Annotated in this window: 53 protein-coding genes and 4 tRNA genes (1 of these 57 only partly in view); 30 read left to right on the top strand and 27 right to left on the bottom strand. The window is 65.1% G+C overall.

All coding sequences use genetic code 11. The features are described from left to right. Positions 1-369, top strand: partial view of an ABC transporter ATP-binding protein gene (locus ACS8YF_RS12910; RefSeq protein WP_440850610.1) — the 3' portion only. The gene continues 363 nt to the left of window position 1, outside the view; the window shows 369 of its 732 coding nt (coding positions 364-732); its start codon lies beyond the left edge, outside the window; its stop codon occupies positions 367-369. A 195-nt stretch (positions 370-564) separates the two neighbouring features. On the opposite strand, the gene ACS8YF_RS12905 is transcribed toward ACS8YF_RS12910, so the two are convergent. The 5 genes from ACS8YF_RS12905 to metG all read right to left on the bottom strand — a co-directional run bounded on the left by ACS8YF_RS12905 (position 565) and on the right by metG (position 5,572). Next, positions 565-1,224, bottom strand: coding sequence for a fumarylacetoacetate hydrolase family protein (locus ACS8YF_RS12905; RefSeq protein ID WP_440850609.1), 660 nt, complete (start codon positions 1,222-1,224; stop codon positions 565-567). Then, entirely contained in the window at positions 1,221-1,868 is a 648-nt protein-coding gene (gene nth / locus ACS8YF_RS12900; protein WP_440850608.1) for an endonuclease III, read from the bottom strand. The genes ACS8YF_RS12905 and nth overlap by 4 nt, the downstream gene beginning before the upstream one ends. Positions 1,869-2,093: 225 nt before the next feature. Further along, positions 2,094-2,753, bottom strand: coding sequence for an RnfABCDGE type electron transport complex subunit B (locus tag ACS8YF_RS12895; RefSeq protein ID WP_440850607.1), 660 nt, complete (start codon positions 2,751-2,753; stop codon positions 2,094-2,096). Beyond that, entirely contained in the window at positions 2,750-3,388 is a 639-nt protein-coding gene (locus tag ACS8YF_RS12890; protein WP_440850606.1) for an NYN domain-containing protein, read from the bottom strand. Before ACS8YF_RS12890 ends, ACS8YF_RS12895 begins: the two co-directional genes overlap by 4 nt. Before the next feature lie 120 nt (positions 3,389-3,508). Beyond that, complete coding sequence (metG, locus tag ACS8YF_RS12885) at positions 3,509-5,572, bottom strand: methionine--tRNA ligase (protein WP_440850621.1); 2,064 nt, start codon at positions 5,570-5,572, stop codon at positions 3,509-3,511. 121 nt (positions 5,573-5,693) lie between these two features. On the opposite strand from metG, the gene apbC reads away from it, so the two are divergent. Beyond that, a complete protein-coding gene (apbC, locus tag ACS8YF_RS12880; protein ID WP_440850605.1) occupies positions 5,694-6,785 on the top strand; it encodes an iron-sulfur cluster carrier protein ApbC in 1,092 nt (363 codons plus the stop codon). A 276-nt stretch (positions 6,786-7,061) separates the two neighbouring features. Here apbC and ACS8YF_RS12875 read toward each other — a convergent pair whose 3' ends face one another. The 5 genes from ACS8YF_RS12875 to ACS8YF_RS12855 all read right to left on the bottom strand — a co-directional run bounded on the left by ACS8YF_RS12875 (position 7,062) and on the right by ACS8YF_RS12855 (position 13,024). Beyond that, a complete protein-coding gene (locus tag ACS8YF_RS12875) occupies positions 7,062-8,063 on the bottom strand; it encodes a lysylphosphatidylglycerol synthase domain-containing protein (RefSeq protein WP_440850604.1) in 1,002 nt (333 codons plus the stop codon). 157 nt (positions 8,064-8,220) lie between these two features. Further along, the gene (hpnK, locus tag ACS8YF_RS12870; RefSeq protein WP_440850603.1) at positions 8,221-9,120 is read right to left on the bottom strand and encodes a hopanoid biosynthesis-associated protein HpnK; all 900 of its coding nucleotides are present in this window, start codon (positions 9,118-9,120) and stop codon (positions 8,221-8,223) included. Between the two features lie 46 nt (positions 9,121-9,166). Further along, positions 9,167-10,582: a hopanoid biosynthesis associated radical SAM protein HpnJ gene (hpnJ, locus tag ACS8YF_RS12865; RefSeq protein ID WP_440850602.1), complete on the bottom strand. Its 1,416-nt coding sequence runs from the start codon at positions 10,580-10,582 to the stop codon at positions 9,167-9,169. Beyond that, positions 10,582-11,745, bottom strand: a complete 1,164-nt coding sequence (gene hpnI / locus ACS8YF_RS12860) for a bacteriohopanetetrol glucosamine biosynthesis glycosyltransferase HpnI (protein WP_440850601.1) — start codon at positions 11,743-11,745, stop codon at positions 10,582-10,584. Before hpnI ends, hpnJ begins: the two co-directional genes overlap by 1 nt. Before the next feature lie 259 nt (positions 11,746-12,004). Further along, complete coding sequence (locus ACS8YF_RS12855; RefSeq protein WP_440850600.1) at positions 12,005-13,024, bottom strand: zinc-dependent alcohol dehydrogenase family protein; 1,020 nt, start codon at positions 13,022-13,024, stop codon at positions 12,005-12,007. A 191-nt stretch (positions 13,025-13,215) separates the two neighbouring features. Here ACS8YF_RS12855 and ACS8YF_RS12850 point away from each other — a divergent pair, with 191 nt between their 5' ends. Then, the gene (locus ACS8YF_RS12850; RefSeq protein ID WP_440850599.1) at positions 13,216-15,522 is read left to right on the top strand and encodes a hypothetical protein; all 2,307 of its coding nucleotides are present in this window, start codon (positions 13,216-13,218) and stop codon (positions 15,520-15,522) included. Between the two features lie 212 nt (positions 15,523-15,734). After that, positions 15,735-16,301 (top strand): dCTP deaminase, encoded by a 567-nt coding sequence (gene dcd / locus ACS8YF_RS12845; RefSeq protein ID WP_109992255.1) that lies wholly within the window; start codon positions 15,735-15,737, stop codon positions 16,299-16,301. A gap of 491 nt (positions 16,302-16,792) precedes the next feature. Here the strand turns inward: dcd and ACS8YF_RS12840 are convergent, their stop codons facing one another. Genes ACS8YF_RS12840 through purM form a run of 3 tightly spaced genes read right to left on the bottom strand, consistent with a single transcriptional unit; the run spans position 16,793 to position 19,274 of the window. Next, a complete protein-coding gene (locus ACS8YF_RS12840; protein WP_440850598.1) occupies positions 16,793-17,548 on the bottom strand; it encodes a DUF3108 domain-containing protein in 756 nt (251 codons plus the stop codon). Next, complete coding sequence (purN, locus tag ACS8YF_RS12835; protein ID WP_440850597.1) at positions 17,545-18,231, bottom strand: phosphoribosylglycinamide formyltransferase; 687 nt, start codon at positions 18,229-18,231, stop codon at positions 17,545-17,547. Before purN ends, ACS8YF_RS12840 begins: the two co-directional genes overlap by 4 nt. Further along, positions 18,231-19,274: a phosphoribosylformylglycinamidine cyclo-ligase gene (purM, locus tag ACS8YF_RS12830; RefSeq protein ID WP_440850596.1), complete on the bottom strand. Its 1,044-nt coding sequence runs from the start codon at positions 19,272-19,274 to the stop codon at positions 18,231-18,233. Before purM ends, purN begins: the two co-directional genes overlap by 1 nt. Before the next feature lie 128 nt (positions 19,275-19,402). On the opposite strand from purM, the gene ACS8YF_RS12825 reads away from it, so the two are divergent. Beyond that, complete coding sequence (locus tag ACS8YF_RS12825) at positions 19,403-20,449, top strand: AI-2E family transporter (RefSeq protein WP_440850595.1); 1,047 nt, start codon at positions 19,403-19,405, stop codon at positions 20,447-20,449. 114 nt (positions 20,450-20,563) lie between these two features. Beyond that, entirely contained in the window at positions 20,564-21,256 is a 693-nt protein-coding gene (hda, locus tag ACS8YF_RS12820; RefSeq protein WP_440850594.1) for a DnaA regulatory inactivator Hda, read from the top strand. Positions 21,257-21,260: 4 nt separating this feature from the next. Here hda and wrbA read toward each other — a convergent pair whose 3' ends face one another. The 6 genes from wrbA to ACS8YF_RS12790 form a co-directional block, all read right to left on the bottom strand. After that, on the bottom strand, positions 21,261-21,899 hold the full coding sequence (wrbA, locus tag ACS8YF_RS12815) for an NAD(P)H:quinone oxidoreductase (RefSeq protein WP_440850593.1): 639 nt from the start codon (positions 21,897-21,899) through the stop codon (positions 21,261-21,263). 34 nt (positions 21,900-21,933) lie between these two features. After that, a complete protein-coding gene (locus ACS8YF_RS12810) occupies positions 21,934-22,506 on the bottom strand; it encodes a lytic transglycosylase domain-containing protein (RefSeq protein WP_440850592.1) in 573 nt (190 codons plus the stop codon). 341 nt (positions 22,507-22,847) lie between these two features. Beyond that, complete coding sequence (locus tag ACS8YF_RS12805; RefSeq protein WP_440850591.1) at positions 22,848-24,554, bottom strand: proline--tRNA ligase; 1,707 nt, start codon at positions 24,552-24,554, stop codon at positions 22,848-22,850. Between the two features lie 108 nt (positions 24,555-24,662). Further along, complete coding sequence (locus ACS8YF_RS12800) at positions 24,663-25,151, bottom strand: Mov34/MPN/PAD-1 family protein (RefSeq protein ID WP_440850590.1); 489 nt, start codon at positions 25,149-25,151, stop codon at positions 24,663-24,665. After that, a complete protein-coding gene (locus ACS8YF_RS12795) occupies positions 25,152-26,189 on the bottom strand; it encodes a cation transporter (protein WP_440850589.1) in 1,038 nt (345 codons plus the stop codon). It lies immediately after the preceding gene. Next, positions 26,186-26,683: a L,D-transpeptidase family protein gene (locus ACS8YF_RS12790; RefSeq protein WP_440850588.1), complete on the bottom strand. Its 498-nt coding sequence runs from the start codon at positions 26,681-26,683 to the stop codon at positions 26,186-26,188. Before ACS8YF_RS12790 ends, ACS8YF_RS12795 begins: the two co-directional genes overlap by 4 nt. Here ACS8YF_RS12790 and ACS8YF_RS12785 point away from each other — a divergent pair. Both ACS8YF_RS12785 and ACS8YF_RS12780 read left to right on the top strand, forming a co-directional pair. After that, positions 26,682-26,822, top strand: coding sequence for a hypothetical protein (locus tag ACS8YF_RS12785; RefSeq protein WP_440850587.1), 141 nt, complete (start codon positions 26,682-26,684; stop codon positions 26,820-26,822). The genes ACS8YF_RS12790 and ACS8YF_RS12785 overlap by 2 nt on opposite strands. 168 nt (positions 26,823-26,990) lie before the next feature. Continuing rightward, entirely contained in the window at positions 26,991-28,001 is a 1,011-nt protein-coding gene (locus ACS8YF_RS12780) for an isocitrate dehydrogenase (RefSeq protein WP_440850586.1), read from the top strand. An 83-nt stretch (positions 28,002-28,084) separates the two neighbouring features. Here ACS8YF_RS12780 and ACS8YF_RS12775 read toward each other — a convergent pair whose 3' ends face one another. From ACS8YF_RS12775 to hemA, 6 genes are all read right to left on the bottom strand, one after another. Next, positions 28,085-28,789 (bottom strand): Npun_F0296 family exosortase-dependent surface protein, encoded by a 705-nt coding sequence (locus ACS8YF_RS12775; RefSeq protein WP_440850585.1) that lies wholly within the window; start codon positions 28,787-28,789, stop codon positions 28,085-28,087. A 146-nt stretch (positions 28,790-28,935) separates the two neighbouring features. After that, entirely contained in the window at positions 28,936-29,139 is a 204-nt protein-coding gene (locus ACS8YF_RS12770) for a hypothetical protein (protein WP_440850584.1), read from the bottom strand. Between the two features lie 237 nt (positions 29,140-29,376). After that, positions 29,377-30,231 (bottom strand): Npun_F0296 family exosortase-dependent surface protein, encoded by an 855-nt coding sequence (locus tag ACS8YF_RS12765; RefSeq protein ID WP_440850583.1) that lies wholly within the window; start codon positions 30,229-30,231, stop codon positions 29,377-29,379. Then, the gene (gene prmC, locus ACS8YF_RS12760) at positions 30,228-31,073 is read right to left on the bottom strand and encodes a peptide chain release factor N(5)-glutamine methyltransferase (protein ID WP_440850582.1); all 846 of its coding nucleotides are present in this window, start codon (positions 31,071-31,073) and stop codon (positions 30,228-30,230) included. Before prmC ends, ACS8YF_RS12765 begins: the two co-directional genes overlap by 4 nt. Before the next feature lie 16 nt (positions 31,074-31,089). After that, entirely contained in the window at positions 31,090-32,175 is a 1,086-nt protein-coding gene (gene prfA / locus ACS8YF_RS12755; protein ID WP_440850581.1) for a peptide chain release factor 1, read from the bottom strand. A 10-nt stretch (positions 32,176-32,185) separates the two neighbouring features. Next, a complete protein-coding gene (gene hemA, locus ACS8YF_RS12750; protein WP_440850580.1) occupies positions 32,186-33,490 on the bottom strand; it encodes a glutamyl-tRNA reductase in 1,305 nt (434 codons plus the stop codon). Between the two features lie 78 nt (positions 33,491-33,568). On the opposite strand from hemA, the gene ACS8YF_RS12745 reads away from it, so the two are divergent. The 11 genes from ACS8YF_RS12745 to ACS8YF_RS12695 all read left to right on the top strand — a co-directional run bounded on the left by ACS8YF_RS12745 (position 33,569) and on the right by ACS8YF_RS12695 (position 44,134). Continuing rightward, the gene (locus ACS8YF_RS12745; protein ID WP_440850579.1) at positions 33,569-35,278 is read left to right on the top strand and encodes a tetratricopeptide repeat protein; all 1,710 of its coding nucleotides are present in this window, start codon (positions 33,569-33,571) and stop codon (positions 35,276-35,278) included. Then, on the top strand, positions 35,275-35,907 hold the full coding sequence (gene lolB / locus ACS8YF_RS12740) for a lipoprotein insertase outer membrane protein LolB (protein WP_440850578.1): 633 nt from the start codon (positions 35,275-35,277) through the stop codon (positions 35,905-35,907). Before ACS8YF_RS12745 ends, lolB begins: the two co-directional genes overlap by 4 nt. A gap of 80 nt (positions 35,908-35,987) precedes the next feature. Further along, positions 35,988-37,091 (top strand): MFS transporter, encoded by a 1,104-nt coding sequence (locus ACS8YF_RS12735; RefSeq protein ID WP_440850577.1) that lies wholly within the window; start codon positions 35,988-35,990, stop codon positions 37,089-37,091. A gap of 941 nt (positions 37,092-38,032) precedes the next feature. After that, positions 38,033-38,107, top strand: a tRNA-Gln gene (locus tag ACS8YF_RS12730). A 45-nt stretch (positions 38,108-38,152) separates the two neighbouring features. After that, entirely contained in the window at positions 38,153-39,112 is a 960-nt protein-coding gene (locus tag ACS8YF_RS12725) for a ribose-phosphate diphosphokinase (RefSeq protein WP_440850576.1), read from the top strand. Positions 39,113-39,303: 191 nt separating this feature from the next. Continuing rightward, positions 39,304-40,017, top strand: coding sequence for a 50S ribosomal protein L25/general stress protein Ctc (locus ACS8YF_RS12720; protein WP_440850575.1), 714 nt, complete (start codon positions 39,304-39,306; stop codon positions 40,015-40,017). A 38-nt stretch (positions 40,018-40,055) separates the two neighbouring features. After that, complete coding sequence (pth, locus tag ACS8YF_RS12715; protein ID WP_440850574.1) at positions 40,056-40,637, top strand: aminoacyl-tRNA hydrolase; 582 nt, start codon at positions 40,056-40,058, stop codon at positions 40,635-40,637. Between the two features lie 45 nt (positions 40,638-40,682). Continuing rightward, the gene (ychF, locus tag ACS8YF_RS12710; protein ID WP_440850573.1) at positions 40,683-41,774 is read left to right on the top strand and encodes a redox-regulated ATPase YchF; all 1,092 of its coding nucleotides are present in this window, start codon (positions 40,683-40,685) and stop codon (positions 41,772-41,774) included. Positions 41,775-41,847: 73 nt separating this feature from the next. Further along, positions 41,848-41,923, top strand: a tRNA-Met gene (locus tag ACS8YF_RS12705). A gap of 225 nt (positions 41,924-42,148) precedes the next feature. Next, complete coding sequence (locus tag ACS8YF_RS12700) at positions 42,149-43,552, top strand: ABC1 kinase family protein (protein WP_440850572.1); 1,404 nt, start codon at positions 42,149-42,151, stop codon at positions 43,550-43,552. A 90-nt stretch (positions 43,553-43,642) separates the two neighbouring features. Next, the gene (locus ACS8YF_RS12695; RefSeq protein ID WP_440850571.1) at positions 43,643-44,134 is read left to right on the top strand and encodes a DUF2505 domain-containing protein; all 492 of its coding nucleotides are present in this window, start codon (positions 43,643-43,645) and stop codon (positions 44,132-44,134) included. A gap of 253 nt (positions 44,135-44,387) precedes the next feature. Here the strand turns inward: ACS8YF_RS12695 and mutS are convergent, their stop codons facing one another. Continuing rightward, positions 44,388-47,003 carry a DNA mismatch repair protein MutS gene (gene mutS / locus ACS8YF_RS12690; RefSeq protein ID WP_440850570.1) on the bottom strand — a complete coding sequence of 872 codons (2,616 nt, stop codon included), beginning with the start codon at positions 47,001-47,003 and terminating at the stop codon, positions 44,388-44,390. Positions 47,004-47,096: 93 nt separating this feature from the next. Here mutS and ACS8YF_RS12685 point away from each other — a divergent pair, with 93 nt between their 5' ends. The 9 genes from ACS8YF_RS12685 (at position 47,097) to ACS8YF_RS12645 (ending at position 55,209) form a co-directional block, all read left to right on the top strand. Next, positions 47,097-47,609, top strand: coding sequence for a CinA family protein (locus ACS8YF_RS12685; protein ID WP_440850569.1), 513 nt, complete (start codon positions 47,097-47,099; stop codon positions 47,607-47,609). A gap of 13 nt (positions 47,610-47,622) precedes the next feature. Further along, complete coding sequence (gene thpR / locus ACS8YF_RS12680) at positions 47,623-48,165, top strand: RNA 2',3'-cyclic phosphodiesterase (RefSeq protein WP_440850568.1); 543 nt, start codon at positions 47,623-47,625, stop codon at positions 48,163-48,165. Positions 48,166-48,243: 78 nt separating this feature from the next. Further along, positions 48,244-49,365, top strand: coding sequence for a recombinase RecA (gene recA / locus ACS8YF_RS12675; RefSeq protein WP_440850567.1), 1,122 nt, complete (start codon positions 48,244-48,246; stop codon positions 49,363-49,365). Between the two features lie 67 nt (positions 49,366-49,432). Continuing rightward, positions 49,433-49,918 (top strand): regulatory protein RecX, encoded by a 486-nt coding sequence (locus ACS8YF_RS12670; RefSeq protein ID WP_440850566.1) that lies wholly within the window; start codon positions 49,433-49,435, stop codon positions 49,916-49,918. A gap of 495 nt (positions 49,919-50,413) precedes the next feature. Then, a complete protein-coding gene (locus tag ACS8YF_RS12665) occupies positions 50,414-50,713 on the top strand; it encodes an MTH1187 family thiamine-binding protein (protein WP_440850565.1) in 300 nt (99 codons plus the stop codon). 120 nt (positions 50,714-50,833) lie between these two features. Continuing rightward, the gene (gene alaS / locus ACS8YF_RS12660) at positions 50,834-53,458 is read left to right on the top strand and encodes an alanine--tRNA ligase (protein WP_440850620.1); all 2,625 of its coding nucleotides are present in this window, start codon (positions 50,834-50,836) and stop codon (positions 53,456-53,458) included. A gap of 60 nt (positions 53,459-53,518) precedes the next feature. Beyond that, positions 53,519-54,790, top strand: coding sequence for an aspartate kinase (locus ACS8YF_RS12655; RefSeq protein WP_440850564.1), 1,272 nt, complete (start codon positions 53,519-53,521; stop codon positions 54,788-54,790). Positions 54,791-55,026: 236 nt separating this feature from the next. After that, positions 55,027-55,119 (top strand) — tRNA-Ser (locus ACS8YF_RS12650). A gap of 13 nt (positions 55,120-55,132) precedes the next feature. Next, positions 55,133-55,209 (top strand) — tRNA-Arg (locus tag ACS8YF_RS12645). 235 nt (positions 55,210-55,444) lie between these two features. Here ACS8YF_RS12645 and ACS8YF_RS12640 read toward each other — a convergent pair. Continuing rightward, a complete protein-coding gene (locus ACS8YF_RS12640) occupies positions 55,445-55,651 on the bottom strand; it encodes a helix-turn-helix domain-containing protein (RefSeq protein WP_440850563.1) in 207 nt (68 codons plus the stop codon). A gap of 150 nt (positions 55,652-55,801) precedes the next feature. Here ACS8YF_RS12640 and ACS8YF_RS12635 point away from each other — a divergent pair, with 150 nt between their 5' ends. Both ACS8YF_RS12635 and ACS8YF_RS12630 read left to right on the top strand, forming a co-directional pair. Further along, positions 55,802-56,056: a hypothetical protein gene (locus ACS8YF_RS12635; RefSeq protein WP_440850562.1), complete on the top strand. Its 255-nt coding sequence runs from the start codon at positions 55,802-55,804 to the stop codon at positions 56,054-56,056. Beyond that, positions 56,049-56,586: Arm DNA-binding domain-containing protein (locus ACS8YF_RS12630; RefSeq protein ID WP_440850561.1), on the top strand; the 538-nt coding region annotated here is incomplete at its 3' end. The genes ACS8YF_RS12635 and ACS8YF_RS12630, both read left to right, overlap by 8 nt.

The following is a 56,586-nucleotide window of genomic DNA, read 5'->3' as shown; positions in this document are numbered from 1 at the left end:
CTGGCCGAGCGCCGTACCAGCAAGGGCGGACAGTTGTCCGGCGGCGAACAGGAAATGCTTGCGATCGCCCGCGCGCTGCTGCTCAATCCGCGTTTCCTGATTCTGGATGAGCCCTCGCAGGGCCTCGCCCCCGTGATCGTGGAGGAGGTCATGAAGACGGTGGTGGCCATGCGTGACGAGGGCATCGCCGTGTTGCTGGTCGAGCAGAACGCGTGGTTGGCGCTACGCGACGCCGATCGCGCCTATGTGCTGGGCGATGGTGCGATCGTACACGAGGGCTCGGCCGCGGAACTCGCGGCCGATGAGGACCGCGTCAAGGCGCTGGCGGGCGCCAGCCTCGATACGTCGGCCTCGGCTGCGATCGGCTGATTCATCCGGGCCGCGTGATCGCCCCCGGCGCCGGCATGCACCGGCGCCGGGGGCGGCACGGCATGGACAGGCTTTGGCCATGGAGCACGCCCGTGGCCCGGCCGGCGGGCCATGGGCCTTATTGGGGCGCGGTAGCGCGTTTCCTGTCGCCGGGGTAAGCGCGAACGTACGGGCGATGAGGCCGCGGCGGGCGCGTCAGGCCAGCGTCCATGCCGCGCTGGCCAGTCCCGGCCCCGACAGTTTGAGATGCTGACCGGGTTCGATCGCCCCGACGCCCTCCGGCGTGCCGGTGAAGATGAGATCGCCCGGCATTAACGCCCAGGTCCGGCTGACCAGCGCAATCAGGTCGGCAATGCCCACCAGCATGTGCGCGGTATGCCCGGACTGGCGCACTTCGCCGTCCACCGCCAGCTCGAAATGCAGATCGCCGAGATCCATGTTTTCGCCAAGCGATACCATCGGGCCCAGCGGGGCGCTGGCGTCGAAGGCCTTGGCGCGCTCCCACGGCTCCCCACTGTGCTTGAGTTCCGTCTGCTCGGCGCGCAGCGTCAGATCGAGCCCGAGGCCGACGCCGTGGATATGCTCGCGCGCAGCCTCGGCGCGGATATCGCGGCCGCCCAGGCCGATCTCGACCACCAGTTCGGCTTCGTGGTGGATCTCGCCGAGCCCGACCGGCAGCCGGACCGCCTCGTCGGGCGCGACCAGCGCGGAGGCCGGCTTCATGAAGATCACGCATTCCGCACCGGGCAGCGTGTTGTTCAGTTCCTCGATGTGCTTGGCGTAGTTGCGCCCGATACAGAAGATGCGCGGCGTGCCGCGGTGCGAGAAGGCTTCGGCCTGGTGTGACGAACTCATTCGCTGGCTCCTTGCAGGTTCTTGTGCTTGTATTCGCACAGGTCGACGATAACGCAGGCGTCGCAGGCAGGCTTGCGGGCCTTGCAGACATACCGCCCGTGCAGGATCAGCCAGTGGTGCGCATCCTGCAGATAGGCCCGGGGCACCCACCGCAGCAGCCGCTCCTCGACCTCGCGTACCGTCTTGCCCGGCGCGATGCCGGTCCGGTTGGATACGCGAAAGATGTGCGTGTCCACGGCCATCGCCGGCTGGCCGAAGGCCGTATTGAGCACGACATTGGCGGTCTTGCGGCCGACGCCGGGCAGGGCGGTCAGTTCGGCTCGGGTCGCCGGCACTTTGCCGTCGTGCTCATCGAGCAGGGCGCGGCAGGTCTTGATCACGTTGGCGGCCTTGCTGTTGTAAAGGCCGATGGTATTGATGTAACGCTTCAGGCCGTCCTCGCCCAGATCGAGGATCGCCTGCGGTGTATTGGCGACCGGGAACAATTTTCGCGTGGCCTTGTTCACGCCGACGTCGGTCGCCTGGGCCGACAGCATCACCGCGATCAGCAACTCGAATGTGGAGCTGTATTCCAGCTCGGTTTTTGGCGCCGGGTTGGCGGCCTTGAGCCGTTCGAATATCTCGGTGCGTTTCTGTTTGTTCATTCAATGGGCTTCGATCGACTATCGAGGGCGTTCTTTCGTTCATCCGCAGATTACACGGATGACACAGAGTGCAAGACACATGACTCCGGTTTCAGAGCCTCCCTCGCCGACAGGCGCTTGCCTTGACCCAGTGCAAACCCGCTTCGGTCCGAGTTTGCCGCCCAATGATCTGTGTCATCTGCGTAATCTGTGGATGACAGGCTCGGCAACCGATCTCGTGGTTTGTCATCCGCTACGTTTTTCGCGTTTGGCCTTGGCGCGGGCGATGGCATCGGCGATGGTCGATTTCTTGGCCTCGGCCGTGGCGGCGGCATCCTCGCGGGCGTCGTGGGTTGCTTCGTGACGGTTCGCCCGGCGCTTGCGCGTGGTGCGGCGGTTGAGCCGTTTCTGGCGTGCTTCGAACAGACGCCGGGCGCGGGCTGCGCGCTCGGCGTCGATCGGGCGCTGCGGCGGCCACAGCGGCTGGCCGGTTTTGGGCGTGGATTCCGGCATGTCGATGCAGTCGACCGGGCAGGCCGGTACGCACAGTTCGCAGCCGGTACAGTCGGCCTCGATCACGGTATGCATCTGTTTGGCCGCACCGATGATGGCATCCGTGGGGCAGACCTGGATGCAGCGCGTACAGCCGATGCATTCGTCCTCGCGGATGAAGGCCACCTTGGCCACGCTGGCATCGCCGCATTCCGGATCGAGCGGCTTGGGGTCGATGCCGGTCAGCTCGGCCAGATTGTCGATGGTGGCCGCCCCGCCCGGCGGGCAGCGATTGATATCCGTCTCGCCCGCCGCGATCGCCTCCGCATATGGCCGACAGCCGTCGTAGCCACAGCGCCGGCACTGGGTCTGAGGCAACAGGGCATCAATGGCGTCGACTGAAGCGTCGGTCATGGAGTCGCGATGGGTACGTCCAAGACTGCGTCGGTATCGGCTTTCAACTCTCGACGCACGTTGTGGTCCATATGATCGAGATAAATTCGAATTCCTTCGCGACGGGCAAATCGAAATGCCGGCACAAGATCGCTATCACCGGTAGATACAACGATCGTGTCCACGAAGCGTCTGAGAGAAAGGCGTGCGATATCTAGACCAATACGCAGATCCACGCCTTTCTGTGAAGTATTGGGTACGAGATCGTTAGCTTGTAGCGTGCGTGGTTCGCCTCGGGTCAGCGAGCGCATTGCCGAGCTCCCGATTTTCCAATCGTGCGTAACCGTTTCGCCCATCCGAAGCGCAAAGTTCGGCAGCATCTCGAGACGATCGAGCAAGCTTCGATGCTGGCGCGATACCTCCGTGCGGGACAGATCGAGGCTTTCACGACTAATCGGGTTCAGCAAGCGATCCTGTGCTGGCGGCGCATGATAGAAGTAAATTCGCAGAAGCGTTCGATCTGCAAGCAGTGGATGATTACACAGCCGATAGCAAGCCGCTTCAATATCAGAAGCGGCAGGAAAGCGTCGAAGCGTCTTGTGAAGCTTTTTGATGACGAAGCCGCCATCAAGTAGAACCGCGTATTGATCAGACATAAAAATGGACCGCTAACCGCTCGTGGCACCGAAGTGCGCTTGAATCAGAGACGAACGGCGCGGTCACTTCTTCTATCAGTTTATAGAATGCGCGTTTGAGCGTGCTGATTCAACCCTGGTCTACTTGATCTTGTCCCCCGGCTTGGCGCCCTCGTCCGGCGAGAGCACGTGCGGCGAGTCGCCGGCGGCAAGTACCATGCCCTCGGAGACGCCGAAGCGCATCTTGCGCGGCGCCAGGTTGGCGACCAGCGCCACCAGCCGGCCTTCCAGCGCGCTCGGGTCGTAGGCGGACTTGATGCCGGCAAATACCTGGCGTTTGCCGAGTTCGCCCACGTCGAGCTGCAGGCACAGCAGCTTGTCCGCGCCCTCGACATGATCGGCCGACTCGACCCGGGCGACGCGCAGGTCGACCCTGGCGAAATCGTCGATGCCGATCATGCCGTCGTCTTCAACAGGCTTCGGGGCATCCTTGGTCTGTTTCTTTTCTTCCTTCGCTTGTTCCGGTTCGGCCTGGGCCGGCGCCGCGGCGGCTTCCAGATCTTCCTTGCTCGCCTCGATCATCTTGTCGATCGCCGGCTGCTCGACGCGGCGCAGTAGCGGCTTGAACTTGGCGATCTCGTGATCGAGCAGCGGCGTATTCAGGTCGGCCCAGGCCAGCGGTTCGATCTGCAGGAAGGCCTCGGCGCGCTCGGCGGTGGCCGGCAGCACGGGCTTCAAGTAGATCGTGAGCTGGCGGAACAGATTCAGCGCAGTGGTGCAGATCTGCTGGAGTTCGGCGGCGCGGCCGTCTTCCTTGGCGACCTGCCAGGGCGCGCGCTCGGCGACATAGGCATTGGCTTCGTCGGCCAGCGCCATGATCTGGCGAATGCCCTGGGCATAGCGACGCGATTCGAAGTGATCGGCGATTTCCTCGCCGGCCGCGGCGAAGTGCTCGACCAGTGCCGGCCGGTCGAGTTCGGCGGCGAGTTTGCCGTCGAAGCGCTTGCCGATGAAATTCGCACAGCGGCTGGCGATATTGACGTACTTGCCGACCAGATCGGAATTGATCCGGGCCAGGAAATCCTCGAAGTTCAGGTCCAGATCCTCGACCCGGTGTGTCAGCTTGGCGGCGAAGTAGTAGCGCAGGAATTCCGGATTGATATGGTCCAGCCAGGTGCGCGCCTTGATGAAGGTGCCACGGGACTTGGACATCTTCTCGCCGTTGACGGTGACGAAGCCGTGCGCATGAATCGCGTCGGGGGTGCGATAGCCGGCGCCTTCCAGCATCGCCGGCCAGAACAGGGCATGGAAATAGACGATGTCCTTGCCGATGAAGTGATACAGCTCGGCCTTCGAGTCACGGCCCCAGAAACGATCGAAGGTCAGCGCCGGGTCGGCCCGTTTAGTCACCAGATTCTGGAACGCGGCCATGTAACCGATCGGCGCATCCAGCCAGACATAGAAATACTTGTCTTCGGTGCCCGGAATCCTGAAGCCGAAATAGGGCGCATCGCGCGAGATGTCCCAGTCGCGCAGGCCGGTGGCAAACCATTCGTCGAGTTTACGGCTCATGGATTCCTGCAGGCGGTCGCCGCGCATCCAGTCGCGCAGGAAGCCCTCGAAATCGGCCAGCTTGAAGAAATAATGTTCCGAGTCGCGTTCGATCGGTGTGGCGCCCGACAACACTGACACCGGATTGCCCAGCTCGGTCGGCTGGTAGGTCGCGCCGCAGACTTCGCAGGCATCGCCATACTGATCGGGGCTGCCGCAGTTCGGGCAATCGCCGCGGATGAAGCGATCCGGCAGAAACATCTTGGCTTCGGGGTCGAATGCCTGCGAGATCGTGCGCCGGGCGATATGGCCCTCGGCGGCGAGTTTGTCGTAGATCGCGGCCGACAGTTCGCGGTTCTCGTCCGAATGCGTGGTGTGGTAGTTGTCGTAGACCACCATGAAATCGGCGAAATCGCGCTGGCGCTCGGCCGAGACGCCGGCGATCAATGCCTCGGGCGAAATCCCCTGATCGCGCGCCTTGAGCATGATCGGCGTGCCGTGCGCATCATCGCCGCAGACCGCGATGCAGTTGTGCCCGCGCAGTTTCTGGAAGCGCACCCAGATATCGGTCTGGATGTGTTCCAGCATATGCCCCAGATGCGTCGCGCCGTTGGCATAGGGCAGGGCGGAGGTGACCAGAATATCGCGCGCCATGATGTGCTCGAAATCGTCAGTTTTCAAAGCGCGCCAGTATGCCACACCGCGCCCGTGGGCCGGCCCCGAGTTGCTATCATTCGCGCCAGCCCATTTACACGCACAACCACACGGTGCGCCCATGAGCGATTCCCTTCGCCAAAGCATCGAGGCCGAACTGGCCCGATATCACGAATCCTATCTCGATACCGACCTGATGACCGCGCGCGCCGTGCGCTCGCTGGCGGTCGAGGCCGGTCGGGTAACCCTTGAACTGGACCTCGGCTTCCCCTGTGGCCGCTACGGTCAGGAGCTTGCCGAGCGCGTGCGCGAGAAGCTCGAAGCGCTGGCCGATGTGCAACAGGCCGATGTGACCGTTGGCTTCTCGATCAGCCCCAAGGCCGTGCAGTCGCAGCTCAAGCGCATCGACGGTGTGGCCAACATCATCGCCGTGGCCTCGGCCAAGGGCGGCGTCGGCAAGTCCACGGTGGCCGCCAACTTCGCGCTGGCGCTGGCCGCCGACGGCGCCAACGTCGGCCTGCTGGATGCGGATATCTACGGCCCCAGCCAGCCGCGCCTGATGGGCATCGACACCCGCGCCAAGGCTGCTGGCGAGAACGTGATCGAGCCGGTCGCCGCCCACGGGCTCAAGACCATGTCGATCGGCTATCTCATCGACAAGGAAAGCCCGGCCATCCTGCGCGGGCCGATGGTGACCTCGGCGCTGCAACAGATGCTGTTTCAGAGCGCCTGGGGTGATCTGGATTATCTGATCATCGACCTGCCGCCGGGCACCGGCGACATCCAGCTCACGCTCGCGCAGAAGATCCCGGTCTCCGGTGCGGTGGTGGTCACCACGCCGCAGGATCTGTCGCTGATCGACGCGCGCAAGGGCGTGGAGATGTTCAAGAAGGTGAGCGTGCCCGTGCTCGGCATCGTCGAGAACATGAGCACGCATATCTGCTCCAAGTGCGGCCACGAGGAGCACATCTTCGGCGAGCACGGCGGCCAGACCCTCGCCGATGAATACGACGTCGATCTGCTGGGCGAATTGCCACTGGATATCTCGATTCGCGAATACGCGGATTCGGGCAAGCCGACCGTGGTCGCGGCCCCGGACTCCCAGATCGCCGCGGCTTATTTCGATATCGCCCGCAACGCGACCGCGCGGCTGTCGCGGCAGAAAAAGGATTACGCCAGCAAGTTCCCGAACATCAAGGTCGAGAGCACATAGTCGGCGCGAGCCCGGCGTAAAAGCGCCGGGCCGCCCGACGACCGTGGATGCGCGCAGGCCCGGCGTGCCCTGGCGCGTGCATGGCGCATCACGCCCCGGGGCACGATGTCTGGCGATGGTGTTTATTCGCCGACGCAAGCCGAAGCACAAGGATGATCGGGTCGGTCTATCGGCGCCGGGCGCAAAGCGATAGGGGCGCTCAGCGCTGACCGACGCTCTTTTCTGAATCGGCGCAATCCGTGAAATCTGTGGGTAAACCGACCTGTCGTCAGGACACTAGAGCCTGTTGCCGTTATGGCCGGAACGCAGCTGGCGTGCCTCATAGATCTGCCAGGACAGCAGAATCGGTATGCCGATCACGATTTCACGTCCGCGTTTGATCAACGACAGGGCCAGCGCGGCGTCGTTCGACAGCCCGAGCATTTGCCCGAACACCATCAGTCCGGCTTCCTGCACACCGAGTCCGCCGGGAACCAGGAAAGCCAGGTGGCGAATGGTCAGGGTGACGGATTCCAGAATCACGGCGGTTTCCACGCCCACCGGATGCCCGAGCAGGTGCAATGCAAGCCAGACTTCGAAGCTGCCGCTCAGCATGCCCACGAGCTGCCACACGGTCGCCTTGGCGAGACGCCACCGGTGTGTGATGACGTTCTCGATTTCCTGGTCCAGCGTGGCGCCGCCGCTGAGCATCTGGGTCAGCCGGCTGCGACCGCCAAGCGTGCGCTCGGCGAAACGTTCGAGCCGCTGGAAGATGCCGGCGTTGTCGAGTAGGAGTAGTGCGATGATCGGCGCCGGGCAGGTGAGCGCGATGCCGATGAGCACCTGCGTGGTGGTTTCGTTCGACTGGGTCAGGATGATCAGAAGCGCGACGCCGATGGCCGTGAACAGATACTGACTGAGCAGCGATGTGAGGACTTCCACGACCACGCTCGCAGTGGCGGTGGCGCCGTCCACGCCGCGCAGGATGAGCAGTCGGATACCGGCGAGTTCGCCGCCGACGCTGGCCACCGGCAGTAACCGGCTGACCCCTTCGCGGACCAGTGCGATCCAGGTGAGTACGCCCCAGCGGGCGCGCCGGTACGGATCGGGGCGCACGATGAGCAGGCGCCAGCCCAGCGCGTCCAGTGCGATCGGGCAGAGGTGGTAGGGCAAAAGCCAGAGCAGGTTCCAGCCGCCGATCGCCAGGGCGTTGAGTACCGCGCGATAGCCGGTATGGGCGATGAGACCGATGACAAGCAAACCGCCGACCAGGGCGACGACATAAGCGAGTCTTTTCACATGGGCCTCGCGTCGGTCACAGGTATGGACGGGTCAGCATTCAAAACCATCGGCGCATCTCATCAGGGCCGGGCGGTAAACCAATCCGGCGCGTGCAAAGCCGAGAGCGTAGCGGTCCAGATCACGGCGTCAACGGTGGATCGAGTGGCAAGGCCCCTCAGGTCGGGTTGTTCACCGGGCCGTTCAGCCGATCGCTGTCGGCGATTTCGGCAAACCGGGCCGGTCGCAGACCGGCCCGTTGCATGGCCTGCACCACGCGGGGGCTGATCAGGGCGGCATACTCGCCGCGGTGGTCGTAGTCGACCATGGCCGGCGTGAGCCGGTCACGACTGGCCGGATGACAGTAGATTTCGGCTGGCGCGCCGCCATGCGCGGCGGCTATTGCCGCCAGAACCCGCGCTTCGGTCATGTGGCCGGTCGCCCGCAGGCCCAGCAGGCGGGCGTTGGATGCCACCCCGGACGCGGTCATGCGCCGCCGCATGTGCCGCAACCAGGGTGCCATCAGTGTGGTCTCGACCGCCGTACGCCAGCCGCCGTTGCCCGGCTCGCCGGCATCGTGGCGTGGCTCGTAGGGCCAGCGCATGGCCCGCAGGCCATACTCGCCGCCGATACGCAGCGCCAGCGAGAGGATGGTGGGGTGCACGTGGAAATGCTTGTGTGCATTGACATGATCGAGGACCAGCCCGGTGGCCGCGAATGCGTCGTACTGCGCCCGGATTTCCGCGGCGAGCTGCCGCCGCACACGCGGCCGAAAGAAAAAGCGCGCGCCGGCGCTGGCCATGCCGTCGTGGAAACGGCCATTGGCATCGACCAGATCGGGAATGACCGACCGGGGCAGCACGGCGCGGCCGTCGGTCAGCACCAGGTGCAGCCCGATGCCGAGCGCGGGCCGCGCATGCGCCAGCGTCACCGCCTCCGGCGCGGCTTCTGCGCCCACCATGAGACTGGCCGCGCTCAGGATGCCCGCATCGTGGGCGTGCGCGACAGCCTCGTTCACCGCCGGATGCAGGCCAAAGTCATCGGCCGTGACGATCACGCGCCCCGATGGCGCGCTCATCGCGGCCGAGTTTCGGCCGGCATGGCGTGGTCGCCCCGCGTCGGTCTCAACGATGACTCAGGAACTGCGCGAATTCGCGGCCCTCGCGCAACCGCCGTCCGATCATGCTGGGATGGCGCACCATTTCGGCGGTGAGCTCGGCGATCTTGCCCGGCCGGAAGTAGAAGCGCTTGTAGAAGGTTTCCACCGACTCGAAGATCTCCTCCTTGCCCAGGTGCGGATAGCTGATCGGGGCGATCTGCACGCCATCGTCGTTGACCAGCGCCTCGGGGCCGCTGGCATCGAGCCAGCCGTTTTCCATGGCCTCGTCGTAAAGCCGAGTACCCGGGTAGGGCGCGGCCAGGGACACCTGAATGGTGTGCGGGTTGATTTCCCGCGCGAAATCGATCGTCTCGCGAATCGTCTCGCGCGTTTCGCCGGGCAGCCCCAGGATGAAGGTGCCGTGGATGGTGATACCGAGCTTGCGGCAGTTCTTGGTGAACTCGCGGGCGATATCGGTACGCAGACCCTTCTTGATGTTATGCAGGATCTGGTTGTTGCCGGACTCGTAGCCCACCAGCAGCAGCCGCAGGCCGTTTTCCTTCATGATCTTGAGCGTCTTGTACGGCACATTGGCCTTGGCATTGCACGACCAGGTGACGCCGAGCTTGCCCAGCCCCCGGGCGATCTCCTCCACCCGCGGCTTGAAGTCGGTGAAGGTGTCGTCGTCGAAGAAGATTTCCTTGACGTGCGGCATCTCGCGCTGGATATAGGCCACTTCCGCGACCACGTTCTCTGGGCTGCGCACCCGGTAACGATGCCCGCCGACCGTCTGCGGCCAGAGGCAGAAGGTGCATTTCGAACGGCAACCGCGCCCGGTGTAGAACGACACGTACGGGTGTTCGAGATAACCGATGAAGTAGTTCTCGATGGTCAGATCGCGCTTGTAGACCTCGGAGACGAACGGCAGCTCGTCCATGTTCTCGATCATCGGCCGATCGGGATTACGCACGTGCTCGCCGTTGGCATCGCGCCAGGTCAGCCCGAGAACGCCGGACAGGTCCCGACCTTCGGCGACTTCCTTGCAGGTGTAGTCGAATTCCTCGCGGCCCACGAAGTCGATGGCGGTGGACGCGCCCAGCGAGCCGTCCGGGTCCACGGCGACCTTGGCGCCGACCATGCCGATCAGCAGTTTGGGGTTCTCGCGCTTGAACGCTTCGGCGACTTTCACGTCGGTGGCGAACGACGGCGAACTGGTATGCATGATCACCAGTTCGTACTCGTGCGCCAGCGGCAGCACGTCGTCCAGGGTCAGGCCGTCCGCGGGCGCGTCGATCAGCCGACTGCCGGGGACCAGGGCCGCCGGCTGGGCCAGCCAGGTGGGGTACCAGAATGACTTGATTTCGCGCTTGGCCTGGTAGCGTGCGCCGGCACCGCCGTCGAAGCCGTCGAAGGAGGGCGGATGCAGGAAGAGCGTTTTCATCAGTGCTTATCCATTGACTGTGGTTTCATGGAGCCGTCGGAGCCGATCCGGTAGGTATAGCCTCGCCAGCGGATCGAACGGTTTGATAGTCCGTTGAGCCAGTCGTATAGCGTCAGGAACTCTCGCAACGGCCAAAGCCATAGGCCGTCGGTCGCGGCGCGCCCGGCACGACGGTTCTGAACCCCGTGCAAAGCCACGTCCGCAGTGATTGTCACACCCAGCAGTACGATAGAGATAGGCTGCGCGCAAGTCATTATAACGCCGCACAAGGCCGTGGGCAGTGTACAACTGACGAAAAGAAAGCCGTAACTGACCGGTGCGAGCAGACGGATCGTGCGCATCCATCGCGTTTCGTGGCGGCGCAGGCCGCGCAGGCCGGGTTCGTCGACCGTGGTTTCGACCACGACGTCCGACAGGACGATCGAGCGCCCGAGCGCGCGGATCTGTTGCCCGAGCCGGTGATCGTCGGCCAGGTGGTCTGCCAGCGCGGCAAAGCCGCCGATCCGGGCGAGATCCTCGCGGCGCAGCGCCAGGGTCGCGCCCGCCGCGTAGTCCTGTACTCCAAACAGACGGGCCACGAGTACCGACGGCATGAACCAGTCGTCGATGAAAAGTGTCGCAAGACGGGACCAGCGCGCCGCGGTCGGCCGGCCGCGATAAAGGCAGGTCACCAGGCCCACGTCCGAATCGGCGAGCGGCGCGGTCACACGGTGGAGGTAGTCGGGGCGGACATGGATGTCGCTGTCAGCCAGTACGAGGTGCTCGTGGCGCGCCGCGGTCATCATGTTGACCAGGTTGCTGACCTTGCGATTGGCGCCCCATTCACGCGCATCGAGCACGATGTCGATGTCGTGCTCCGGATAGGCCGCACGGATGCGCCGGGCCACGGCAAGCGCCGGATCCGTTTCGTCCTGCACACCGAACACGATCTGGAATTCCGGGTAATCCTGTTCCACGCATGAGCGCAGGGATGATTCGAGCTCGGTCTCGGCGCCGCACAGCGGCTTGAGCAGCGTGACCGGCGGTGCCGCGCCACGGGCTGCGGTGCGGCGCCGTTGCTTCGGGCCCAGACAGGCCGCCAGCAGTGCCATCAGGCTGTAGCCGCCGGCAAGACCGGCCAGGACAAAACCCAGGGTGTGGAAGACCTCGGAAGCGTTTATCACATCGGCGCAGGGTTGGGGCTGAATTCGATCGGCACGTGACGGCGGGGCCGTGCCGAATTCGTCGGGGCGGCAGACGATAGCGCAAAAGCGGGGTTCGCGCAGTGACAGCGCGACCGCACGCACGGTCCGGCCACGCGAATCCATCCGCTTGTTTTGGTGCACTTTCCGCGCCATTGCCGCGTTGCGGCCACGGGCTGCATGCCGGCAGACTGGCCGTGGCCGCGCCTTGTGCGGCACGAAAAATCACGCGAATACAGACCTAGGCTGCCGGACCAGCGGCGCGCGCCTCGTCGGCAATATCGATCACCACCTTGCCGATCGCAGCACCCGCTTCCAGATGCGCGTGCGCGGCGCCCACATCGCCCAGGTTGAAACGGCGCTCGTCGAGCAGTGGCACAAGCTGGCCCGCGGCCACCAGCGCGCCCGCCCGGGTGAGGATGTCGCCGTGGTGCGCCGGATTCACGCCGTTGAGCATGGCCGTGAGCATGAAGATCGTATGCAGGGTCAGGCTCTTGGTGTGCATCGGCGTCAGATCGGCCGAGTATTGTGACACGATGGTCGCCACCTGGCCGTTGACGCGGACCGCGTCGAACGACTTGGCGATGTCCGAGCCGCCGGTGGCGTCGAAGATCACGTCGAAGCCGCGGCCGCCGGTCAGCCGCGCGACGTATTCAGCGACCGATTCCTCGCGATAGTGAATGGTCTCGTCGGCCCCGCAGCGGCGCGCGATGGCCGCCTTGTCGGCGCTCGAGACCGTGGCCGCCACGCGCGCCCCCTGGGCCTTGGCGATCTGGATCGCGATATGGCCGACACCGCCGGCACCGCCGTGGATGAGCACATGATCGCCGGGCGCGACGCGCGTTCGATCGACCAGTGCTTCCCACGCCGTGATCGTAACCAGCGGCAGGGCCGCGGTTTCGCGCCAGCCGAGCCCGGCCGGCTTGAATGCCATCAATTCGGCATCGACCACCACGTACTCGCCGTAGGCGCCGCCGCGACCGACCAGGCCGGCCGCGCAGCCATAGACGGCATCGCCGACGGCAAACTGCCGCACGTGGTCGCCCACCGCGTCGACTTCACCGGCCACGTCGCAGCCGAGCACGGCCGGTAGCGCGGGTGCGATCGCCGGGCCGGCGGCGCGGAGCTTGGTGTCGACCGGGTTCACGCTCGAGGCGATCTGGCGCACGCGAATCTGGCCCGGGCCCGGTGCGGGCAGCGCCACATCGGCGGGCTCGAAGACATCGGGCGTGCCGAATTGTCGAATCTGTTGAACTTGCATTGAGAAGCCGAAGGCTTGGATTTCGCTGCTCAACATACGCCAAGCAAGGCATTTCGGCATAGCCGCATGGCAGACCAAGGTCCAGTGTCGCGCGATTCCCGGGCCCCGCATTGTGCATTTCAGAGCGCGGGTCGCGGCCCGATTGCAAGACGCGGCGGCGATGAGCAACGCTTTGCATCCTTGGGGGAATCATGAAGCGGAACTGGACACTGGGTGTCGCCATCGCCATCGCCATGGCGGCGTCGCTGGCTGCCTGCGGCGGCAACAGTAGCGACGACAACAGCCAGGCCAGCGCGTCCGGCACGGAGGCTCGCAGCCTGTATGCGCCGGCTTCCCAGAATGCGGTGATCCCGTTTCCGAACAATCTGCTGTTCGTCGATGCCAGCAACACCACCGGCCTGCTGGCCGGCGTGAGCGCCGATGGCACGCTCAATATCCCGGATACGACCGGTGCCAATCCGGTGATCGCCGACGCGAACAAGCTGGACGGGTTCTCCACCACCGATAATCTGTATGCCGATTTCTCCGGCGCGGATATCGACGTCGCCACGGCCAATAATGGCAGCGTACGCGTTATTGATGCGGCGACCGGGTCGGAACTCGCGGCCGGCACCGACTTCGACGTGGTGAAATCGCCCGACGTGGTCGACCACACGCGGTTGCTGATTCGGCCGCTCAAGCCGCTGGACCCGGCCACCACGTACTACGTGGTCATCACCGACCAGCTCAAGACCACCAATGGCGGCCGTGTGGCGCCCAGCGATCAATTCGCGATCGCGGACTCGGCCAGCGCGGTCGGCTCCGATGCCAATCCGGCGGCCCACTTCAGCGCGGCGCAGCAGGCCACCCTGGAATCCATCCGCAGCCAGCAGATCCGCCCGATCCTCGACAGCGTGCCCGGCGCCAGCGCCAGCAATGTCGTCGTGGCCTGGCAGTTCACCACTCAGAGCATCGGTGCGTCATTGCGGTATATCGCGGCGCACCCGACGCCCAACCCGAACGGCAGCAGCGACGGCGGCATTCGTGTCCAGCCGCTGCCCGACGGCCATGGCGATCAGCTTTCGACCGGTGATATCAACGCCAGCCTGCCCGATACCGCGAATATCTACCAGGGGACGGTGGATCTGTCGTACTACCTCGCCGCCGCCGCGCACGACGGCACCTCGCCGCCGGCGCCCCTGACCACTTACTGGGTTTCCGATGGCAAGGCCGCCCCGGGCCATGCGACGCTGCGCACGCCGAGCGGCGGCTCGATCCCGTGCAGCGTGCTGGCGGCCAGCGATTCCACCACGGGCTGCTTTCCGTATCCCAAGGTGCGCTCGGTGCAATCGGTACCGGTGCTGGTGGCCGTGCCGAACGCCAACAGTCCGAGCGGCGGCACGCCGCCCGCGGGCGGCTGGCCGGTGGTGATCTTCCAGCATGGCATTACCGGCGATCGCACCAACATGTTCGCGGTGGCCCCCGTGCTGGCCGCGGCCGGTTTCGTGACCGTAGCCATCGATCTGCCGCTGCACGGGCTTGCGCCGGGTAACGCGCTGGCGATCAGCGGTCACGAGCGGACCTTCAACCTGGATGCCAACGGCGACGGTGCGGTCGATCCGTCCGGGGCGAATTTCATCAGCCTGACCAGCCCGATCACCTCGCGCGACAACCTGCGCGAGGCGGTGGCCGATCTGATCGATCTCAACGCTACCGTCATGCAGAGCTCGATTACCGTCGTGGGCGGAACCGCGATCAAGCTCAACGGGCAGCCGAGCCAGTTCCTCGGTCATTCGCTGGGCGCGATCGTGGGGTCGACGCTGATGGGCGTGACCTCGGCGAGCGCCTTCGACGCGGCGACGCTCGCCAACCCGGGCGGTGGCGTCATCCGCCTGCTGGGCGGTTCGGCGGCGTTCGGCCCGAAGATCGCGGCGGGGCTGAAGGCGGCCGGTGTCGGTGCGGGCAGCGAGGCCTATCAAAACTTCCTGCGCCTGGCCCAGACCATCGTCGACGGCGGCGATCCGATCAACTACGCCAAAACCGTGGCGGTGCGCCATCCGTTGCATATGATCGAGGTTGTGGGGGGCGGCAACGGCGGCGTGAATCCGCCCGATCTGGTGGTGCCGAACGCGGTACCGGCCAACGTCGGTCCGGACTTCACGCCGGCGACCAGCGGCGCCTGTCCGGTCACCGCCGGCTATACCCCGGCGCTGGATACCGTCTGTGTCGGCGGGCCGTTGTCGGGCACCAATCCGTTGGTGGCGGCGATGGGTCTGGCTTCGGTCGCCGAAAGCGTGCCTTTCCAGGCCGGCAGCCAGCCAGCCGACAGCGTGGTGCGCTTTGCCAGCGGTGCGCACAGCACGATCCTGGATCCGACCGCGGGCACGGCCAATGGCAGCGTCGATCCGCAGGAAGGCGCGGCGACCACGGCTGAAATGCAGTGCGAGAGTGCCGGCTTCCTGGCGGCGGCAGCCGCCGGTGTCGCCAGCCCGACGATTCCCCTGGGCTGTCGGCAGTAGGCGCGCGACCGGCGGCGTGCCGTCGCCGGTTCGGGCACGCCGCGCCCGCCCGCCGGTCTGTCCGGGGCGGGGCGCGGCGTTGTCGCATCCGGGCGCGGCTGGCTACACTACCCGGCCGACCGGGTTCAGGCCGGCACAGCGCTCCCGCGCCGCTGCCCGAGCCCGGCATGGTTTCCATCCATGCGCCGCATCGCGCCGTCCGAGCATCGTCAATGAGCATCAAGTCCGACAAGTGGATCCGCCGCATGGCCGAGAGCGAAGGCATGATCGAGCCCTTCGAGCCCGGCCAGGTGCGAGAGCGCGACGGCGAGAAGATCGTCTCCTACGGCGTGTCCAGCTATGGCTACGACGTGCGCTGTTCGCCGCACTTCAAGATCTTCACCAACATCAACACGGCGGTGGTCGATCCCAAGGCGTTCGATTCGAGGGGCTTCGTGGATTTCGAAGGCGAGACCTGCATCATCCCGCCGAATTCGTTCGCGCTGGCCTCGACGGTTGAGTACTTTCGCATCCCGCGCAGCGTGCTCACGATCTGCCTCGGCAAGTCGACCTATGCCCGCTGCGGCATCATCGTCAATGTCACACCGCTGGAGCCCGAGTGGGAAGGCCACGTGACGCTCGAGTTCTCCAACACCACGACGCTGCCGGCGAAGATCTACGCCAATGAAGGCGTGGCACAGATGCTGTTCCTGGAATCGGACGAAGTCTGCGAAACGTCCTACGCCGACCGCGGCGGCAAGTACCAGGGCCAGCGCGGCGTGACCCTGCCGCGCGCCTGAACCCTTTGGCCAAGGCGTTTCTTGCGCGCAGTCGGCTGAGTAAGAAAGGGCATTTGTCCGCAAATGCACACGAATGAGCGCCAATAAGAAGAAAGATTAAGACAGTGCTGCTTCAGCTGTGCGAGCAAATTGCGTCGTCAAGCCGTTGCGTGAGCTGTATCCCTGCTCGGCAGCGTTTTGATGAAGGCCAACGGATGACTTGAGCGGTTATGGTCAGTCGAAAACGTGCTTCGGGCGCTGGGATGCATAGTCCGCCACTATTGATCCGGCATCAAAACAGCTGACTTCATCAGCTGTTTTCAAGGCTTCGCGGCCGATGGCCGCGGCGAGCATGCGATCGCATACTCGCGCTATTAACCCGAAAAATCATCTATTTTTGTGCCGTGTTAATAACGCTAATGCAAGAGTTCGTGTGCTCTTCATTCTGCGTTTATTTGCGGACTGATTTTCATCGGTCGGGCCTCACAGTCGATAACAGGCCAAACCGCTGATCAGTGGCCGGTCGTGTCGCTGCGCGACAGCGATTGCATCGTCAGGACATACTGCGTGTTGCCGTCCTCGAGACGCCGTACCTGAACGGGAATCCAATCCGCATTGCGCGCCAGCCAGAAGGTCAGCGCGTGATGATGCTGGCCGTCGCGGGCCAGTTTGACGGTATCGAAGAGACCCCCGGGTGTCTTCAGGTTGCCCGCGTCGCTCACATGCACCTTGTAGGTCTGCAAGCCGTCGTCGTCGGCGAGGATGAAGCGGTGTCCCGTGGGCAGCGTGTTGCCGGGCCGGGTCGAGGCCAGCCAGCGGCGGGCCGCGATCTGCAATGACATCGGGTCCTGCGTGCCGGGCTTGAGCGCGTAGGTCTGGCCGTCGCCCTTCCCGTTCCGATACTGAACGGTCATGGCCGACCAGTCGAACTTCAGGGTGTAGCTATGGCCCGGCTTGCCCTCGACGTGATGACGGAAATACCGGGGCTGGACCTTGCCGTCGACGATACAGAAGCGGGTCTCGTCGTCGATGTCGCCCAGGAACATGCGGACCAGCGCGTTGGGTTTGGCATGGCCGGTATAGACGAAACAGCCGTTCTGCTGGCCCGGCTTCAGGCTGAAATGGGCATCGCCCAGCGGCAGCCCGGATTTGCGCACGCTATAGACTGCGCTGAAGGCATCCGTGGGCGAGGCCAGTGTGGCGGGGCTGACGACGGCGAGGCTCAGCCCCGCGAGCAGAACGGTTGTCAGATGTGCCGTAATCTTCATGGGCCGGGGGTATCCTCGTCGTAGTCGATGATCGGCGGCTCGGATTGCAGGCGACCGTCGCGATGGATGCCGTCGGTGCGCCAGACCACCCGCCCCGAGATGAGATCGTCGAGTGCGGCGGCGTAAAGGCGCTGTTCGATGCGATCCATGATGCGGTCGGCCAGCATGTCGGCGGTGTCGCCCGGGCGAATGGTGATGCGGCCCTGGCGGATCACCGGGCCGTCGTCCAGCGTGGGGGTGACGAAATGCACGCTGGCGCCATGGTCGCGATCGCCCGCGGCCAGGGCGCGCTCGTGCGTGTGCAGGCCCTTGTATCGGGGCAGCAGCGACGGATGGATGTTGACGATGCGCCCGGCAAAGCGTTCGACGAAGGTATCGCTCAGCACCCGCATGAAGCCGGCCAGCACGATCCAGTCGGGCTTCTCCGCGGCGATCCGGTGCGCCAGCGCCGCGTCATAGCTTTCCCGATCCGGGAAATGGCGCGGCGAGATGCTGACCGCGGGCAAGCCGGCGAGGCGCGCCGTCTGCAGGCCCGGCGCGCGTGCCTTGTTGCTGGCAACCAGCACGATCTCGGCGTCGAGCGCACCGGCGTCGATTGCCCGCATGATGGCTTCTAGGTTGCGCCCGCGCCCTGAGATGAGCACGACCAGCCGGGCCGGGCGTTTGTGTTCGCTCGCGCTCATCAAACGATGCGCACGGCGGGCTCGTTATCTTCGCGGGCATGCACGTGGCCGATTTCGAACACGGTCTCGCCGGCGTCTTGCAGCACCGTGCGCGCCGTCGCGGCCTGATCGGCCGGCAGCACGATGCAGTAGCCGATCCCGTTGTTGAAGGTCCGCGCCATTTCCTCGGCCGCCACGTTGCCGGCCTCGGCGAGCCAGTCGAACACGGCCGGCCGTTGCCAGGCCGAGCCCTCGATGGTCACGGCCTTGTCCCCGGGCACGACGCGGGCCAGGTTTTCGGCCAGCCCGCCGCCGGTGACGTGGGCCATGCCGTGGACGGTAGTCCGGGCCAGCAGCTCGCGCACGGCTGCCACATAAATGCGCGTCGGCGCCAACAGTGCATCCAGCAGGCTGTGCTGGCTGCCGATCGGCGCCATGAGATCGGCGCTGCTGGTCTCGATGATCCGGCGCACCAGGGAATAACCGTTGGAATGCGGGCCGCTGGAGGCCAGGCCCAGCACCACGTCGTTTTCCGCGATGGCCGAACCATCGATGCGCGCATCGTATTCGACCACGCCCACGGTAAAACCGGCCAGATCGAAATCGCCCGCGCCGTACATGCCGGGCATCTCGGCGGTTTCGCCGCCGATCAACGCCGCGCCGGCCTGGCGACAGCCTTCGGCGATACTGGCGATGACCGGGCCGGCCACGTCGGCGTCGAGATGCGCGGTGGCGTAGTAATCGAGAAAGAACAGCGGTTCCGCGCCGGCAACCAGCACGTCGTTGACGCACATCGCGACCAGGTCGATGCCGATACCCTCGAAGCGCGCATGGTCGATGGCCAGGCGCAGCTTGGTGCCGACGCCGTCGGTCCCCGAGACCAGCACCGGCCGGCGATAGCGATCGACCGGCAGTTCGAACAGGCCGCCGAAGCCGCCCAGGCCGCCGATCACCTCGGGGCGGCGGGTGGCTTCCACGGGGCCGCGGATGGCGTCGACCAGGCGGTTGCCGGCATCGATATCCACGCCGGCATCGGCGTAGGTCAGGGAGGGACGATCGCTCAAGATCAGGCCTTCTCGGTTGCGTGAACCAAACGCCGGAACTCCGGCAGCAGCATGGTATTGTACCGTTTCGAAGAGCACGACTGGGATTGCGCTCCGACACCCATGACCGCAGGCGATAGCTGACAGAAATGCGTGGACGCACACTCGCCCTGGTCGGCGTGGCGGGGCTCGTTCTGGTGGTCGTGCTGTTGCACGGCATGCTGCTGCCGTTCGTGCTCGGCGCCGGGCTGGCTTATGTCTGCGACCCGATCGTGGATCGCCTGGAACGACTGCGGCTCAATCGTACGCTCGGCGTGATCGTGGTGTTCGCCGCCATGATTCTGTTATTCGCGCTCCTGGTCTTCCTGCTGTTGCCGATTCTGCAGGCGCAGTTCGATACGCTCGTTCGCAGTCTGCCGCGCTATCTGGACTGGGCACAGCATGCCTTCAACCCCTGGATCCGGCGTGTGGCTCCCGGGGTCGGCGGGATCGACGCGGATTCCATCCGTCAACTCATCGCCAACAACTGGGGCAGCGCTGGCGGTTTTGCCTCAGCGATCGCCAAGAAAGCGTTTTCGTCCGGAACGACGCTTTTGTCGTGGGCGATCAACCTGTTGCTCGTGCCCGTGATCATGTTCTACCTGCTGCGTGACTGGGATCGCATGACCGGGTTCATTCGTGCCCAGCTGCCGCGGCGTTACGAAGCCACCATCACCGAGCTCGCGCGCGAGACCGACGACGTGCTCGGCCATTTCCTGCGGGGCCAGGCGCTGGTGATGCTGGTGCTGGGCACGATTTATATCGTCGGCCTGTGGCTGGCCGGACTGGATCTGGCCCTGGTGATCGGGCTGGGCGCCGGATTGATCAGTTTCGTGCCCTATGTCGGCGTCATCTCCGGCGTGTGCATGGCGAGCGTGGCGATGCTGGTGCAGACCGGCGACCCCTATCAGCTGATCTGGGTGGCGCTGGTGTTCAGCATCGGCCAGCTCATGGAGCAGATGGTGCTGACGCCGCTCATGCTGGGTGAGGCGATCGGTCTGCATCCGGTCTGGGTCATCTTTGCCGTGCTGGCCGGTGGGCAGCTGTTCGGCTTCATCGGCGTGTTGCTGGCCCTGCCCACGGCCGCGACCATCGCGGTCATGGTGCGCTATGCCGGTCGACGCTGGCGGGCCAGCCGCCTGTACCTTCAGGAATGAGCGCCCGTTGGCCCGGACTGTCGAGCCGCGCGGTTGCCCGCAGCTTGGCATACCGGCATGCTAGCGCATCGTCGCGCAGGGGGCGCGGCGTCGATCCATCCATGTCAGGTTCGTATGTCCGTACAGCTCGTTCTCGGTGTTCAGCTGCCGGCTTCGGCGACATTGTCGGCCTTCGTCGGCCACACCAACGCCGATGCCAAGGCCGCGGTGGCCGAGGTCGTGGACGGGCGCAGCGAGCGATTGTTCGTGGCCGGCCCGGCGAACTGCGGCAAGACCCATCTGCTGCAGGCGGCCTGCCGGGCGATCGGCGACGCCGGGCGGCGCAGCGTCTATCTGCCGCTGGCCCAGGTCCGTGAGCCGATCGGCTCGCTGCTTGAAGGGCTGGCCGACATGGACTGTGTCTGCGTCGACGACGTGGATGCCATCGCCGGCGACCGCGAGGCCGAGATCGCACTGCTGGGCCTGTCCGATCAATTGCGATCGCGGGGCAGCCGTCTGCTCGCCGCCGGTTCGGCCGTGCCGCGCGAACTCGGGCTGGCCCTGCCCGATCTGGCCAGCCGGCTGGGCTGGGGCGGGGTCGTGGTCTGCCGCGCGCTGGATGACGACGACAAGCGCGAACTTTTGATTCGACGGGCCGAACAGCGCGGCATGGATATGCCGGAGGCGACCGCCCGCTGGTTGATACGGCACGGCGAGGCCGGGGTGCCGGAACTGATGGCCATGCTCGACACTCTGGATCGCGCCTCGCTGGCCGCTCACCGCCGGCTGACGATTCCCTTCGTCAAGCAGGCGCTGGGCTACGGCTGAGCCCTCACGCCGGGCGGGACAAGCGCCGGGCGACGTCGGCCACCCGTGCGCCGAGATTGCGCGCGAGTCGTTTCTCGATCTCCGTGAGTGGCTTGTCGCCCAGCATGCCGGCCACGTGGCTGGCGCCATACGGCGTGCCGCCGGAATCGGTCTCGGCGAGCAGGTCGTCGGCGGTATAGGTCAGCCCGGTGATCAGCATGCCGTGGTGGAGGAGCGGCAGCATCATCGACATCAGTGTGGTCTCCTGCCCGCCGTGCAGGCTCCCGGTGGAGGTGAACACCGCGCCCGGCTTGCCGGCCAGCGTGCCCGACAGCCACTGGCCGGACAACGTATCGATGAAGTGCTTGAGCGGGGCCGCCATGTTGCCGAAACGCGTCGGCGAGCCGAGGATCAGGCCGGCGCATTCTTCCAGATCGTCGGGGTCGACATAGGGCGCGCCGGACGTCGGGATATCGGGCGTCGTTGCTTGCGTGGCGGGCGAGACGGGCGGCACCGTGCGCACGCGCGCGCCCATGCCGTCGATGCGCGCGACGCCGCGGGCGACCTCGTTGGCCAGTTGTTCGGTCGCGCCGTTGCGACTGTAGTAGATGATGAGGATGTCCCGGGTCATGACCTGGCCGTTGCGAATCCGATGGAGATCCATGCTGTCGCCCGGCGCGGCCGGCGTCCAGTCGCGCTCACGGAATTCGCCAGTTGCGGCTCAGCGCGTTCTCGACCCGCAGTGGATACCAGAGCTGGCCCAGGCTGCCGTTGTAGCGCGCCAGGGCCCGCGTCAGATTGCCGTGCTCGAGCTTCAGGTAATACGCCAGGATGGCGCAGCCATAGCGGAGATTGGTCGCGCGATCGAACAGGTTATCGTCCGGCGCGCCGATCGCGTGCCGCCAGAACGGCATGATCTGCATCAAGCCTTCGGCGCCGGCGGCGGACAGCGCGAAGCGCTTGAAGTCGGATTCGACCTGAATCAGCGCCAGCACCAGTTGCGGCGATAGCCCGGCCGCGGTGGCCGCCGCATGCACGTCGCGCAGCAAATTAAGCCGACGTTGGACATTGGGTACGCGCGGAGCCAGCCGGTGCGACATGTCCACCAGCCAGACTTCCGCATCGAAGCGATTCCTGAAGCCCCTGGAATCGGCCACCGCCTTCTTCAGCGCGGACCGCATACCCGGCTGCATATGCGCCGGCACCGCGGCCGCGCCGAAAGCGGTTGGCGCGCTGAAAATCGCGAGGCCGGCCAGGACGGTGGCCGGCAAACACGAAATCAGTCCGCAAATGAACGCAGAACGACGCAAATCAAAACAACGAAGGCGGGCATATCGCGCCGGACAGACGCCCTGTGGTCTGTCCGGCGATCAAGTATCCGAGGCCTTTTCTCCCCATCGTGGCAATGCAAATAACGTGCGGACGCGATGCCCGTTCAAAAACTTCGACCGCTCTCAAAGAGCAAAGCGGTCCGCCAATAAACGTCGATGCATGCGAGTACAAGACACGGCGACGGATCATTTCGCGTTGCTTACGCGTTCGTTTGCGGGCCGCTTCGCATTCATGGCCGTTCGCCGACGCCGGCTTCGATGAAACGCCCGGCTACCCCTGACTAAACACTTTGGACCCGCGCCTTGATGGCCGCGACATCGTGCTCGATCTCGCCGGATTCGGCGTCGCGCCGGCCCTTGTATTCCAGCTTGCCGGATTCCAGGCCGCGGTCCGATACCACGATGCGATGCGGGATGCCGATCAGCTCGGCGTCGGCGAACATGGGGCCAGGGCGCAGGCCGCGATCATCGTAGGCCACGTCCACGCCGGCCGCCTTGAGTTCGGTGTAGAGCGTTTCGCAGGCCTCGCGCACGGCGGCCGACTTGTCGGCCTTGATCGGAATGATCACCAGATCGAACGGGGCGATGGCCTGAGGCCAGCAGATGCCGGCCTCGTCGTGGCACTGCTCGATCGCCGCCGCGACGATGCGCGAGACGCCAAAGCCGTAGCAGCCCATTTCCGGCACGACCGCGTTACCGGATTCATCCAGCACGGTCAGATCCAGCGCTCGGCTGTACTTGTCGCCGAGCTGGAAGACGTGACCGACCTCGATGCCGCGCAGGACCTCGAGCGTGCCGGTGCCGGTCGGGCTGGCATCACCCGCGACCACGTTGCGCAGGTCGGCGAAGCGCGGTTCGGGATGATCGCGGCCCCAGTTGAAGTGGGTGAAGTGGGCGCCGTCGTAGTTCGCGCCCACGACCAGGTCGGTGGCATGCGCCAGGGCGAAGTCGGCGATGACCTCGACGTTGGTGTTCACCGGCCCGATGGAGCCGGGACCGGCCCCGAAATGCGCACGGATGGTCGCCTCATCTGCCATGGTCAACGGCGCGGCGATACCGGGCACGTTTTCGGCCTTGATCTCGTTCAGGCGGTGATCGCCGCGCAGCATGAGCAGCACCGGATCGCCCGATTCCCCCATCACCACGATCGATTTGGCGGTCGCCGATTCCGGCACGCCCATGTGCTCGGCCAGGCCGGCGATCGTGGTGACGCCCGGTGTCTCGATCTTTTTCAGTTCGCCGCCGGGCGCTGCGCGCTCGCCCTCGGCCATGACCGTGGCCGCGGCCTCGATATTGGCGGCGTAGGCGCCATCGGTGGAGACCGCCAGCTCATCCTCGCCGGACAATGCCAGCACGTGGAACTCCTCCGACTTGGCGCCGCCGATGTCGCCGGAGTCCGCGGCCACCACGCGATAATCCAGCCCCATGCGGTCCAGGATCGCGTGGTAGGCGCCGCGCATGGCGCGGTATTCGCGGGCCAGATCGGCGGCGTCCATGTGGAAGGAATAAGCATCCTTCATGATGAATTCGCGCGCCCGCATCAGGCCGAAGCGCGGGCGGATCTCGTCGCGGAACTTGGTCTGAATCTGGTAGTAGGTCACCGGCAGCTGCTTGTAGCTGTGCACATCGCGCTTGACGTAGTCGGTGATGACTTCTTCGTGCGTGGGACCGAAGCAGTATTCGCGCTCGGCGCGGTCGGTCATGCGCAGCATCAGACCGCCCATGGCGTCCCAGCGGCCGGATTCACGCCAGAGTTCGGCGGGCTGGATCGCGGGCATGAGCATTTCCAGCGCGCCGATGGCTTCCATTTCGGCCCGGATGATGGTCTCGACCCGGCGCAGCACCCGCATGCCCAGCGGCGACCAGCTGTAGAGGCCGGCGCCGAGCCGCCGGATCATGCCGGCGCGCAGCATCAGCTGATGAGAGACGATCTCGGCGTCGGCCGGCGTCTCCTTGGTGGTGGCCAGGGCGAAAGCGGAAAGGCGCATGAACAATGCCGTCGGTTGATCCAGCCTGCGATTCTACAAAAATCCGCCCGCCGGGGGCGGTTGTCGTGCCATTCCGGCCGGTGTTCGAGCGCCCACGATGGCGCCGTATCAAGGCCCCGGCGCCGGGTTGTGTCCCCGGGCGGCCGAATGCCAGCGACCGCCGGTCCACGCGATCGGCCGCTCGAGCGGCATCTCGTTCGCCAGATCCCAGGCCCGGATCGTGTCGCCCGAGCGCGCCGCCGGCGCCACGATCACGGCCATGGCGTCGGGATAGCTGTGGCCGCGCTGGTCGTGAATCGACGGTTCGGCCTCGCCGACCGGATGCGAGTGATAGATGGCGATCAGGGTTTCGCGGCGTTCGCGCATGCGCTTGAACGCGGCGATCTGGTCGGCCGGGTCCATGTCGAACCGATCGGCGGCGCGCGCGGCGCGATTGGCGATTGGATAGCGAACCACGGTCGCGCCGCCTCCGCTGGCAATCAGGCCGCAAAGCTCGATGCCCGGTGCGCGGCGTGCTTCATCGAGCAATGTGTTACCGAGCCGTTCGGGTAGGGTCAGGGGCCCGGCCCGGGTCTTGTCGCGGCGATTGTTTCGCATTCAGCCAGGCTGGGCCCGCGCGGGGCCAGATCGCCCCGGGGCATCTCCCCGGGCGTCGATGCTATAGCGCTCGAAGGTGGCATCGCAGACCGGCACGAGCTGAAAATCGAGCAGGCGCCAATCCATCGCCTCGATCGCCTCGCGCGCGGCCTCGAAGCGCGCCAGCGAGGCCGTGTCCTCGCGCGGGCAGATCAGCGCGACACCGGTCAGCAGGCGGCCTTCCTCGCGCAGCCGCACCCGCGCGTCGCGAACCCAGTCGCGCGCGCGCAGGTCGTCGCGGATTCGCGCGCCGAGCGGGTCGAGCTCGCGGCTGCCGATCCGCCGCGGGATTTCGTCGATCAGGTCACACACCGCGGTATAGACATGGCGCACGCCGTGCCGGGTGATATCGAGCCCGATCGCGAGTGCGGCCGCGAAGTCCAGCCACCAGATCCCGAACCCGATACCGAGCACGCCGATGATGGCAGCGCTGCCGGCCAGCCAGTTCACCCGGCCCATCGAGGCATCGGCATACAGGCCCTTGTCGTGCAGTTCGATCGCCAGTTGGCGACGGCGTTGGCCGATGATCCAGGGCACGGCCACGCTGTAGGCCAGCGCGGCGATAATCCACCAGCCGGTCCAGTGGGTCGGCCCGCCGACGGCATCGATGGTGTGCAGGCTGGGCTGGTGATGCGCGATCAGCGATCGCGCGCCGGCGACGACGAGATAGCCGCCCATGCAGGTCAGCGCCAGGCCGGAGGTTAAAAAAGCAATGCTGCCGGCGCGGTAGAAGCCATAGGGAAAACGTCGCGTCGGCGGCCAGGACTCGACCCTGACGGCGACCAGGAACGCAATCGGCGGCAGCAGCGACCACAGACTCTTGAGCCAGACGGCATGCAGGGCCTGGCTCGACCCAAGCGCGGCATACAGCACCCCGACGACGGTCATGCGCAGCACCAGTGTGCCCCATTCCTGGTAACGCGCGGTCTTGAGCTGCCCTTTTTTTTCGGCCGGCAGCTGGCCGGGCCGGCGCGGCTGTGACCGGGAGTGTTCCGTCACGGATAAATGTGGATCGGGGTGCCGACCGGTACGTGGGCCCAGATCTGATTGATCGCGCGGTTGGACACCGCGATGCAGCCGTGCGTCCAGTCGCCGGTGCGCGGGCGGTCATCGTAGTCGGGTTGGCCGTGGATCATGATGTTATTGCCGGGCGCGACGCCGAGCGCGGTGGCATGGGCGCGATCGGAAGGGTCGGGGTAGGAGATGTGAATCGAGCGATGGAACTCGCTGTTCGGGTTGCGCCAGTCCAGCGTGTAGGCGCCGATCGGCGTCTTGTCGTCGCCGCGCCTGCGTTTGGCACCGATCGGGTCGAGGCCGAGCGCGATCGGGTATTGGGCGATGATCAGACCGTGGCGGTAGAGATAGAGTTCGCGCTCGGATTTCATCACCACCACGAGATCGGCGTCGCCGCTCGGTGGATTGTTGGCGGTACTGGCGATGGTCGCACGGGCCACGCCGGGCAGACTGGCCGCGAGCAGCAAACCGACGACCATGAGTGCCGCCGCCCCTCGTGAAAACACCGACATCATCCTCGACAAACCTCCCGTCGAACGTCGCGCGACCATTCCCATCAAGCCCTGTCTGCCGGTTCGTACATTTCGCGCGGTCAAGCGTTTGTCACAGCGGCCGTGATAACGGTTGGCGGTCGCCGATCGCGCATTCGTACTCGCGGCGCATACCGGGTGCCCGGCCGTGGAGGGCGGGCTCGTATGAAATCGCTACAGCGCCTAGAATGCCATAAGCATGTACCACCGGGGCGACTAACGCGCCGCCCAAGGCCACCAATCCAGGGGACGAATCATGGCGAGCACTCCGCTTACGGTCATCAAGGGCGATGGTATCGGGCCCGATATCGTCGACGCCGCGCTGAAGGTGCTCGATGCGCTGGATGTCCACTTCGAGCGCGAATACGTCGAGGTCGGCCAGGCGGCCCTGGACGCCGGGCAAAGCGATCCGCTACCGAAAAGCGCGGTGGAATCCATCGAGCGCACCGGCCTGGTGCTCAAGGGGCCGGTCACCACGCCGGTGGGCGAGGGCTATAGCTCGGTCAACGTCGCCATGCGCAAGCAGTTCGATCTGTATGCCAATGTCCGGCCGACGCTCAGCCTGCCGGGCACCCAGTCCCGCTATCACGATCTCGACATCATCATCGTGCGCGAGAACAAGGGCGGCATGTACTCTGGCGAAGGCCAGACGGTGTCCGCGGACGGCAATCGCGCCGAGGCGTTGTCGGTGGTCACGCGCGAGCAGTCGGAACGGATCGTGCGTTTCGCCTTCGACATGGCGCGGGCACGTGGGCGCAGCAAGGTTACGCTGGCGCACAAGGCCAACATCATGAAATCCACCTCCGGGCTGTTCCTGAAGGTCGGCCGCGAGATCGCCGGCGAATACGACGATCTCGAATACGAGGAAGTCATCGTCGATGCCTGCGCGATGAAGCTCGTCATGGCGCCGGAGAAATTCGATGTCATCGTCACCACCAACCTGTTCGGCGACATCATCTCGGATCTGTGTGCCGGCCTGGTGGGCGGCCTTGGCCTGGCCCCCGGTGCGAATATCGGCGACGACTGCGCCATGTTCGAGGCTGTGCACGGCAGCGCGCCGGATATCGCCGGCCAGGGCATCGCCAACCCGACCTCGGTGATCCTGGCCGCGGCACTCATGTTCGATCACCTCGATCGAGGCGACCAGGCCGAGCGCATCCGCAAGGCGGTGCGCGGGGCGATGGCCGACCACGACCGCACCACACCGGATATCGGCGGCGAGGGCTCCACCCAGGGCTTTGCCGACGCCATTATCGAACGCCTGTAGCAGCGGCCATCCGGGCCGTATGAAAATAAAAATCCCCGCCGGGCCTTACAGCCGGGCGGGGATGTCTCGGACGAGACGGTCGGCTAGGACGCGCGACCCGAGAAGCGGCCACGGAAGCCGACCAACAGGGCCAGCGCCCCAAGGCCGAACAGCACCAGATTGCCCGGCTCCGGCACGTCGGAGTAGGCCAGATTGTCGATTTCGAACGCGTACTGCGTGCTGGTCAGCTTCACCGAATCGAAAGCCGGCAGCTGGAAGAAATTCACGTATGCGTTGTTCGTCTCGTCTACCTGATTACCGTTCGCCTGGCTGTTGATGTTGATGCCGTTGAAACTGGCGACGGTCGATCCGTTAAACAGGAAGTCAAGCGTGTTGTAATTATCGATGGAGCCCCAGAGCAGGCCCAGATAGTGGTTGACACTACCGAGAGCAATCGTCGCCGACTGTGGCGTAGTGGACAGATCCTTCGGAACAGCCAGATAGTCGGTCTTATCTTTGGTTGTGCTAGTGCCGGCGGTGAACGGGGGGATTGCCGGCGCGGCGTATTTGCCACTAACGCTCCCATTGACGATATGGTAGTTGTTGGACGTGCCAACACCGCACGTGACTGAGCCGCACGTACCGTCATTGAAATTGATGACATGCACGTTGGCTACGTCGTTGATGGGGGTGGGAACACCGTCGCCATCGACTGTGCTGGTTCCATAGATGACGTTCGCCCCCGCGGTACCGCTGATCGCCAGGGCGGCGATTGCCGATGCGAAGATCAATTTTTTCTGCTTATTCACGGTGGCCTCCGGTGGATGTTGCCGAGATATAACACGCCAGAACCGTGCCAAAAAAAATAGTCAATTAATTCAATTGGTTGGGAATGGATCGCGATCGGCGGCGTAAGGAAAGCCGACATATATCCCGCCCCCCGGCGGTGGAGGTGTCAGGGTTTCCGGCACGTGACCCGCGCACGGCCGGCCAGATGGGGCAGGGTTTCGCTATCCAGGAGTGCGGCGGCGGATAGCCGGCGCACATCGGCGCCCTCCGTATGGCCATGCTCGACGAACAGGGCGCTGCCGGGGCACAGGTGCGTGCGGGCGCCGGCGGTTATTGGCGCGCTATCGGCCAGGCCATGAGCCTGCGCCACCAGCGCATGGCGGGGTTCATGGCGCAGGGCCGGGTCGTCCAGATGCGGGTCGGCCAGGGTCGATGCGGGGTGGGTTTGGGTTGGGCACGTCGCGTCAAAACGCTCGCCGGCCAGTGTGCCAGGGCTTTGCCGACGCTGTTATCGAACGCCTGTAGCGGTGGATATCCGGGCCGTATGAAAATAAAAGTCCCCGCCGGGCGTGCAGCCGGGCGGGGATGTCTTGGTCGTGGTGGTCGGCTAGGACGCGCGACCCGAGAAGCGTCGACGGAAACCGACCAACAGGGCGAGCGCCCCGAGGCCGAACAGCACCAGATTGCCCGGCTCCGGCACATCGGAGTAGGCCAGGTTATCGCTCTCGAAAGCGTAGTACGAGCTGGACAGTGTCACGGCGTGGAAGGCCGGAAGCTGGAAGAAGTTCACATACCTCGTGGGCTTCCCCTGATTAACAGTTGCCGGATGCGACGCGAGGAGATACTTGCCGCTGTAGGTCTCGGTCTTGTTCGTGGCGTCTAACTGGAACGTTATCTTGTTGTAGCTATCGATCGAACCCCACAGCAGCCCGAAGTAGTGGTTGCCACTGCCCAGATTGATCGTCGCCGAACCACTGTGGTTGGCGGACGGAACGGCCAGAAAATACGATAAATCGCGCCCGCTCCCGTTATCATCAGTGGCCGGCCTGGCGTAGTGTGCCGGTGTACTTGAAGACGGTTGATTGGTGATTTCGTAGTCACCAGAGCACGTCGCTGGCGCGCAACTTTGATTCTCGAAGTCAATGACCGTGGCGCCGGCGACCTGGGTGGTCGGCGGCACGCCGTGAGTCGTGGTCGTGGGGTTGGAATCATAGCTGATGACGGTGGCGCCCGCGCTACCACTGATCGCCAGGGCGGCGATTGCCGATGCGAAGATTGTTATTTTCTGCTTATGCACGCTGATCCTTTGAGGGATATTGTCGTGGCCATACAAGCCAGAACCGTGCCAGAAAAAATAGTGTTTTAATTCATGGTTTTGCGCGATGGCTTGATGTGATGTGTAAGGAAACTCGACATATGAACCGCCCCGAGCAATATATGTGTCAGAGTCTCCGACAATCACGCATGGCCGAGCGTGACCCGCGCGCGGCCGGCCAGATCCGGCAGGGTTTCTACATCGATGAGTGAGGCGGCAGCGAATAGCCGGCGCACATCGGCGCCCTGCGTATGGCCATGCTCGACGAACAGGGCGCCGCCGGGGCGCAGATGCGTCCCGGCGCCAGCGGCTATTTGCGCGATATCGGCCAGGCCATGAGCCTGCGCCACCAGCGCCTGACGGGGTTCATGGCGCAGGGCCGGGTCGTCCAGGTGCGGGTCGGCCGGGTCGATGTAGGGTGGGTTGGACACGATCGCGTCAAAACGCGCGCCGGCGAGCGCGTCGTACCAGTGGCCCTCGGCGAAGGCCACATTGGGCACGCCCAGGCGTTCGGCATTGCGGCGGGCCACGGTCAGGGCGTTGGCGTGGGCGTCGGTGGCCAGCAGTTGCCAGCGCGGCCGGGCATGGGCGAGCGCCAGCGCGATCGCGCCGCTGCCGGTACCGAGGTCGGCGACGCGCAATGCGGCCTGCCCGGGCAGGCGGGTAAGGACTGCCTCGACCAGCGCTTCGGTATCCGGGCGCGGCACCAGCACGTCGGGCGTGACCTGGAGGTCGAGTTCGTGAAAGCCGATCTGGCCGACGATGTAGGCCAGCGGTTCGCCGGTCAGCCGGCGTGCGACGGCGGTGTCGAGGCGCGCGGCGACTCCCGGTTCGACCGGTCTGTTGCCCTCGATGATCAGCCGTGCGCCGGTAAGGCCCGTGATCGCCTCGATCAGGCGGCGCGCCTCGAGATCGGGGCTGTCGCTGATCGCGCGCAGGCGTCCGGTGACGGCCCGGCGTAACCGGTCCAGCGTGGGCGCGTCGGTCATCTGTGTGCCGGCGCGCTCAGGCCGCGCCCATTTCAGCCAGCAGATCGGCCTGATACTCGCTTGTCAGGGCGTCGATGATTTCGTCCAGATCGCCGGCGATCACATCCTCGAGCTTGTACAGGGTGAGGTTGATGCGGTGGTCGGTGACCCGTCCCTGCGGAAAATTATAGGTGCGGATGCGTTCGGAACGGTCGCCGCTGCCCACGAGTCGCTTACGGGTGGCGGCCTGTTCGCTGGCCTGCTTGTCCTGTTCCGCGGTGAGCAGTTTGGTCTGCAGCAGACTCATGGCGCGCGCCCGGTTCTTGTGCTGCGAGCGTTCCTGCTGGCATTCGACCACCACGCCGGTGGGGATATGCGTGATGCGGATCGCCGAGTCGGTCTTGTTGATGTGCTGCCCGCCCGCACCCTGGGCACGGAAGGTATCCACGCGCAGGTCGCTGGGGTCGATCTTGATGTCGGCAATTTCGTCCTGTTCCGGCAGCACGGCCACGGTGCAGGCCGAGGTGTGAATGCGCCCCTGGGACTCGGTGGCCGGCACGCGCTGCACGCGATGAGCGCCGGATTCGAACTTGAGCCGCGAGAACGCGCCGGTGCCGATCAGGCGCGAGATCACTTCCTTGTAGCCGCCGTGCTCGCCGTGCGATTCCGACAGGATCTCGACCTGCCAGCCCTGTTTTTCGGCATAGGTCGAATACATGCGCATCAGGTCGCCGGCGAACAGCGCGGCTTCGTCGCCGCCGGTGCCGGCGCGGATTTCCAGATAGAGGTTGGCGTTGTCGTTGGGGTCCTTCGGGATCAGGTGGCGGCGCAGATCGGCCTCCAGACCATCCAGCCGCTCACGGGCGTCCGCCAGTTCGGTCTCGGCCATCGCGCGCAGTTCAGCCTCGTCGGCCCCTTCCATTTCCTCGAGATCGGCGATTTCGGCGGTGAGATCGCGCCAGGCGCGATAGTCCGCCGCCAGCGATTCGAGCTGGGCGTACTCCTGCGACATGCGACGGAACTTGTTCTGATCGTTGATGATGTCGGGGTCCGACATCGAATGCGCCAGATCTTCGTGGCGTTCGACCAGCTCCTCGAGTTTCGCGCGCAGGGAATCCTTCATAGACAGGCCTTCATGCTGAGTCGTCGTTCCGGTTCGTGGGGTCGGCGTCGTGGTCGGTCAGCCCGAACAGTTCACGCGCCGGGCCGAGCAGACGCTGCTGGCGGGCGCCGGCCGCCTTGCGCAGCACCGCGCTCGGTTCGTGCATCAGTTTATTGGTCAGCCGGCGCGAGACGAATTCCAGCACCGCCTCGGCATCCTCGCCGCGCGCCAGTCGCCGCCGGGCCTGGGCCATGACTTCGGCCCGGCGGCCCTCCGCCGCGTCGCGCATGGCGCGGATTGTAGCGGTTGCCTGGCGCGAGTCGACCCATTCGAGATATTCGTCGATGCGGGATTCGATGATCTCGTCGGCCTGCTCGGCGGCCGCCGCCCGTGAGCGCTTGTTGTCGTCGATCACGCTCTGCAGGTCGTCGACCGAGTAGAGATAGATGTCCTCGAACTTGGCCGAGGCCGGCTCGATGTCGCGCGGTACGGCCAGGTCGAGTACGAACATCGGCTTGCGCCGGCGCTGCTTGAGCGCGGCTTTGAGCTCCTTGGCGCGCACGAGATAGCCCGGCGCCCCGGTCGAGGAGATCAGCAGGTCTGCTTCGGCCAGATGTCGGGGGATGTCGTCCAGCCCGATGGCATAGCCGTGGTAGCGGCTGGCCAGTTCCTGCGCCCGGCCCAGGCTGCGATTGGCGAAGATCATGCGCGACACGCCGATCTCGGACAGGTAACGCGCGGTGAGCTCGATCGTCTCGCCGGCGCCGATCATCATCGCGGACGAGGCGCTGACATCGGTGAATATCTGGCGTGCCAGCGATACCCCGGCATAGGCTACCGACACCGGGTTGGCGCCGATATCGGTCCCGCTGCGCACGGCCTTGGCCACGGTGAAGCTGTGCTCGAACAGCCGCGTGAGCAGTGGGCCGGCGCCACGTGCCGCCTGCGCGGAACGATAGGCGTTCTTCATCTGTCCGAGGATCTGCGGCTCACCGAGAATCAACGAATCCAGGCCGGAGGCAACGCGCAGACTGTGGCGTACGACCTCGCGGCCGTGATGCACGTAGAAACAGCCGGACAGGGCCTCCGGCTCGAGCCCGCGCTGGCGGCAGAGCCATTCGCGCAGGCCGCCATCGTCGGTCGGGTTCGCCTGTTCGTCGACGATGGCGTACAACTCGGTACGATTACAGGTCGACAGGATCGCACCTTCGCGAACCTGCGGCAGGTGCAGGAAATCATCCAACGCGCTGGCAAACTGATCCGCCGGGAACGCGACCGCTTCGCGTATCGACAGCGGCGCGGTATGGTGATTGAGGCCCACGGTCAACAGCGACATGGGTCTATTCTACCGTGCGCTCGATAGTTCTGGGATATTCATATGGCAAAGTCTGGGTGCGCAAACTATCGAGATCGGGTGCGGGCGTGGGCCGTCGTCGGGCTGGCGAGCGTACTCGGATTCGGCGCCTTTGACACGTCGGCCGTCGCCGCTGCGGACGATACGCGCACAGCGCCGGTCAGCGATATCGATCAACTGGCCCGTGCCCCCGAGGCTGCCCTGGATTACCAGGTGATGGTCGGTGAGCTGTCTTTGCTCAATGGCGATACCCCGGGCGCGGCCAAGGCCTATGTGAAGGCGCTTTCCTATTCGCAGGACCCGGCGCTGGCCCAGCGTGCGACGCAGATCGCACTGGCCGCGAATCGCCAGGATCTGGCCTACCGGGCTGCCAGGGTCTGGGCGCGGGCGGCGTCGAAGGACCGCCGGGCGCAGCAGGCGGTGGTTCGGCTGGCATTCGTCAACAGGGACCCGCAGGGCGTTGGGACTTTTGCGCCGCAGCTGATCGCGAGTGCCGATTCGCCGCGCGACGGTTATCAGGCACTGGCCCGGATCCTGAGTGACCAGCCGGACCAGGCCAATATGGCCCTCGATGCCATGTCCAGGCTCGCCGCCGCGCATCCCAAACAGGCAGCCCCGCAGTATGCGCTGGGCCGCCTGGCGCTGAACTACAACCATATCGACACCGCTGCATCGGCCGCGGACAAGGCCGTGGCGGACGCGCCCGACTGGCCCGAGGCCAGCCTGTTGCGCGCCGCGATCGAGGTCCGGCAGGGCAAGCCCGAGGCCGCGGCCAAGCGCGTGGCCGCGCTCAAGGGCAGCGGTCGACAGCGCGCCGAGTACCATGTCGCGCTCGGGCGCATGCTCCTCCAGGTGGGTAACGACAGTAAAGGGCTGGCGGCATTCAAGCAGGCGGTGGCAATCGACGGCGATTTCACCGCGGCGCGCTACGGGCTGGGGCTGGTGGCGCTGTCGCAGGGCGATCTCGATACCGCGGCCACGCAGTTCGAGCAGCTTTACAAATCCGGCGCACACAGTGACGACGCGGCCTTTTATCGGGGTGTGGTCGCCGAGAGGCGCCAGCACGACGCCAAGGCGATCGATTGGTACCGGAAGGTCAGCGACGGCGATCACCGGTTCGCCGCTCGTGTGCGCATCGCGCAGCTCACCTACAAGCAGGGCAATCTCGACGGCGCGCGGGACCAGTTGCATCAACTGGCCGATGCGTATCCGGACCGGAGTGCGAAGCTGCACGCGGTGGAAGGCGGTCTGCTGGTCGATGCCGGGCAGCCGAAAAAAGCGCTGGCGGTCTACGATGCCGCGCTCAAGAATGCGCCCGACGATACCGATCTGCTCTACGCCCGCTCGCTGGCCTACGCCAAACTCGGCCGGGTCGACGCCGCCGAGGCCGATCTCAAGCACGTCCTGTCGCAAGACGCCGACAACCCCGAGGCACTCAACGCGCTGGGCTACATGCTGACCAACCACAGCACCGATTACGCCCGGGCCGAACGCTATATCCGCAAGTCGTTGCAAGCCGATCCCGATGATCCGGCCGTGCTGGATAGCCTGGGCTGGGTGGAATACAAGCGCGGGCATCTGGCTTCGGCGCGCAAGCATCTGGAAAAAGCCTACCAGGGCAGTACCGATCCGGAGATCGCCGCCCATCTCGGCGAAGTGCGTTGGCAGCAGGGCGACCACGACGCCGCGCGCCGGATATGGCATAAAGCGCAGGCTAAGCACCCGCATGACAAGGTGCTCAAGCAGACGATCAAACGGCTGACTTCATGAAGAAACTCGTATTCGCGATGATGGGAATCGCGCTGCTGGGCGGTTGCGCGATCATTCACAAGCCGGCGCCGAGTGAGGCCGGCGTGGCCAATGCCAAGGCATGGCAGGCGCGCCAGAAAACGCTCGACCAGTTCTCTGACTGGTCGCTGCAGGGGCGGGTTGCCACCGGGCAGTTGCTGGGCTGGACCGGCAACCTGAGCTGGCGCGAACGCGCGCCGAAGTTCAATGTGCGCCTGGCCGGCCCGTTGGGCGCCGGCGGCATGCGGGCCAAGGGCACGCTCAATCATGTGGTCATCGACACCGACGACGGCAAGCATTTCGAGACCAGCGACCCGGACGCTCTGGTGAAGAAGGCACTGGGCTGGTCGTTTCCGCTCAAGCCGCTGAGCTATTGGGCCAAGGGCTTGCCGGCCCCCGGCGGCTACCAGCGAATCTCGGTCGACGCCCAGGGCCGGCTGCGTTCCTTGACCCAGGATGGCTGGACCGTATCGTATCTCCACTACACCACGCCGGCCGGCGCGCCCGCGCCGCTGCCCAAACGCGTGGTGCTCGATAATGGCGACACGCGCATTCGTCTGATTGTCGATCGCTGGTTCGACCTGAACGCTTCGAGCGGCAACGCCGGTTGACGTCCGCGCCGATGGCCTCCGATACCACCGCCTCCATGGCTGCGCGCCCGGCTGCGAGCCCGTCTTTTCGCCTGGCGGGCATGAGTTGGTCGCACTTCGTCAACGACGGCGCGGCGAACTTCCTGCCGGGCGTATTGCCCGCCATCCTGATCGGGCTTCACCTGCCAGTGGCGCTGGCCGGCACATTGATGGCCGCGCTGCTGGTCGGGCAGGGCCTGCAACCGTTCGTCGGCCTGGTCGGCGACCGGATCGGCGGGCGTGCATTGAGCCTCGTCGGCCTGGTGGGCTCGTCGCTCGGTGCCGGCCTGGTGGGATGGGTGGCCAGCCCGGCCGCGCTGATGGCCGCGCTCGTGCTGATCGGTGTCTCGAACGCGATGTTCCATCCCCAGGCCCTGGCGGGCGTGCGTCGACTGGCGCAGACACGCCAGGGGCTGGCCATGTCTGTGTTTCTCGTCGGCGGCGAGATCGGGCGGGGTGTCTGGCCGGTGCTGGCCGGGCTGTGCGTGGTGTGGGGCGGTCTGCACTGGCTGGCCTTGCTGGCCTTGCCCGGTTTCGCCAGTGTTTTCCTGCTGGCGCGTTGCGCACCCGCGTTGCCGCGGCGTTCCCTGGATGCCACGCCGATCGCCTGGCGCCGGCACATCGGCGGTCTGTCGCGTCTCGTCGTGTTCTGCGCACTGCGCGCGTTCGTGATCTTTGCCGCGGTCACGCTGTTGCCGCTGATGTGGTCGGCCGATGGCGGATCGCTCACCGCGGGCGCCAGCCTGATCACCGTGCTCCTGGTGGTCGGCGTGATCGGCAATCTCAGCGGCGGCTGGCTTGCCGATCGGCTCGGCTCGCGGGTGCTGCTGATCGGCACCATGCTGCTCAGTGCGTTATGCGCGGCGGCGCTGGGCTTCGTTGGCGGGTTATGGCTGTGGTTGCTCACCGCGATGCTCGGCATCGCCCTGTTCGCCACGCTGCCGCTCACCATCCTGATCGCGCAGGATGTGCTGCCCGAGAATCGTTCGTTCGGCTCCGGCCTGGCGCTGGGGCTGGCCAACGCGCTGGGCGCGGTGGCCGTGATCGGCCTGGGGCCGTTGATCGAGGCGGCGGGCGCATCGGCCGGTTTCCTGCTGGCCGCGGGTGCCGCACTCGCCGCGGCGATGCTGGCGGTCTGGGTGCCGCGACGCGCTCGCGCGCATTGAGCGAGACACGGCGGCCCGCGCAATGGCCAGTGCCCGGGCCGGCCAGGCAATACACAGCCGCTGAATGAGCCGGCATCGGCACTCGCGTGTCACCGGCCGCGGTTTGAGCGGGCGCGGCCATGCGGTAAGGAATAGGCTCTTGGTGAACAGCGATCGCGCCTGCCGCAGGTTCGACGCCCTCGCATGCGCGGGCGAACCGGGGCGCTTCAGCGCCACGGGCCCGTAGGGTTGAGGATGCGTGAGCATCCGAATAATCCTGCCGCCCGGAAGGTTTCTCGTGGCTGTCGTTTGTTTGTGCTGTGGCTGAAATTGACAGGCTCAGGTCAAGCCAAGAGAATACGCCGCTCTCGCCTGCGCAATGCGCGCGATGGGCGATTGGGACACCGATTTGAATGGGGCGTAGCTAAGCGGTAAGGCATCGGCCCGTTTGTGACAGGCGATCCCGTGTACCGCAGGTTCGACGCCCTCGCATGCGAGGGCGAACCGGGGCGCTTCAGCGCCACGGGCCCGCAGGGTGAGGATGCGTGAGCATCCGAATAATCCTGCCGCCCGGAAGGTTTCTCGTGGCTGCCGTTTGTTTGTGCTGTGCCTGAAATTGACAGGCTCAGGTCAAGCCAAGAGAATACGCCGCTCTCGTCTGCGCAATGCGCGCGATGGGCGATTGGGACACTGATTTGAATGGGGCGTAGCCAAGCGGTAAGGCATCGGCCCGTTTGTGACAGGCGATCCCGTGTACCGCAGGTTCGACGCCCTCGCATGCGCGGGCGAACCGGGGCGCTTCAGCGCCACGGGCCCGTAGGGTGAGGATGCGTGAGCATCCGAATAATCCTGCCGCCCGGAAGCATTCTTTCTAAATTGACACGGGTAGGGTTGCAAAACAGAATACCCGGCGTTCTGATTAAACGGTGACCCCCCTATCCGGGTTGCCGTTGTGATTTTACTGGGGCGTAGCCAAGCGGTAAGGCATCGGGTTTTGATCCCGTGTACCGCAGGTTCGAATCCTGCCGCCCCAGCCAATTCCAACGAACCCCAGCCAATTTCGACAAAAACGGCGGCAATCCATGGCGGACTCCCGATTGATGGTCTTCACCGGCAACGCCAACCCGGCGTTGGCGCGCGATGTGGCGGGCTATCTCAGGTTGCCGATGGGCAAGGCCAGCGTTGGACGATTCTCGGACGGCGAATGCCAGGTCGAGATCGAGGAGAACGTACGCGGCCGCGATGTGTTTGTGGTGCAGTCGACCTGTCGGCCGACCAACGACACGCTCATGGAACTGCTGATGATGATCGATGCGCTGCATCGCGCATCCGCCGGGCGTATCACCGCGGTCATGCCGTATTTCGGTTATGCGCGCCAGGATCGCCGCCCGCGCAGCGCGCGCGTGCCGATCTCGGCCAAGGTGGCGGCCAGCCTGCTGGGCGCGGTGGGCACCGACCGCGTGCTCACGGTCGACCTGCACGCCGACCAGATCCAGGGGTTCTTCGACATGCCGGTGGACAACGTCTATGCCTCGCCGGTGCTGCTGGGCGATATCTGGCGCCAGAAGGAACGCAGCGACAACCTGATCGTGGTATCGCCCGACGTGGGCGGCGTGGTCCGCGCCCGGGCGCTGGCCAAACGCCTCGACGAGGCGGACCTGGCGATCATCGACAAGCGCCGGCCCAAGGCCAACGAAGCCAAGATCATGAACATCATCGGCGACGTGGCGGGCAAGAGCTGCATCATGGTCGACGATCTGGTGGATACCGCCGGCACGCTGTGCCAGGCGGCCAATGCGCTGAAGGATCAGGGCGCGACCAAGGTGCGAGCCTACGTGACGCACCCGGTGCTGTCCGGCAAGGCGGTGGAGAATATCCGCGATTCCCGCCTCGACGAACTCGTGGTCACCGACACGATCCCGTTGTCGGAAGAGGCCTCGGCCTGCCCCAAGATCCGACAGCTGCATATCGCGCCGCTGCTGGCCGAGACGATCCGGCGCGTGTCGGCCGAGGAGTCGGTGTCGACGCTGTACGTCGACTAGCGTCGATTCCGGCGGTCAATGCGCGCCGCCGATACAATTTTTACCGTGCGCCTCGTGCAATCGGCGACGAAGCGCGTATACTACGCGGTCTTTTAATCCCGGCGGAACAATCGTTGCGCCGTTCGACCATCGACTGTAACCGGCCGCAACCCAACGCCAGCGGCCAGACAAGCTAGCTGGAGCGAATCGATATGGAAGCTTTCGAGCTCAACGCGGAAAAACGCAATGCCACCGGCCGGGCCGAGAACAGGCGCCTGCGCAAGACCGGTCGCGTGCCGGCCATCATCTATGGCGGTAACGGCGATCCGGTGATGCTGTCGTTCAACCACAACGACCTGGTCCATCATCTGGACAACGAGGCGTTCTTCTCGCACATCATCAGGATCAACATCGACGGCGCCCAGGCGGAAGAGGTCGTGCTGCGCGACCTGCAGCGCCACCCGGCCAAGCCGTTCGTCGAGCATGCCGATTTCCTGCGCATCGTCGCGGGCGAGGCGCTGCGCATGAGCGTGCCGCTGCACTTCGTGGGCGAAGAGGAATGCCCGGGTGTGGTCGACGAAGCCGGTGTCATCCAGCACAACATGAACGACATCGAGATCGAGTGCCTGCCGCGCGACCTGCCGGAGTATCTCGAGGTCGATTGCCGCAACCTGCATCTGCACGATGCGGTGCATCTGTCGCAGCTGGTGCTGCCGAACGGTGTCCAGGTCGTTGAGCTGATGGGCGACGAGGAAGAGCAGAACGATCTGACCGTGGTCTCCGTCCAGGTGCCGCGCGCCGCAGTGGAGCTGGAAGCCGAGGACGAGGCCGAGGCAGAAGCCGAAGCGGCGGCCGACGCGGCCGAGGCCGAGGACGAAGACGCCGACGAGGACGGCAAGGAAGAGGGCGACGCGGACAACAGCTGATCGTTGTCCCGCGGCTGTTGGAACGCATCGAATGACCGATGAGTGAACGCATCCGCGCGCTCGTGGCCCTGGGCAATCCCGGCGCCGATCATGCCCGTGACCGGCACAACGCCGGCTTCTGGCTGGCGGACCGGCTGGCCCAGCGCTGGGGTCTTGTCTTTTCCCCGGAGAAGAAGTTCAGGGGCGATCTCGCGCGCGCCAAACGCGCGGGCGAGACGCTCTGGCTGCTCAAGCCGATGACCTTCATGAACGTCAGCGGCGAGGCCATCCAGCCGCTGCTGGCATTTCACAAGATCGAGCCCGCCGAATTGCTGGTCGTGCACGACGAGCTCGACCTGCCGCCGGGGGTGGCCCGGCTCAAGGATGGCGGCGGTCACGGCGGCCACAACGGCCTGCGCGATACCCATCGTGTGATCGGCCCCGGTTATCGACGCCTGCGCATCGGCATCGGCCATCCCGGCCACGCCTCACGGGTGCTGTCGCACGTGCTCGGCAAACCGTCGGCCGATGAACAGGCGGCAATCGACGCCGCCATCGAGGCGGGTGTCGACGCGGTGGAAACAATCATCGAGTCCGGCTGGAACCGCGGCGCCCAGCAGCTTAACTCCCGCAAGCCCTGATTCGATTCCGTCCGCGATCTCGCGGGCGCTCACGAGGTATTTTCCATGGCGCTTCAGATCGGCATCGTCGGCCTGCCCAATGTCGGCAAATCGACCCTGTTCAACGCCCTGACCGCGGCCGAGATCCCGGCCGAGAACTATCCGTTCTGCACCATCGATCCCAATGTGGGCGTGGTCACCGTGCCCGATCCGCGGCTCGACAGACTGGCCGCGATCGCCGCGCCGGAAAAGGTGCTGCCGACGACCATCGAGTTCGTCGATATCGCCGGACTCGTGGCGGGGGCCTCGACAGGGGAAGGGCTCGGCAACCAGTTTCTGGCCAATATCCGCGAGACCGACGCCATCCTGCATGTCGTGCGCTGTTTCGAGAACGACGATGTCATGCATGTCTCGGGGCGCGTGGACCCGATCGCCGACATCGAGACCATCGACACCGAGCTGGCGCTGGCGGATCTGACCACGGTCACCCGGGCGCTGGACCGGGTGTCCAAGGCCGCGAAATCCGGTGACAAGAACGCCAGGCGCCAGGCCGACGTCTATGCCCGTGTGCGCGATCATCTCGATACCGGGGCGCCGGTGCGGGCGCTGGAACTGTCCGAGGACGAGCACGCGGCGCTGCGCGAGCTGCATCTGATCACCGCCAAGCCGGCGTTGTTCGTGGCCAACGTCGACGAGGAGGGGTTCGAGAACAACCCGCTGCTCGATCGTGTGCGCGCGCACGCCGAGGCGCAGAATGCGCGGGTAGTGCCGGTATGCGCCGCGCTGGAAGGCGAGATCGCGCAACTCGACGGCGGCGACAAGCTCGAATTCCTGGCCGAACTGGGCCAGGACGAGCCCGGGCTGAATCGCGTGATCCGCGCCGGCTATGCGCTGCTCGGGCTGCAGACGTTCTTCACGGTCGGGCCCAAGGAGGTCCGGGCCTGGACGGTGCGTGCCGGCTCCACCGCGCCGCAGGCGGCGGGTGTGATCCATACCGACTTCGAGCGCGGCTTCATCCGGGCCGAGGTGATCGGCTACGACGACTACGTCGAGCTTGGCGGTGAGAAAGGCGCCAAGGAAGCCGGCCGCCAGCGGCTCGAAGGCAAGGAGTACCGCATGGCCGAAGGCGATGTGGTGCATTTCCGCTTCAACGTCTGAGCGGATTCCGTATTTTTTGGCCGTTACCGTCTTGACGGAAACGGCCGGGCCGAACATAATCTCGCGCCTTCGCGGCCATGTAGCTCAGGGGTTAGAGCACAGCATTCATAATGCTGGTGTCGCTGGTTCAAATCCAGCCATGGCCACCAAATCGAGACGGTACGCGCGGGCATATGTCGCGCCGCTGACCATCGGCATCGGCGACTCCCATACCCGGGCCGGTATCGAGCGTAAAAAGGCCCGGCAGCCCGCCCGGGCCTTTTTCGTATCCGCTCCGAAACGCGCCCCCGGAATAGGGCGGATGGTCGTGTGCGGCCAAGCTGCTAGACTCTGGCGCTACACGGCCAAGCGAGTGTCAACGGGCCCCGATCCCTATGGCGAAGAAATCCGACGGTGGCAAGCGTAAGCCGCTCAAGCTCAAGACCGGGTCATTCGACCGCAACGCGGCGATGGCGCGCATGGGCATGATGGCCGGCGCGTCGTTCGCCACCCACACGGTGGGCAATCTGTTTCGCAACAAGGCCGACCGCGAGGCCCGCAATCGCGAGTTCTATGTCCGGCAGGCCCAGTTCCTGGCCGACGAGCTCGGGCAGCTCAAGGGCAGCGTGATGAAGGTCGGCCAGATGCTGTCGGTGTATGGCCAGTACTTCATGCCGCCGGAGGCGATCGAGGTGCTGCGCAGCCTGCAGGACGACAGCCCGCCGGTGGCCTGGGCGGATCTGGAGCCGGTGGTGATCGAACGGCTCGGGCGCAAACGCCTGGACGAACTCGATATCGACCCGGAGCCGCTCGCGGCGGCCTCGCTGGGCCAGGTGCACCGCGCCTGGCGTAAATCCGACGGCCGCGAGCTGTGCGTGAAGGTGCAGTACCCGCGCCTGGCCGATGCCATCGACAGCGATATCCGCACGTTGACCAATATCGTGCGTCTGGCGCGGCTCGTGCCCAAGGGCATGGAGTTGCACTCGGTGATGGAGGAAGTGCGCGAGATGATCTACCGCGAGGTGGATTACGATCGCGAATTGCGCATGACCCGGGAGTTCGGTCAGCGCCTGGCCCACGACGACCGCTACGTGGTGCCGGAGGTCTTTCCCGAATACTCGACCGAGACCGTACTGGTGACCTCGTTCGAGGCCGCCGACCACGTGCAGAGCGAGCGCGTGAAGAATCTGTCGCAGGACCGGCGCAATCATCTGAGCGAGTCCGCGCTGGAGCTGTTTTTCCTCGAGTTCTTCAACTGGGGCATCGTCCAGACCGATCCGCATTTCGGCAACTACAAGATCCGGATCAACGACGACGGCGCCGACCAGTTCGTGCTGCTCGATTTCGGCGCGACGCGCGAATTCGCGCCGCGCTTTCTCGGCTCGTACTACGACACGGTGGCGGGCGCTTTCGAGGGCGATCGGCAGAAACTCATCGACGGCGCGATCGGCATCAATCTGCTGCGCCGCGATTCGCCGCAGCGCGTGTTCGACGATTTCGCCAACGTCGGCCTGCTCATCATCGAGCCGTTTCGCGCCGAACCGCCGGCCGAACTGTCGACCCCGGACGGTCGTTACAAGTGGGGCGAGTCCGATCTGTTCTGGCGCGTCTCCAGGGCGGTACAGGATGCGGCCATCTCGCGCTGGTTCCGTATTCCGCCGCGCGAGATCGTGTTCCTGCACCGGCGGCTCGGCGGCGTGTTCGTGCTGCTGTCGGTGCTCGGCGCCCAGATCAACGCGCACGATCTGCTGGGCGCCTATCTGTATCAGGAAAACGGCCGGATCCGGCCCGACGCCTAGCCGAACACCTGGCCGAACGCCGAGTGCGACGCCCACGTGCGGCATGACCGCCGGGGCGCTGTCGCTCGATCAAAACGAAAAGGACGATTCATGAAATTTCAGGAAACCTTCGACTTCGACTATCCGCGCAACGTGATCCTGCGCATGTTCGGAGACGAGGCGTACTACCGTGCCAAGTACGAGAGGATGGGCGGCGAGCCCGAAGTGATCGATACCCAGAGCAGCGAGAATCGCTTCTCGATCACCGTGCGCCACGCGCTCGATGCGGCCCGCCTCAAGTTCCCCGATTTCATCAAGAGCCGGATCGGCGACCATCTGTATCTGCGCCAGACCGATGCCTGGCAGCTGGATCAGGGGCGCGGCCGCCTGGACATCGAGATCGAAAAAGCGCCGGTACAGATCGGGGCCGCCCTGCACCTGACCGACCAGGGCTCGGGCTCGCGTCTAACGCTGGATTTCGATATCAAGGCCTCGGTGCCTCTGCTGGGCGGCAAGATCGAGAAAGCCGTAGCCGGGCCGATCAGCCGGCATATGCAGAAGGACCTGAAGCTGACCAACCAGATGGCGGCCGATTACGCCTGAGCGGTTTTCGGGTATCTCGCGGGCCGTGCGTTGAAATACGGGTCCGCGAATAAACGCCAAGGAACGCAAATAAAAGACCGTCCGAGCGATAAGGCTCGCTTCGGTCCGAGCACAGTGACCGGCATGCAACGTCGATCCGGTTTTCCGGAACGAAGAGGCCAGTGGCGCTGTGCCGGTGGATCGAGCGCTGTGGCCACGCAGGCCTCGACCCGTTGATCTGTTCATTTGCGTTTATTGCGCGTTGATTCGCCGGCTAATTCTTGGAAGAGCTTCGCTCCGACCGCTCCCGCAGGTTCTTCAGTTCATAAAGCCTGGCCAGGGCTTCACGCGGGGTGAGATCGTCGCAGTCGATCTCGTCGAGCAGGTCGTGCACGGGGTCCGGCGCGGTCTCGGCGACCGGTGCCGGCTTCGGCGCCTCGAACAGGCCGAGCTGCGGGCTGCTCGATTCGCGCGACGCGTTTTCCAGTTCGGCCAGGTGCTTCTCGGCCTGGCGGATCACTTTCTTCGGCACCCCCGCGAGGGCGGCGACCTGCAGGCCGAAACTGCGCGAGGCCGGGCCGGGACGGATCGCGTGCAGGAACGCCAGTTTCTGTTCGCCGCCGGCATCGGCGTAGTCCGCCACCTCGAAATGGGCATTCTTCGCGGCCGGCCAGTCGGCCGCGATCTGGGTCAGCTCGAAGTAGTGCGTGGCGAACAGCGTATACGCCCGATTGTGCGTGGCCAGTCGTTCGGCCACCGCCCGGGCCAGCGCCAGGCCGTCGTAGGTGGAGGTGCCGCGGCCGATCTCGTCCAGCAGCACCAGCGACTGTTCGGTGGCGTGGTGCAGAATCTGCGCGGTCTCGCTCATCTCCACCATGAACGTGGACTGGCCGGCCGACAGATCGTCGCCGGCGCCGATGCGCGTGAAAATGCGGTCGAGCGGGCCGATGGTGGCGGAGTCGGCGGGCACGAACGAACCGATGTGCGCCATCAGCACGATCAACGCCGTCTGGCGCATGTAGGTCGACTTGCCGCCCATGTTGGGGCCGGTGATCAGCAGCACGCGCGTGTCGTCGTCCAGTTCGGTGTCGTTGGCCACGAACGGCGCGTCGGAAAAGCGCTCGACCACCGGATGGCGGCCGCCGCTGATATGAATGCCGGGTGTGTCGGTCAGCCGGGGCGCGACCCAGCGATAATCGACCGCACAGCGCGCCAGCCCGGCCAGCACGTCCAGCCGCGCCAGGCCATCGGCGATCGACTGCAGGCGCGACATGTGCGTGGCCAGCCGTTCGACCAGTTCCGTATACAGCTGCTTCTCGCGCGCCAGGGCGCGTTCGCGCGCCGACAGCACCTTGTCCTCGAAGGATTTGAGTTCCGGCGTGATATAGCGCTCGACCGCCTTGAGGGTCTGACGGCGCTGGTAGTCGATGGGCGCCTTGTCGGCATGGGTGCGCCCCATTTCGATGTAGTAGCCGTGTACCCGGTTGTAGCCGACCTTGAGCGTGTCCACGCCGGTGCGTTCGCGCTCGCGTGTTTCCAGTTCGGTCAGGTAGCCGTCGGCGTTGGCCGACAGCGCGCGCAATTCGTCGAGCGTGTCGTCGTAGCCGTCGGCGATCACGCCGCCATCGCGTATCACCACCGGCGGCGAGGCCACGATGGCCCGCGCCAGCAGCCCGGCCAGGTCATCGGCGGGGTCGAGCGCGGTATCGATGCCGGCCAGCAACGGCGCATCCAGGCCGGCCAGTTCTTTTTTCAGCCCCGGCAGCCCGGCCAGCGCACCGGCCAGCCCGGACAGATCGCGCGGCCGGGCGGTGCCCAGCGCGATGCGGGTGGCGATGCGCTCGACATCGGCCATCGCGCGCAGCTTGTCGGCGATCGGCACATAGGCGCCGCGCATGAGGGTTTCGATCGCCTGGTGGCGATGGGCCAGCGTGTTGAAGTGGCGCGTCGGCTCGGCCGCCCAGCGCCGCAGTGCTCGGGCGCCCATGGCCGTCGCGCAGCGATCCAGCAGGCCGATCAGACTGTGCCGGGTATCGCCGCTCGCGCTGGCCTCGATTTCCAGATTGCGCCGCGTGGGCCCGTCCAGGATCAGTGTGTCGGTGACGGCATAGGTCCGCATGGACGCGATATGGGCGAGGGCGGTGTGCTGGGTCGCCTCGACATAATCGATCAGCGCGCCGGCCGCGGCGATTGCGCGGGGCATGTCGCCGCAACCGAAACCGTCGAGCTGGGCCACGCCGAAGAATGCCTCCAGCTTGCGCCGGGCGGACACCGCGTCGAACAGCCAGGCCGGGCGTTCGGTGCGGGCCGTGTCGTTCAGCTTGAGCTCGAGCGTGGACTGATCCGACACCACGATCTCGCTGGGCGAAAGACGCGCCAGTTCGGCGGCCAGCGCGGCTTCGTCGGCGACCTCGGTGACCGCCAGGTCGCCGCGCGCGAGTTCGAGCGCCGCGATACCGATGGCGCGCTTGGCCGGCGCGATGGCCACGATGAGGTTGGCAGTGCGCGCATCCAGCAGGGCATCGTCGGTGACCGTGCCCGGCGTGACCACGCGCACCACTTCGCGCCGCACCGGTCCCTTGGTGCTGCCGGGGGCTTCCATTTGTTCACAGATGGCCACCGATTCGCCGCGCGCGATCAACCGCGCCAGATACGATTCGGCCGCGTGATAGGGCACGCCGGCCATGGGAATCGATACCCCGCCCGACTCGCCGCGCGCGGTGAGCGTGATGTCGAGCAGCTCGGCCGCGCGCTTGGCGTCGTCGAAGAACAGTTCGTAGAAATCCCCCATGCGGTAGAACACCAGCATGTGCGGGTACTCGTCCTTGATCGCCAGATACTGGCGGATCATCGGCGTGTGCTGGGCGTGGCGGGTCGCCGGATCGCTCATGGGGTCTCGTCGTGGCTGGTGCATGGCGCGGACAGGCGCGAATTGTAGTCCGACAATTCCGGTTTCGCAGGGTCGCGCTGGCATAATGCCACCATGACGACGCTTTACGATCCTGACGGCGCGATCGACGAGTTGGTGGGGCAGTTGGCCGCGCTGCTGCCGGCGCGCGACCGGCGCCTGGCCACAGCCGAATCCTGTACCGGTGGCATGATCGCGGCCGCCTGTACCGACGTTCCCGGCAGTTCGGCCTGGTTCGAGCGCGGCTATGTCACGTATTCCAACGAGGCCAAGCAGTCCGACCTCGGGGTGGCGCCGGCGCTGCTGGCCGATCACGGCGCGGTGAGCGCGCCGGTGGTCGCGGCCATGACCCGGGGCGTACTGACCGCGGCGCCGGGCGTGGATTGGGCGATCGCGGTATCCGGCGTCGCCGGGCCCGCTGGTGGCAGTGCCGACAAGCCGGTGGGCACGGTATTCATCGGCTGGCAGGCGCGCGGCGGCCAGCCCGACGTGGTTCGTTATCGGTTCGACGGCGACCGCCGTGCGGTACGGCATGCTTCGGTTCTGGCCGCGCTGGTCGGCCTGCGCGAACGCGTGGATGCCGGCTGAGGGCGGGGCGCGCATGACGGCCGGCGATACATCGGGATCACAGCGTCTGTTCTTCGCGCTCTGGCCGCCGCCCGATGCGGCCCGGCGCATCGCTGATCTCGGCGCGGCACTCGATGCCGGGGGCGCGCCGGTGGCCTGCGACAAGCTGCATCTCACGCTCGCCTTCCACGGCAACTGCGACGCGGCCGGGCGCGAGGCGCTGATCGCCCGCGCCGAGTGCGTGTCCGCAGCACCGATCGACCTCGTGTTCGACCGCCTCGACAGTTTTTCCAAACCCCGCCTGATCTGGCTCGGGCCTTCCGATCCACCCCAGGCGTTGATCGATCTTGCCGCTTTTTTGCGCGGTCCCGGTCTTGATCGGCGGCGTTTCGTGCCGCATATCACGTTGCAAAGAAAGGCCGCGCCGATCGCGGCCCGTCCGGTCGCTCCCATCGCCTGGCGGGCGCGCGAGTTCGTGCTGGCCGAAAGCGGGGCGCACGGCGTGGCCGGCGCTTATCGCGTACTTGCGCGCTGGCCGCTCGCGGGCGAGGCTGGGCCTCTCGCAAATGTGAAATAATGCCGCCCATACCCGACCATCAGCAGTCTGCTTTCCCGCCCGGGAGGCCTGCGTTCGATTCGAACGGACCCGATCACTATGGATGAAGATCGCAAGAAAGCACTCGCCGCCGCGCTGAGCCAGATCGAACGCCAGTTCGGCAAGGGCTCGGTGATGCGCATGGGCGATGTCGACAACTCCAACGTCGCCTCGATTTCCAGCGGCTCGCTGACGCTCGACATCGCACTCGGTGTCGGTGGCTACCCGCGTGGCCGTGTGGTCGAGATCTACGGCCCGGAATCCTCGGGCAAGACCACGCTCACGCTGCAGGCCATCGCCGAGGCGCAGAAGGCCGGCGGCACCGCGGCCTTCATCGACGCGGAGCACGCGCTGGACCCGACCTATGCCGAAGCGCTGGGCGTGGATATCGAGAACCTGCTGATCTCGCAGCCGGATACCGGCGAGCAGGCGCTGGAGATCGCGGACATGCTGGTGCGTTCGGCGGCGGTCGATATCGTGGTGGTGGACTCGGTGGCCGCGCTCACGCCCAAGGCCGAAATCGAGGGCGAGATGGGCGATTCGCATGTCGGGCTGCAGGCGCGGCTGATGAGCCAGGCACTGCGCAAGCTGACCGCCAACATCAAGCGCACCGGCACCACGGTGATGTTCATCAACCAGATCCGCATGAAGATTGGCGTGATGTTCGGCAGCCCGGAAACCACCACCGGCGGCAACGCGCTGAAGTTCTATTCGTCCGTGCGGCTGGACATCCGCCGCATCGGTTCGATCAAGAAGGGCGACGAAGTCATCGGCAACGAGACCCGCGTCAAGGTGGTCAAGAACAAGATGGCGCCGCCGTTCCGCAAGGCCGAGTTCGAGATCCTCTACGGCGAGGGTTCCTCGCGCGAAGGCGAGATCATCGATCTGGGCGTGGCCAACAATCTGGTGGAAAAAGCCGGCTCCTGGTATTCCTACAACGGCGACCGCATCGGCCAGGGCAAGGACAACGCCCGCAAGTTCCTCAAGGACAACCCCGAAATCGCGCAGACCATCGAAGCGGCCCTGCGCGAGAAGCTGTTGCCGAAGAAAAAGACGAAGGAAGAAAAGGCAGCCGAAGCGGCCGCGGCGAATGGCGCGGATCAGGCCGGCGAAGCGGACCTGCTGTCTTCGGAAAACGGCGCCACTGCGGCCTCGGGCGCGTCCAAACGCGGCGCGAAATAGGCGGTCACGCCAGCCGTATCAATCCGATGATCGGCCGCGCGAAGCGCGGCCTTTGTCGTGAAGCGACATGGACGACGACACAAGCAACGAGCGGCCGGAAGACGAAGCGCGCCATGCCGAGCGGCTCGCGATTCGCAAGCGTGCCATGGATCTGCTGGCGCGGCGCGAGCATGCCTATGCTGAACTCGTCAGCAAATTGAAAAAACGCGAGCACGCGGTCGATGACATCGGCATCGTGCTCGACGAACTGGCCGAACAAGGCTTGCAGTCCGATGCCCGCTACGCCGAGGCTGCGGTGGCGAGCAAGGCCCGCCGTGGCATCGGCCCGATCCGGATCCGCGCCGAACTGCGCGGCGCCGGGGTGGGCGATGGCGAGATCGAGACCGCGCTGGCCGATGCCGGCGTCGACTGGGACGAATTGGCCGAAGCCGCGCGACGCAAGCGTTTCGGTGCCGAGTTGCCGGCCGACTTTCCAGCCCGGGCCAAGCAGATGCGTTTTCTGCAACGCCGCGGCTTCGATGCCGATCAGCTGGCGGCTGCGTTCGACGACTGATCTTCGGGCTGTTTGCGGCCTCGGTGGCCTGTTTTTTCTATCCACAGATTGCACGGATTTCGCAGATTGAATACCGGCGGATCTTTGGTTACGGCGCGCCTATCGTTGTCGTAGCAAGGCGGCTCCGAACGCGAGTCATCGCTTTTTATTATCCGCAGATCGACGCAGATATACGCAGATCTGATGCATACGGCTACTGCGTCTGTTTCTGGATACGCCGTGGTAAACAACAAGGCAACATGACAACAGGGTTGTATTCATCTGCGTGTGTCTGCGTTCATCTGCGGACGAAACAGTTTCTGCGAATAAAGGACCGCCGAACCGAACGCGCCGTTATAAACGACCCGACTGCGAAGTCGCTCGCGTTCAATCTGTGCAATCCGTGAAATCTGTGGACAGCGGCTTTTGAACACCCATCAAATAGATGGAATCTTGCCTGCACGATCGAATGGCCGGTGGCATGATCGGGTACGGATATTCAACGCGAGAGGTGCCATGAAAGTCACCGCCGAAATCTGTGTGATACCGCTGGGCGCGGGCGTGTCGGTGTCGAAGTACATCGCGGCCTGTGGCCCAATTCTCGAGGCCGCCGGATTGAAGCCGCAGCTGCATGCTTACGGCACGAATGTGGAAGGTGAATGGGACGCCGTCTTTGCCGCATTCAAGGCATGCCACCAGGCCATCCACGATCTCGGCGCGCCGCGGGTGCATACCGCGATCAAGGTCGGCACCCGCACTGATCGGGAGCAGACCAACGACGACAAGATCGCGGCGGTGCGCGACATTGGAGGATAGTCGCGGTGGGGTGGGCGGCTCCGGTTTGCTAAACTGCCGGGCTATTCATGAAGGCCCTGTGCCGAAAGCATGCGCGCATGTTTTGAGGCCGCTGATGTGTACCCGGAGACGCGACCCATGATGACCACCAACGCGCTGCGTTCGCGTTTCATCGAATATTTCAAGGCCAACGCGCATCGGTTCGTGGCCTCGTCGAGCCTCGTGCCGGCTGCCGACCCGACGTTGCTGTTCGTCAATGCGGGCATGGTGCCGTTCAAGGATGTGTTCCTCGGTCGCGACCAGCGCGACTATAACCGCGCCGTGTCGGCCCAGCGCTGTGTGCGTGCCGGCGGCAAGCACAACGATCTCGAGAACGTCGGCTATACCGCGCGCCACCACACGTTCTTCGAAATGCTGGGCAACTTCAGCTTCGGCGATTACTTCAAGCGCGAGGCCATACGTTTCGCCTGGGAGTTCCTGACCGTCGAACTGGAGATGCCGGCCGAGAAGCTGTGGGTCACGGTGTACGAGGAAGACGCCGAAGCCGAGGCCATCTGGAAGGATGACATCGGCATCCCCGAGGCACGCCTGGCCCGCATTGGCGCCAAGGACAACTTCTGGCAGATGGGCGACACCGGGCCCTGCGGTCCCTGCTCGGAGATCTTCTACGATCACGGCGAGCATATCTGGGGCGGCCCGCCCGGCACGCCGGAGGAAGACGGCGATCGTTTCGTCGAGATCTGGAACCTCGTATTCATGCAGTACGACCGCCAGCCCGACGGCGAAATGCGCGATCTGCCCCAGCCGTCGATCGATACCGGCATGGGCCTGGAGCGCATTGCCGCGGTCATGCAGGGTACGCACGACAACTACGGCATCGATGTCTTCCAGACCTTGATGGCGGCCACCGCCGAGGCTGTCGGCATCGAAGGCCAGCCGCGCGAAGATCAATTGCCGTCGCTGAAGGTGGTGGCCGATCATATCCGCGCCACCGCGTTTCTGATCGCCGATGGCGTGATGCCGTCCAATGAAGGCCGCGGCTATGTGCTGCGCCGGATCATGCGGCGCGCGATCCGTCACGGCTATAAGCTGGGCGCGACCGGCACGTTCTTCTACCAGCTCGTCGCGCCGCTCGACGTGCTGATGGGCGAGGCCTATCCCGAATTGAGCGATGCCCGGGCCCAGATCGAGCGCGTGGTCGAGCAGGAGGAACAGCGCTTTTCGGAAACGCTCGCCCAGGGCATGAAGATTCTTGAGGATGCCATTACCGGTCTGTCCGGCGACGAGATCCCGGGCGAGACCGTGTTCAAGCTCTACGATACCTACGGCTTCCCGGTCGATCTCACCAACGATGTGGCTCGCGAGCGCGATCTGACGCTCGACAACGAAGGCTTCGAGCGCGCCATGAACGCCCAGCGCGAGCGCGCCCGGGCCGCCAGCCAGTTCGGCGCCGATTATCACGCCAGGCTCGACGATGTCGGCGACGCCACGACGTTTCTCGGTTATACCGAGGACGAGGCCGGGGCGAGGATCGTGTCGTTGCTGGTCGACGGCGAGCCCACCGATGCCATCGCGGCCGGGTCGCAGGGCGTGGTCGTACTCGACCGCACGCCGTTCTACGGCGAATCCGGCGGCCAGGTCGGCGATACCGGCACCATCGCCGGCGAGGGCTTTACCTTCGTCGTCACCGATACGCAGAAGCAGAACGGTGTATTCCTGCATATCGGCCATGCCGAGGATGGCGCGGTCGCGCCCGGCGCCGAGGTGACCGCCACGGTGGACGTGGCGCGCCGGCGCGACATCGAACTCAATCACACGGCCACTCATCTGCTGCACGCGGCGCTGCGCGACACGCTCGGCACGCATGTGCGCCAGAAGGGCTCGCTGGTGGCCCCGGATCGCCTGCGCTTCGATTTCTCGCACTTCGAGGCCGTCACGCCGGAACAGCTCGCGACCATCGAGGCCGAGGTCAACGACAAGATTCGCGAGAACATCGAAGGACGCATCTACGAGCGATCCTACGACGAGGCCGTGGCCGAGGGCGCGATGGCCTTCTTCGGCGAAAAATACGGCTCGGTCGTGCGCGTGGTGCGCTTCGGCGATTACTCGGTGGAACTGTGCGGCGGGACCCACGCGCCGGCCACCGGCGCGCTCGGCTTCGTCAAGATCACCGAGGAGCGCGGCGTGTCGGCCGGCAATCGGCGCCTGGAAGCGGTCTCGGGCAGCCATGCACTGGCCTGGATACAGGACGTGATCGATCGCCAGACACGGCTGGCCAGCCGGCTCAAGGCGGCGCCCAGTGAACTCGAGGACAAGCTGGATCGCGTGCTCGAGCGTGTATCCGGCCTCGAAAAGCAGCTCGAAGCGGCGAACCAGAAGCTGGCGGCCAGCCAGGGCGACGATCTGGCCTCGGCGGCGGTCGATATCGGCGGCGCCCAGGTCGTGGTCAAGCGCATGGACGGTGCCGATCGCAAGACACTGCGGGACACGGTCGACGCGCTCAAGAACAAGCTCGACAACGCCATTGTCGTGCTTGGTGCGGCCGAGGGCGACAAAGTCGCGTTGATCGCGGGCGTCGCCAAGGCACAGGCCGACCGGGTGCCCGCCGGCGATCTGATCAATTACGTCGCCAGCCAGGTCGGCGGCAAGGGCGGCGGCCGTCCGGACATGGCCCAGGCCGGCGGCAGCGAGCCCGAGAATCTCGACGCGGCGCTCGCCAGCGTGGCCGGCTGGATCGACGAACGCCTGTCGGCCCGCACCGGCTGAGCCGAAAACGAATCAATGCACGGGCGGCCGCGGCCGCCGAGCCCAAGGAAAAATGAATCCATGGCACTGATTGTCCAGAAATACGGCGGTTCCTCGGTGGGGACGGTCGACAAGATCAAGCGCATCGCGGAAAAGATCAAAGGCTATCGCGACCGCGGCGATCAGGTGGTCGTGGTGGTCTCGGCCATGGGCGGCGAGACCGATCGCCTGACCGAGCTCGCCAGCGAGCTGTCCGGCCGCCCGGTGCCGCGCGAGATGGACGTGCTCCTGTCCACCGGCGAGCAGGTGACCATCGCGCTGTTGTCGATGGCGCTGTCACACATCGGCGTGAAGGCGCGTTCGTTCACCGGCTGGCAGGTGCCCATTGTCTCCGACGAGTTTCACTCGAAGGCCCGTATCGAGCGGATCGAGGACGACAATCTGCACGCTGCGATCGATGCGGGCGCGGTGGCCGTGGTGGCCGGTTTCCAGGGCATCACCGGCGACGGCTCGATCTCGACGCTGGGCCGCGGCGGCTCCGACACCACGGCCGTGGCACTGGCCGCCGCGCTCAAGGCCGATGAGTGCCAGATCTACACCGACGTCGACGGCGTCTACACCACCGATCCACGCGTGGTCTCCGGCGCCCGTCGCCTGGACAAGATCACGTTCGAAGAAATGCTCGAGATGGCCAGTCTCGGCTCGAAGGTCCTGCAGATCCGCGCGGTGGAGTTCGCCGGCAAGTACGGCGTGCCGCTGCGCGTTCTGTCGACCTTCGAGGAAGGCCCCGGCACGCTGATCACCCTGGAGGAATACGTGGAAGAACCGATTATTTCCGGCATCGCCTTTACCAAGGACGAGTCGCAGCTCACCGTGCTCGGCGTGCCCGACCGGCCCGGCATTGCCTATTCGCTGCTCGGCCCGATCGGCGAGAACAACATCGAAGTCGACATGATCCTGCAGAACGTCTCGGGCGATTCGTCGAGCGACTACACGCTCACCGACTTCACCTTCACCGTGCACAAGCGCGACTACGAGACCGCCAAGGAACTGCTCGAAAAAGCCGCTCCGGGTGTCGGCGCGCGCGAGGTCACCGGCACGCCCGACGTGTGCAAGGTCTCGCTGGTGGGGGTGGGCATGCGCTCGCACGCCAACGTCGCCGCGCGCATGTTCAAGGCGCTGGCCGACGAGAACATCAATATCCGCATGATCTCGACCACCGAGATCAAGATATCGATCGTGGTCGAGAACAAGTACCTCGAACTCGCCGTGCGCGCGCTGCACGACGAATTCGAGCTCGAGAACGAGCCGAAGCGGGTCGAGTCGGAACTCACGCCCGCCGCGGATCGGTAGGCGAACGGCATGGCGACGGGCGCTGCAGAACCGGCGCGCGCCGTCGTCCCGGTCAATGCGATCGGTCGTGAAAAAAAGGGTTTACCCCGGGCCATCGAATCGCTATCATGCGCAGCCTCGATTGATCGCGGATGCATCGCACGGTCGCTTCATTCGAAAGTCGCTTTGTTCGACGAATCGACGCAAAGGGCTGTGTAGCAACCAAGCCTTCGCGTTGAACGAGAGAAAGGATTTTTGGAGAGGTGGCCGAGTGGTCGAAGGCGCTCCCCTGCTAAGGGAGTAAGGGGTTTATAGCCCCTTCGAGGGTTCGAATCCCTCCCTCTCCGCCAAACAAGAAGTTAAGCGCCCGTAGCTCAGTTGGATAGAGCGTGCGGCTACGAACCGCAAGGTCGGGAGTTCGAATCTTCCCGGGCGCGCCATCAGAAGAAGACCAGAAGCCGACGGCTTCTGGTCTTTTTTTTTGCGCGCTAACAACGCGTTATAGGTGTTAGCCGGTCTATTGGCAGAGCGATTAGTAGCAAATTGCTCGATCGCTTCTGCGCGCTCGATAACTCTCCGTGCCCACCTCGTGCCTTTCCTGTGCCCAGATTGCAACGCGGCGTTTTTGCTCGGGAGCCGGTTTGACGCTAAGGCCCCGTGCCCCATCGCGCGATTTCAGTCGTCCGCGACTACTTCGAAGAGGTCTCCAACCTCGCACTCGAACAGGCGGCACAGTTTCTCTATGGCGTCGAGATCGACGCGAGTGGCGGTTTCTTTATAGAGGAGCGTGATGGTGTTGCGATGCAGGCCTGTTTCCCGCGCAACGTCCATCACCTTTAGCTTCTTCTCGCCCATCATCCTCGAGAGGTGGCATCTGATCATCTTCGTTATCCCAGAATGTCAATTAGAATGACAAAACGTTGACACGCGCGACGTATCGTCATACTGTAGGTCATACAGGATGACAAATAGCACATGGAATAAGCGTTTTGTCAGCCTGCGGATCATATCGCTATTTGACTGGAGGCGACAGTGAACGAAGAAACCTATCTCACGACCGAGGAATTGGCGCAGAGGATCAAGTATGACTGCCGCACGATCCGCGACCGACTAAAAGATTCGGTGCTGATCGAAGGCAAGCATTACTTCCGCCCATTTGGCGGTCGGAAAATTCTCTACATCTGGAGCGCGATAGAGAGGGATATGAAGAGCGCGGGTACGGCGCAGCAACCTGAAGTTGAGAGTGCGGGCATTCCCATGGCCGCGGGAGGATATTGCAATGTCTAGTATCCGAGCGAGGCAAGATACTGGACTGCTCTTCTTCGACTTTCGGTTCAAGGGAAAGCGCTGCCGCGAGCAGACCATGCTTCCCGACAATCAGCGGAACAGAAAGCGCCTCCAAAAAATCCTGGAGCAGATTGATGCAGAAATAACGCTGGGTGATTTCGAGTATCGGAAATACTTCCCCAACAGCAGCCGTGCCGCTCAGTTTGATTCCGATTCGGAACAGAGCGTAAGCAGTGTCGAGCAACCTACGCCTCTCTTCAAAGACTTCGCCGACACCTGGTGGCGGGAGAACGAAATCCGCTGGCGTCGCAACACGCAACTGGGCAATCGAGCGGTCCTGAACCGCCACCTGTTGCCCGCCTTCGGTGATCGGCCTGTCGGCGAGATCACCAAGGCGGACATACTGGCCTTCCGCGCCGAGGTGGCACAGTGCGCCGGACGCTCCGGCAATGCCACGCTCTCGCCCAAGACCATCAATAACCTGATGGGCGTGTTGAACATGATCATGACCGAGGCGGCCGACCGCTTCG

The organism is Salinisphaera sp. SWV1 (assembly GCF_052044155.1).
Lineage (GTDB): Bacteria > Pseudomonadota > Gammaproteobacteria > Nevskiales > Salinisphaeraceae > Salinisphaera.
The sequence above is the reverse complement of the archived record's forward strand: the minus strand, read 5'-3'. Positions and strand labels throughout refer to the sequence as shown.

Excerpts from the sequence above, each read along its gene's own strand:
- ACS8YF_RS12685 (WP_440850569.1), top strand. The coding sequence starts at position 47,097 with ATGACGACGCTTTACGATCCTGACGGCGCGATCGACGAGTTGGTGGGG.
- prfA (WP_440850581.1), bottom strand. The coding sequence starts at position 32,175 with ATGAAGGATTCCCTGCGCGCGAAACTCGAGGAGCTGGTCGAACGCCAC.
- ychF (WP_440850573.1), top strand. The coding sequence starts at position 40,683 with ATGGCGCTTCAGATCGGCATCGTCGGCCTGCCCAATGTCGGCAAATCG.
- lolB (WP_440850578.1), top strand. The coding sequence starts at position 35,275 with ATGAAGAAACTCGTATTCGCGATGATGGGAATCGCGCTGCTGGGCGGT.
- recA (WP_440850567.1), top strand. The coding sequence starts at position 48,244 with ATGGATGAAGATCGCAAGAAAGCACTCGCCGCCGCGCTGAGCCAGATC.
- ACS8YF_RS12905 (WP_440850609.1), bottom strand. The coding sequence starts at position 1,224 with ATGAGTTCGTCACACCAGGCCGAAGCCTTCTCGCACCGCGGCACGCCG.
- ACS8YF_RS12785 (WP_440850587.1), top strand. The coding sequence starts at position 26,682 with ATGAGTGCCGCCGCCCCTCGTGAAAACACCGACATCATCCTCGACAAA.
- ACS8YF_RS12700 (WP_440850572.1), top strand. The coding sequence starts at position 42,149 with ATGGCGAAGAAATCCGACGGTGGCAAGCGTAAGCCGCTCAAGCTCAAG.
- hemA (WP_440850580.1), bottom strand. The coding sequence starts at position 33,490 with ATGTCGCTGTTGACCGTGGGCCTCAATCACCATACCGCGCCGCTGTCG.
- ACS8YF_RS12855 (WP_440850600.1), bottom strand. The coding sequence starts at position 13,024 with ATGCAAGTTCAACAGATTCGACAATTCGGCACGCCCGATGTCTTCGAG.
- mutS (WP_440850570.1), bottom strand. The coding sequence starts at position 47,003 with ATGAGCGATCCGGCGACCCGCCACGCCCAGCACACGCCGATGATCCGC.
- thpR (WP_440850568.1), top strand. The coding sequence starts at position 47,623 with ATGACGGCCGGCGATACATCGGGATCACAGCGTCTGTTCTTCGCGCTC.
- ACS8YF_RS12895 (WP_440850607.1), bottom strand. The coding sequence starts at position 2,753 with ATGACCGACGCTTCAGTCGACGCCATTGATGCCCTGTTGCCTCAGACC.
- ACS8YF_RS12665 (WP_440850565.1), top strand. The coding sequence starts at position 50,414 with ATGAAAGTCACCGCCGAAATCTGTGTGATACCGCTGGGCGCGGGCGTG.
- ACS8YF_RS12655 (WP_440850564.1), top strand. The coding sequence starts at position 53,519 with ATGGCACTGATTGTCCAGAAATACGGCGGTTCCTCGGTGGGGACGGTC.
- hpnJ (WP_440850602.1), bottom strand. The coding sequence starts at position 10,582 with ATGAAAACGCTCTTCCTGCATCCGCCCTCCTTCGACGGCTTCGACGGC.
- metG (WP_440850621.1), bottom strand. The coding sequence starts at position 5,572 with ATGGCGCGCGATATTCTGGTCACCTCCGCCCTGCCCTATGCCAACGGC.
- hpnK (WP_440850603.1), bottom strand. The coding sequence starts at position 9,120 with ATGAGCGCGCCATCGGGGCGCGTGATCGTCACGGCCGATGACTTTGGC.
- ACS8YF_RS12890 (WP_440850606.1), bottom strand. The coding sequence starts at position 3,388 with ATGTCTGATCAATACGCGGTTCTACTTGATGGCGGCTTCGTCATCAAA.
- ACS8YF_RS12735 (WP_440850577.1), top strand. The coding sequence starts at position 35,988 with ATGAGTTGGTCGCACTTCGTCAACGACGGCGCGGCGAACTTCCTGCCG.
- hda (WP_440850594.1), top strand. The coding sequence starts at position 20,564 with ATGTCCGTACAGCTCGTTCTCGGTGTTCAGCTGCCGGCTTCGGCGACA.
- ACS8YF_RS12840 (WP_440850598.1), bottom strand. The coding sequence starts at position 17,548 with ATGAAGATTACGGCACATCTGACAACCGTTCTGCTCGCGGGGCTGAGC.
- ACS8YF_RS12800 (WP_440850590.1), bottom strand. The coding sequence starts at position 25,151 with ATGCGAAACAATCGCCGCGACAAGACCCGGGCCGGGCCCCTGACCCTA.
- dcd (WP_109992255.1), top strand. The coding sequence starts at position 15,735 with ATGAGCATCAAGTCCGACAAGTGGATCCGCCGCATGGCCGAGAGCGAA.
- wrbA (WP_440850593.1), bottom strand. The coding sequence starts at position 21,899 with ATGGATCTCCATCGGATTCGCAACGGCCAGGTCATGACCCGGGACATC.
- ACS8YF_RS12780 (WP_440850586.1), top strand. The coding sequence starts at position 26,991 with ATGGCGAGCACTCCGCTTACGGTCATCAAGGGCGATGGTATCGGGCCC.
- pth (WP_440850574.1), top strand. The coding sequence starts at position 40,056 with ATGAGTGAACGCATCCGCGCGCTCGTGGCCCTGGGCAATCCCGGCGCC.
- nth (WP_440850608.1), bottom strand. The coding sequence starts at position 1,868 with ATGAACAAACAGAAACGCACCGAGATATTCGAACGGCTCAAGGCCGCC.
- ACS8YF_RS12670 (WP_440850566.1), top strand. The coding sequence starts at position 49,433 with ATGGACGACGACACAAGCAACGAGCGGCCGGAAGACGAAGCGCGCCAT.
- ACS8YF_RS12640 (WP_440850563.1), bottom strand. The coding sequence starts at position 55,651 with ATGATCAGATGCCACCTCTCGAGGATGATGGGCGAGAAGAAGCTAAAG.
- ACS8YF_RS12805 (WP_440850591.1), bottom strand. The coding sequence starts at position 24,554 with ATGCGCCTTTCCGCTTTCGCCCTGGCCACCACCAAGGAGACGCCGGCC.
- apbC (WP_440850605.1), top strand. The coding sequence starts at position 5,694 with ATGAGCGATTCCCTTCGCCAAAGCATCGAGGCCGAACTGGCCCGATAT.
- ACS8YF_RS12695 (WP_440850571.1), top strand. The coding sequence starts at position 43,643 with ATGAAATTTCAGGAAACCTTCGACTTCGACTATCCGCGCAACGTGATC.
- ACS8YF_RS12825 (WP_440850595.1), top strand. The coding sequence starts at position 19,403 with ATGCGTGGACGCACACTCGCCCTGGTCGGCGTGGCGGGGCTCGTTCTG.
- alaS (WP_440850620.1), top strand. The coding sequence starts at position 50,834 with ATGACCACCAACGCGCTGCGTTCGCGTTTCATCGAATATTTCAAGGCC.
- ACS8YF_RS12720 (WP_440850575.1), top strand. The coding sequence starts at position 39,304 with ATGGAAGCTTTCGAGCTCAACGCGGAAAAACGCAATGCCACCGGCCGG.
- purN (WP_440850597.1), bottom strand. The coding sequence starts at position 18,231 with ATGAGCGCGAGCGAACACAAACGCCCGGCCCGGCTGGTCGTGCTCATC.
- prmC (WP_440850582.1), bottom strand. The coding sequence starts at position 31,073 with ATGACCGACGCGCCCACGCTGGACCGGTTACGCCGGGCCGTCACCGGA.
- ACS8YF_RS12850 (WP_440850599.1), top strand. The coding sequence starts at position 13,216 with ATGAAGCGGAACTGGACACTGGGTGTCGCCATCGCCATCGCCATGGCG.
- ACS8YF_RS12790 (WP_440850588.1), bottom strand. The coding sequence starts at position 26,683 with ATGGTCGTCGGTTTGCTGCTCGCGGCCAGTCTGCCCGGCGTGGCCCGT.
- ACS8YF_RS12725 (WP_440850576.1), top strand. The coding sequence starts at position 38,153 with ATGGCGGACTCCCGATTGATGGTCTTCACCGGCAACGCCAACCCGGCG.